Genomic DNA, 56772 nt, shown 5'->3' with positions numbered 1-56772 from the left:
TGATGCAACAGGAAACCCTGGACAGCCTGCCGCAGGACATGGAACCGGTGTTCTACAACGCCGCGCAAACCTACCTGATTCCGAAACTGCGCACCCTCGGTGGCTATGGCAAATACGCCCTGACCCTGCCCAAAGGCAGCGAGCCCGACGGCCACTGGCAATGGCTGCCGCTGGAATGGAAAGCCCTGTGACCGCACTCATCCGAGGCCTTGGCTTGCTGGCGTTGCTGCTGGGGACTCGCACATTCGCCAGCGAAACCGCCGCGCTCGATCCGCAGCAATCCCAGGTATTCCGCGCCTGGTTCGTGCGCATCGCCCAGGAACAATTGACCCAAGGCCCGAGTCCGCGCTGGTATCAGCAGGACTGCGCCGGGTTGGTGCGGTTTGCCGCCAATGAAGCGCTGAAAGTCCACGACGACAAATGGCTGCGCAGCAATGGCCTGTCCAACCGCTACCTGCCGCCGGAGCTGCAACTGAGTGAAGCCCAACGCGGCCTCGCCCAGCAATGGCAGCAGGGCGGCGGCAAGGTCGGGCCTTACGTCAACGCGATCAAATTGATTCAGTTCAACAGTCATCTGGTCGGCCGCGATCTGGCCCAGGCCCGGCCCGGCGATTTGATGTTTTTCGATCAGGGCGACGACCAGCACCTGATGATCTGGATGGGCCGCTTCATTGCCTATCACACCGGCACCACTACCCCCACCGACAACGGCATGCGCTCCGCAAGCCTGCAGCAACTCATGACATGGAAGGACACCCGATGGATACCCGACGCAGCCAACCCCAACTTCATCGGCGTCTATCGACTGAACTTTCTCTCCCAATGATCGGTGCCCGCATGCTGCGCATTTGCTCAAAACTGCCTCTTTTGCTTGCGTTGGTTCTGCCTCTGTCGGCAGTCAACGCCGAAGACACCGTCGAGCCGAGCGGCTATACGCCGGTGGCCGGTGAAAGCTTTTTCCTGTTGGCCGACAGCAGTTTCGCCAGCGACGAACAGGCGGTGGTACGCCTCGAAGCGCCGGGTCGTGACTATCGCCGGTTCCGCATGGAGCCTTACGGCGGTGCGGACATTCGGGTGTATCGCATCGACAAGCCGCTGGATTTCCTCAAGCGCCAGAAGAACCTGCACCGTGTGGTCAGCGACGGCCAGTTCAAGGGCGAAGGCCTGTCGAACACCCTCGCGTATCTGTGGGACAACTGGTACCGCAAATCCCGTCGGGTGATGCAGCGGGCGTTTTCCTACGAGTCGCGTAAACAAGTCACCGAGGAAGTGCCGGAACTGAAGATGGGCACCGCCATCGCCGCGCCAACGCCCTACGACGCACAGCCACAATTCGCGTTGATTCCGGGTCTGCCGGTGGTCAGCCAATTCCGTTATCCGCTGTGGCAAGCCAAACCGATCCAGCCGCCTGAAGGCGTGAAACTGGTTGGTTCTTCCAGTGAGTTCGTCAGCGTCTCGCCGGGCAACGTTTATATCCCGCTGGGCAACCTGAAACCGGGCCTGTATCTGGTGGAAGCGCTGATCGGCAAGTACCGCGCAACCACTATGGTGTTCGTCTCCAACACCGTGGCCGTGAGCAAGATTGCCGGTGATGAATTGCTGGTGTGGGCTGCGCGCAAACACGAAGGCAGTTCGGTGCCAAAAGTGAATGTGCTATGGACCGACGGCCTGGGCGTGATGAGCAGTGGCGCGACCGATGCCGATGGTTTGCTGCGCCTGAAACACGTCAGCCCGGAGCGTTCGTTCGTGATCGGCGAGGACGAAGAGGGCGGGGTGTTCGTCTCCGAGAACTTCTACTACGACAGCGAAATCTACGACACCAAACTCTATGCGTTTACCGATCGGCCGCTGTACCGGCCGGGTGATTGGGTGTCGTTGAAAATCGTCGGTCGCGAGTTCAAGAATGCCCGGGATTCCGTGGCACCGACCGCTGCCGACGTCAACGTCACCGTACTCGATGCCACCGGCACAGCGCTGCAATCGTTGGCGCTGAAGCTCGATTCCAAGGCCGGCACCCAGGGCCGTTTCCAGTTGCCGGACAATGCGGTGGCAGGTGGTTATGAGCTGCGTTTCAGCTACAAGGATCAGGCCTACAGCAGTGCCTTCCGCGTGGCTGAGTACATCAAGCCGCACTTCGAGATTTCCCTGAACCTGGCCAAGCAGGATTACCGCACCGGCGAACCGGTCAAGGGCAGTCTGGTGTTGTTGTACCCGGACGGTAAACCAGTGGCCGACGCCAAGGTGAGCCTGAGCCTGCGCGCCCAACAACTGTCGATGGTCGATAACGAACTGCAATACCTGGGGCAATTCCCGGTGGAGCTGACCAGCGCCGAACTGACCACCGACGCCAAGGGCAACGCGACGCTTGACCTGCCCGCCGCCGAGAAACCGAGCCGCTACATGCTCACCGTATTCGCCAGTGATGGCGCGGCGTACCGGGTCAAGACCACCAAGGAAATCCTCATCGACCGTGGTGCCGCCAGTTTCCGCCTGAGCGCGCCGCAACGGTTCAGCGCGGCGGGCGACAAGGTTGCCTTCAGCTATGCCAACGAAGGTGGCAGCGAGCAGAGCAAAGCGGTTAACCCGAGCAGCTACAGCTGGGTGCGACTCGAAGATCAGACCACTGGCGAAGGAAAACTCGCCGCCAAGGACAAAGGCTTCAGCCTGGCCTTCGACCGTCCGGGTACTTACAACCTGACGTTGAAAGATGATCATGGCCGCGTGCTTGGCGCGACCGGTCATTCGGTCACGGGTGATGGCGTCAAAGCCGTGCCCGGCACCGTGGAAATCGTCCTCGACAAACCCGAGTACAAGGCCGGTGACGAAGCCCTCGCGTTGATCACTTTCCCCGAGCCGGTCAGCGATGCGTTGTTGTCGCTCGAGCGCGACAAGGTCGAGGCCACGGCGTTGCTGTCCAAGGGCGCCGACTGGCTGAAGATGGAAAAACTCAGCGACACCCAATACCGCGCGCGCATCGCAGTGAAGGATAACTTCGCGCCGAACCTGACGTTCTCCGTGCTCTATACCAAGGGCGGTCAGTACAGCTTCCAGAACGCCGGTATCAAGGTGGTCGCGCCACAGATCGATGTGGCGATCACTACCGACAAAGAGGCGTATCAGCCCGGCGATACCGTGTCCGTGGACCTCACCACCCAGTTCGCCGGCAAGCCGATTCCGGCTCACCTGACGGTCAGCGTGGTCGACGAAATGATCTACGCGCTGCAGCCGGAAGTGGCGCCGACCATCGACCAGTTCTTCTACCACCCGCGCCGCAACAACGTGCGCACCAGCGCCAGTTTGTCGTTCATCAGCTACGACGTGGCACTGCCGGGCAGCCCGGGCGCGCCGGGTAAAGCCAACCGCAGCGAGCGTGGGGTGAAAGTGTTGGAGCGGCCGCGTCGTGAAGACGTCGACACCGCCGCGTGGCAGCCGGAATTGATCACCGACGCCAACGGCAAGACCCGCTTCACCTTCAAGATGCCGGACTCCTTGACCCGCTGGCGCATCACCGCCCGCGCCATCGCCGATGACGGTCAGGTCGGGCAGAAGAAGCAATTCGTGCGCTCGGAAAAACCGCTGTACCTGAAGTGGAGCGGCCCGACCAAATTCCGTAACGGCGACAAACCGGATCTTGGCGTATTCGCTTTCAGTCAGGCCGAGAAACCGGTCAAGGCTGAGCTGGTGATTCATTACGCGGGTGCCGAGCAACGTGTGCCGGTCACACTGAACAACGGCGTCAACTACGTCCCATTGCCGGCATTCACATTGGCCAATGGCGATTGGACCGCCGAGCTGGTGCAGGATGGCAAAACCGCTGACGCCTTGGCCGTACGCCTGACCGCGACTGGCGAAGGCTGGCAGGTGACCCAGAGCCAAAGCCTGGACGCGCTCAGCGGCGACACGCCGTTGACCTTGCCGACGGACGCCACGGATATTCGCCTGCGTCTGGATGACAGCCCGCAAGCAGTGTTCCGCTCGGCCCTCGATGATCTGCTGAGCTATCCGTATGGCGGCGTCGAACAAACCGCCAGCCGTCTGCTGCCGCTGAGCATCGCCTATCCAACGCTGTCGTCGAACCCGCAGATCCGTGATCGCTTGCGTTTGATCATGCAGAACAGCCGCCTGCGTCTGGTGCAAATGGCCGGGCCGTCGGCGTGCTTCACTTGGTGGGGCTTTGACGGCGAGCCGGATGCATTCCTCACCGCTTACGCCTATTACGCCGACTGGCACGCCAGCAAAGTGCTGGAACTGAGCCTGCCGCCGGAGCACTGGCAGCGGGTGTTGGAGGTCTACGCGAAACAGGCGCAGAACACGCCGCTGTTGCAGCGGGCGTTGATTCTGTCGTTTGCCAAACAGATGCAATTGCCTGTGAACACGCTGCTCAGCGGTTTGATCGACGACCTGGTGAAAGCCGGCGAAGGCAATGCCGCGAGCGTGATGGACGATGGCGCAGAGAGCCTGATCATGAACGATCCGGATTCGGCCTTGGGGCTGGCCAGTGCTCGGGTGTTGACCGCGTCTTTGGCGCGTCAGGCCAAGGTCAATCTGCCGCCGGCGTTCAGTCGTCAAGTGGATGCTGCGCAACAGCAAGTGGCCGCCAGCGCTCAACCGTTTGTCGAAGCCCTGAACCTGTCACTGCAAGCTTTCGATCAGGCTCATGCGCAAGCGTTGTTGCAACGCCTGTTGCCACAGCAATCGACCCTGGAACGCGCGTTGGCGCTGACCTGGTTGCAACGCAGCATCGAGCAGGCCTCTCCGACCATCGCATTGGCACCGGGTGAGGGCTGGAAGAAACGCTACAGTGATACCGGTGAGATGTATTGGACGTGGCAGGGCTCTTCGCCAGTGCCGGCGGCATTGTCGCTGAGCGGAACGCAAGAGCGCCCGCTACGCGCCATGTTGAGCTTCCAGACCAAACAACCGGCAATCGATCCGATGGCGGTGACCATCACCCGTCGCCTGTCGCGTCTGGTGCCGGGTGATGAAGCGTTCGAATTCAAACTCGAAGCGGTCGGCACCAAGCCGTTATCCAGCGACAGCCTGTACCTGGACGAAGTGATCATCACCAGCAAAGCCGCGAAACCGCTGCGCTACGGCATGCTCGAAGTGCCGCTGCCACCGGGTGCGGACGTCGAGCGCACCACGTGGGGCATCAAGCTGATGGGCAAGGCCGGCACCGAGCCGACCGCGCTGGAGAAAGCCCGTTTCGAGCCGGGGCAAATGGCCTATGCGGTGCCAGTGGATGCGCTGAGCGGTGAGTTGCGCCTGCGTCATCTGGTGCGCTTCTCGCAAAAAGGCCAGTTCAACCTGCCGCCGGTGCGCTTCACGCAGGTCTACGCGCCACAGCATCAGGCTCAGGAACAGAAAACGGCGCTCGGTCAGGTCACGGTCAACTGACATGACCCGGCGTCTGGTCTGGTGGTTGCTGTGTTTGATCCCTGCGCTGGCGACAGCGCAGGACGAGCCGCTGCGCCTGGGTTTCAAGGGTGAGCTGCTTGCGTTGAGCCAGACTCAGGTGATCTCGCGTGAGCCATTGCCTGATGATTTGCAGACGCCGTTGGGCAGCTTGTGGAAGCTGTTTGTCTACGGTTGGCTGGTGGACACCGGCGCGCGCGAGCCCGCTTATGAATGTCGCGGGCAATCGAAGGAAGAAGTTTATTGCTGCACGGCGGGCGGCACGATCGGGCGTGATCAGGCGTTGGTGAAGTCTTGCGGCTTGTACTTTGAGCCTGCGCGCCTGGGCATTGCCGGCGCACAGTGGCGCGAGTATTGGCAGGCCAGACAAGCGCCGAAATGGTTGCTGGATTTGCCGTCGTTGCAACCGCAGACCCGGGTTCCGGTGGCGGAGTTGTTGAAGGTGTTGGCCGTGCTGCCGGCGCAGGATCAGGCGCGAAGGGTGTTGCTCGATGTGGTGCTCAATGCCGCGGATGGCAATGTCGTGGGTGAACTCGGTGGTCGGTTGCGGGTGAAAACCTGGAGCTGGCTGGGGGATCAGGATCCTTCGTCGCGCCAAGGCGGATTCGCGGGCTGGACGGTAGACGGCACGCCGATCTGGGCCGGTGGGCGCGGCACCAGCCAAATGGTGTTGCGCCATTATGGTCAGTCGCTGGCGACGGTGCTGCCCTCGTCATGGCCAGCCGAGGCAGGGAAGTGCGTTGAGGTCGGCCTGTTCGCGCGTTATCCACTGAAACGCGTGCTGTCGGGGGATCGCGTTGTAGCGCCCGGCCCTTTGCAAGGCGACTACCGCGTCGAGTTCGCCAACGGCAATCAACTCGATATCCACAGCGACGGCGAGTTGTTCTTGCTCAAAGACAAACTCATCGCCCGCCTCGATCGTGAAGAATACGTCGCCCGGGTCCTGCAGCGCGAAGCCAGGCCTGAACCCGTCGAAGCGGCCAAAGCCTTGGCCGTCGCGATCCGCACCTACCTGCTGCAAAACGCTACTCGCAACGGCGACTGCTTGAGCATCGATGACAGCAGCAGTCGACAGCGCGTCGCGCCACGTCCGGCCGCCACTGAGTCGCGCAATATCGCCGCGTGGACCAGCGATCTGGTTCTCGCAGGCAGCAACGTCACCTATCACTCCGACCAACCGGGGCCGGACAAACTCTCCTGGCAGCAAGCCGTCGAACAAGCCAATGCCGGCCAACGCTACGACGCCATCCTGCTGCATGCCTACCCGCGCGCCAGCCTCAGTCGCTGGGACAACCCGGTCGCCTCCTGCGAAGCGCTGCCCGCCGCGCAAGACTGGCTGCAAAACCAGCGCCGCGGCTGGCGCCAACGACTCGAAAGCGAAGTCGGCTACAACGAAGTCAGCACCTTTGCGGTCTGCCGCCTGGCCTTTGGTCGTCCGTTTGTCGACCGCGAACGCCAGCGCATCTACGTACGCGGCGTGCTGTCGTTGCAAGACCGCCTCGACCTGACCCACGAATACCTGCACCTGGCCTTCGAAGCACACCCTAACGGCCAGGATGAAACCTACATCGAAGGGCTCGCCCGTCACCTCTTGCTGGAATAGGCCATGAAACTCCGTTATCCACAGGTCTTGCTGTTGCTTTGCGCTTTTTGCGTACTGCCAGCGACATTTGCCGCCGTCAAACTTGATACGCCCATTGGCGGCTGGCGTACCGGCGCCCCTGAAGGCGAAGGCGAAAGCTTTCGTCAGACGGTCAATTACCCGGCCTCGTCGGTCAACACCCCGGTGGGCCAGGCCAACACGGCGCGCATTACCGGCCAGATCCAATCCACCCCCAAGAGCAATGAGCCCGGCAAGCTGATCGTCAACGGCGTCAGCATGCCGTTGAAAATTGACCCCGCCGGTCGCTTCGACCGCCCGTTCTCATTCCCCAAAGGCAGCAACAGCGTTGAAGTCCGCAGCCCCGATGGCCAACAACGCCACCGCACGCAGTTCCTCAACGCCAACGGCGGCGCCACCCCAGCCAAATTGCGCGTGCTGCTGGCCTGGGACAGCGACGGCACGGACCTGGACTTGCACCTCATAACCCCCGATGGCGCACACATCTGGTACGGCGACCGTGTCGCGCCCAATGGTGCGGCGCTGGATGTGGACGTGACCACCGGCTACGGCCCGGAAATCTTCGCCATGCCGGCGCCAATCAAGGGGCAATACCTGGTGTACGTGAACTACTACGGCGGCGGGTATCGCAGTGATGACGAAGGGCAGGAGGATGCGGTCCAGCCGCTGACCACCGCGCAAGTGACGGTGATTACGGAGGAGGGGACGCCTGATGAAAAAATGGAAACGTTCCTGGTGCCGATGCGGGCGGTGGGGGAGTTGACGTTGGTTAAGGGGTTTAGTTATCCGTGAGGGGAAATCGTCTCGGCACTGCTGAGACGATTTCAATTGGGCAGCAGTTTGCTGCCCAATTGCCTGGGTGAGGCGAGCAGAGTTAGTCAGCAGGCTGCTGACTCAGTATCAGCAGATGGTTCGAGCCTCCATGAAAGAGCTGGAAGCCTCTTTTTGTGACAGCACTGCTGACACAATTTCCGGTTCCGATAGGTTAACGCTCGACCTGTTGCCAGGAGCAGACAAAAGTCGCAGCACTGCTGCGACAAATAGGTACGTGTGCAGGATCGCTGGAGAAGTTAACAGACCGCCATTTCAGGCCTGAAACTACTGGAGGTAAGACGTTTCAGTGCGATATCAAGCGCCTGATCATCGAACAGTTTGCTTTTGCGAGCTGCTGCACCGGCTCCGCCATCCCAACGACTCAGCGCTTCACGTACAGCAGGCACAGTTGGGGAAACTCCTTCCTGACTCAGCAACCAATCGACCGTAGCCAGCAATTCCATACCGAAGGGCGATTCAAATCCGTCGATTAGCTCGGCAGTCCGCTCCAAGGCTGGCAAGAAGTGCTTGGCCTCAGTCTTGAGGTAGGTTTGCAAAAAGGCTTTGCGTTCTTCATCGAACCAAATCACATCACTGATACCCGCATCACTAATTCGTTTGTCGCAATGCAGATAGCTGCCATCAAGATTATTGAGCAGATGCTCCAACCGATTGGCATACGGCCCGTACTTATGAGCAACAAACTGGAGATTCAGCGGGTTTTCGGTGTCTGGTAACTTTTCTATGGCGCGCTCAAGGAACCAGGCCAGCTTCTGAATCTCAAGCAGACTGCATTCCATGCCCAGAACCCAGTAGCGTCGAACCAATTCTGCAATGAGTGCGCGAGCAGGCGTGAGCTTCTCCACTCCGCTACGTTTGGCGACATTCAGATATTGATTGGAAGGTTCGAACACCAGCACATCTACATCCAGATCACTCAAGACTGCAACAATCTGTTCGCGGACCTCAGGCCATTTCAAACCACCGTTACCGGCACCCAGTGGTGGAACCGCCACCGACTTCACTTGGTTTTCAATTAAAAAGCGGCGTAGATCCTGTAAGCCTTCCGTTATCCATGGCATCTGCGACGGCGATCGCCAGTGACGTTTGGTAGGAAAGTTTACGATCCAGCGTGGACCTTCCAGTTCGTTGACCGCAGTCACATGAACTTTACCTGTCTCCAATTCGCCAGCCTTGCAGGCAGCCGAGTACAGACGGTAGTTCTCTGTGAAGCGCTCTTTGAACATCAGCGCGATGCCTTTGCCCATCACACCCACGGTATTCACCGTGTTGACGAGGGCTTCGGTTTTGGCTTCCAGAAGGTTGCCTTGGGTAAATCTGATCATTGGAAATACCATCCCGGACGTGCATGAACAGGCAAGGCCAAGCCTCTAGCGGCCACGTCTTGTTCTATGCGTTTTTTCATTGCATCGGTGTAGCACATGATGCCCAGGAGTCCTGTAATCGGTAGGTGATGGTGAATCAGCGCTTCGGCCTGATAACGCTCCATTTTTCGAGGGTCATCAGGATCACGTTTGAAGTCGCGTCGTTGAAGGATAGACCAATCAATCTCGCCGAGATTCGCCAGGTCGCTGTAATAGTCTGTCCAATCCGGGTAGGCATGTGCGTTTGTGAAGACAAACGGTAGGCCAAGCTGTTCGACGCGGTACAGGCTGGAGACGAGAATCACGATTTCATCGTTGTTACGCTGCTGAACGCTCCACCCGGAGTGAATGTTTTTCATCATTACAGAGAAGGGTGTGAAATAGAAGGGTACGTAGTCGGCCAGCACCCCTCCCGGAGCAATGAGCACAGGGCGAGATCGGCGCTTGTCGATCAACTCGGTATTGCCAATATTCACGTACTGCGGTGCCTGCACGTCCGAGTTTGCGCAATGCAGACCGTTGTCCAGAATCCAGGGTAGGTTATCGCGGTGGACGATACGCCAGATCAGAGCCTTCTCTGGATTCAGTCTGCTGTAATTCATTGATAAAACATTCTCTGATTCACGCCGGTGAGTACAGTAACACCGGCCTCGCGCATTTTAGCCGCGCAGAGTGCTTCAACCTCCTCGTTAGGAGTGAAAACTTTGAAGAAGACGTTGGGTTTAACAACGCCAGGCGCTAGGCATTCGGCCATGCAGATACTCTTGCAATGAGCGTCCTGATATTCGCGGGTATTCATGACCTCCCACTCGATGGCTTCGAAACCCTCGTCGTAATCGAGTAACTGGATTGAATCACTAGCCAGTGGATGGCGCGGAATGACTTTCCAGCCATTTTGTTTCGCAATTGATCTGTAAACCGAGATCAGGACAAATTTGGCATCGGGTCTATGGCGCTGCACGCTTCCATCAAATGGATTTGCAGCAAACCAATGAAAGGGTACGTAGCGGTCAAGTTTTAGGGCTTGACGCTTTTTCAGGATTTCACTGTCTGCTACGTCTTTAAAATCAGTGATATCGGCGCGAGGTTTCAGGCCTTCCTGAAAAATGCCATCCAGATTTTCAACCGAAGTGAGGTGGTAGAGAAGCTTTTGTTCCTTGATATTTCTGGCGTCCGGCATGGTGGTCTCCTTGACCTGCACATCTGTCTACGCTGGCTTCAGTCCTAGTCCGTGTAAGCAGCGACCTTGAGAGTAGGACGTACGTCATGATTCTAGTGTGCTATCACATAAAGCCACAAAAATGGAGCGCGCTGACGGAGAGTGAACAGAGAATTCCGTAGTACCCAGATCGGTTGCACTGCGGGATTTTCCAGAGGACCACTAAAGGCGACTTTCTTTCAGGCATTAAAAAGCCGGCTTGTGGCCGGCTTCTCGGGGACTGGCTTGGTTTATTTTTGGTAAACCGCGCCAGCCTTCAAAACGTACACCCGGATCTTGCGTCCGGCTGTGGGACTTGGCGAGAAAGTGATCTGCCTTGTCGGTGCGATCTGAGCCTTGGAAAGGGTCGATGCGCAAATGTGGGGCGCAGCATACTGATTTTTTTGAGGAATTCCCAGCTTGGTGTGCGGGATAGAGCGATTGCGCTGAGGCGTAGCAGCTGCCGAAGGCTGCTACAGGGCTTCGTATTTACAGGAACGGTATGGACGGTCTGCGTTTGTTGAGTGTCGACCACCAGAACACCCACCCCAATACCCTGATGTTCTGCTTGTCGATCTGCTCGGCACTGAAGATTTCATCCGGATACTCAGCACGGTTGTGGCTGCGCAGCCGCAATGCATTCCCCGGCATCCGGTGCAGGTATTTGATCCGCAACATGCCGTCATGCTCGATTGCATAGATCTCGCCGTCGATAATCTGCGTAAGCCCGCGATCAATGGCGAGGGTAGAACCGTCTTCAATCTTTTCGGCCATGCTGTTACCGATCATGTGGGTGCAGATGGCATTGGCATGTTTGATTTCCAGGGAGTCGAGGTGGCTGTGGGGCAGGCGGATCGATTGGCCTGGGTCTTCGACAACGTGGGTTCTGTTGGAGCCTGGGGCGACGGTAGTTTCTTTGAAGAAGGGCAGTTCGACGTCGATGGGCTCGATCACCGTGTAGATGCCACGGATGGCCTGGGCGTCGAAGGTGTTGCCGGACTCGTCGAGCACACGCAGGCGCGAGGACTCTTTCGGGCCTTCGCCGGTTTTCAGCCAGTCGCTGTTGACGGACAGTAACCGGGAGACCTCTTCCATGCGATAGGCGGGCACACCACGGGTGTACCAGTTATGGATATTTTGCGCTTCCGTGTCGAAGAAAGCGGCGAATCCTGTCGTTGTGATGTTCGCCGCTTCGAGGAGCGCTCTAAACCGTGGGCCGCTAGTGTTCTTTTTCATAAACACGAGTCTACTGGCGCAGGATGGGGCTTTGAATAAACGACCCGTTCAAATTTCGAGGGAAATTTAAGACCGGATGTAAGACGTATTTTGTAAGATTTAAACAGGTAAAAACCCAGGCCAGGAAGCCGCAAAACGCGTTGTTAAGGGCGTATTTCCAGCGCCCACAAAAAACCCCGGATCAACCGGGGTTTTTCTTGAAGCGTGAGGCTAGAAGCTAGCTGCTGATTCTCAGCCTTTGTAGGCGGCAACCGACTTGGTGATCGCGGCGCGGGCAGCGTCTGCGCCGTCCCAGCCTTCGATTTTCACCCATTTGCCTTTTTCGAGGTCTTTGTAGTTCGCGAAGAAGTGCTCGATCTGCTGGATCAGCAGGGCTGGCAGGTCGGTGTATTCCTTCACGTCCACGTACAGCTGGGACAGCTTGTCGTGTGGGACTGCGATGACTTTGGCATCGCCGCCGCCGTCGTCGGTCATGTTCAGGATGCCGACTGGACGCGCGCGGATCACCGAGCCTGGAGCAACCGGGTAAGGGGTCACAACCAGCACGTCGAGGGGATCGCCGTCGTCAGCCAGGGTGTTCGGGATGTAACCGTAGTTGGCCGGGTAGAACATTGGGGTGGCCATGAAACGGTCAACGAACAGGCAATCGCTGTCTTTGTCGATTTCGTATTTGATCGGCGCGTGGTTGGCCGGGATCTCGATCGCGACGTAGATGTCGTTCGGCAGGTCTTTGCCAGCCGGAATCTTGCTGTAGCTCATTGGGCGGTGCCCCCGTTAGTTGACCAAAAACACTTGGCCGGATTGACCAAAAAGTGGCGGCGATTATAGGCATATTCCGCCACCGTTGCTATGTGCCAGAGGTCGTGTAGACCTTAGTCGTGAGCCTGATAGACCGGATCATTGGCCTGAAGTTGCCTAAGCCTTGCCAAGGGATCCTGCCGGTAAAACAGCCTCAACTGCTCGTAGACCTGTGGATAAGCCTCGTGCAGCAAATCCGGGGCGCTGAAGAAGTATTCGCTGGTGACCGCGAAGAACTCGGCGGGGTTTTCCGCGGCGTACGGGTCGATGGCGGTTTCAGCGTCCGGGTTGCGCTCCAGTTGCCGGTCGAGGTCGTCATAGGCTTCCTGCATGACCTTGGCCCAGTCGCTGACGCGCATGTCGGCGTGCAGCGGTGGCAGGCCATTGGCGTTGCCGTTGAGCATGTCGAGCTTGTGCGCGAGTTCGTGGATCACCAGGTTGTAGCCTTCCCAGCCACCGCTGGCCATCACGCCGGGCCAGGCGAGGATGATCGGGCCTTGCTGCCAGGCTTCGCCGCTGTGTTCACCATCCCATTCGTGTTCGACGCCGCTGGCATCGCGATGGCGCTGGGGGCTGAGGAAGTCGTCGGGGTAGAGGATGACTTCGTGAAAGCCCTGATACCAGTTCAGATCATCCAAATGCATGAGCGGTAATTGGGCCTGGGCGGCGAGCAGCAGGCGCTGCTCCTGGTGGAGTTCGACGCCGGGCAGGGCGGTCAGGTGTTTGTCTTGCAGGAACAGCACGCAGGCTTCGCGCAACCACTGGTCTTCGGCTGCGCTGATGCCATCAAGGAAGCTCAGGTGATGGCGCACCCGTTGCCACATGTCGTCGGCAATCGGATGCCTGGCCAGGGTGCGCCGGCGTCGCCAGGCGCTAAGGGACCACATCGTCAGTCAGCGGGGTTCAGCTTTGGACGCGGCATTGGCGAGGCGGCTGCGGATCACGCCGATGATCATCGGTAGCAGCGACACCAGGATGATACCCACCACCAGCAACGACAGGTTTTTCTTGATGAACGGTACGTTGCCGAAGAAGTAGCCGAGGGTAACCAGGCCACCCACCCAGAGGATGGTGCCAAAAACGCTGAAGGCAAAGAAACGCGGGTAAGGCATTTTGCCAACGCCGGCGACGAACGGGGCAAAGGTACGGATGATTGGCATGAAACGCGCCAGGGTCACGGTTTTGCCGCCATGTTTGTCGTAGAAATCGTGGGTTTGTTGCAGGTAGTCGCGGCGGAAGATTTTCGAGTTCGGGTTACTGAACAGCCGTTCGCCGACGGTGCGGCCGATCACGTAGTTGGTGCTGTCGCCGAGGATCGCCGCCAGCATCAGCAGGCCGCCCAGCAGTACCGGATCCATGCCGCCACCGGCCGCCACGGCGCCTGCGATGAACAGCAGGGAATCGCCCGGCAGGAACGGCATCACCACCAGTCCGGTTTCGCAGAAGATCACCATAAACAGGATGGCGTAGATCCATGCTCCGTAGTTGTTCACCAGCATCTCAAGGTAAACATCGAGATGCAGAATAACGTCGATCGGGTTGAAATCCATGGAAAGCACCTGTGGTGATGGCCCGACTCAGCAGGCCTGTGCGGATAGCTTCGCGTAAGACTACAGCGGGGTGTGATTTTTCTTACGAGTCGTGAGGTGTGGGCATTATACGGGGTGAAAAGTGAAAAACGCGTCGAGTTTGTAGCGAGGAATGTCGATGTGTTACGAGGTTTGTCGGAAAAGATCGCAGCCTTCGGTAGCGCCTACAGAAGGCTGCGATCTTTTTGGGGGCCTTAAAGTTCGTCACTGATCGGCAACACGTAGTTCTTGAACTCGGTGTCTTCCCTGAACCCGATGGATTCGTAGGTTTTCTGCGCGACTTCGTTGTTGCTGCTGGTGGAAACGCGCATGCGCACGGCATTGGTTTCCTTGGCCATTTTCTTCGCGGTGCGGATGAGGTTGTCGGCCACCAACTGGCGTCGGGCGTCTTCGGCGACGTAGATGTCGTTGAGGATCCATACGCGTTTGAGCGAAAGAGACGAGAAGCTCGGGTACAACTGACAGAAACCCAGCAGTTTGTTGTTGTCGTCATCGGCCAGGGCCAGGTAGATCACCGACTCTTTGCGCCGCAGGCGCTTTTCGAGGAACGCTCGGGACGAGTCCGGATACGGCAGGGAACCGTAAAACTCGCGATATTTGACGAACAACGGGGTCAGCAGGTCCAGGTGTTCGAGGGTCGCTTGAATAATCCGCATGGTAGGTCTCGTCTTCAAGTGGCTGTCTTACATGGTGACGGCGATAGGAAACCCTTGGCGGCCGTGCATCGATCCTGCCTTAAACCGGAATAGAAACGCAATGCGGAAACGGTTCAGGCATCCGACGGGCTGAGTAGGAAATTACCTTTCAAACCTGCTCCTGTGTCCGACTCCAGCGTCTGAACCTGGGCTTCGTCCTTCAGACTGACCCCTGATAACTGCCGCCGACAGGCTTCGCGCATCAAATACAGCAAACGGTGTGCCGCCATGCCATAACTCAAGCCTTCGAGCCGGACATTCGAGATGCAGTTTCGATAGGCATCCGTCAGTCCGACCTTGGGATTATAGGTGAAATACAGCCCCAGGCTGTCTGGCGAGCTCAAGCCAGGGCGTTCGCCGATCAGAATGACCACCATTTTCGCGCCCAGCAGCTCGCCGATCTCGTCGGCCACCGCCACCCGGCCTTGCTCCACCAGAATCACCGGCGACAGGGACCAGTCTTCAATGGCGGTCTGTTCTTCCATGCGTGCCAGAAACGGCAAGGTGTGGCGATGCACGGCCAGTGCCGAGAGACCATCGGCCACCACAACAGCCAGATCCACCCCGCCTGGATGGGCTTGCGCGTAATCACGCAGAGTCTGCGCTGACTCATCACTCAACTTGCGCCCCAAATCGGGGCGCTGCAAATAGCTGTTCCGATCCGTGGCGGCACTGTGCAGCAGCAAACTCTCACGCCCACGCTCGGTCAGTTGCGAACTGAGCGCCGAGTGATCGAAAGGCAGGTGCACCGCATCCCGGGCCTGGGCATGGGCGTACTGGAAGTCCAGTTGCGCGCTGGTCGGCATACTGGTGCCGGTGCGACCCAGTGCAATGCGGGCCGGGGTCAGGCGACGCAGTTCCAGCAACGGATTTTGCGGATCGACGGGGGGCTTATCCATATAAACACTCATCCCAGTTGCGCCAATGCCTGGCGGAACGCCGGTGGCAGGCTGTTGCCGAAGTGAATTTTGCCGTCCGCCTGGGTGAAGATGCCCATGTTCGCCAGCCACTGTTCAAACTCCGGCGCCGGTTTCAGGCCCAGGGTTTGCCGGGCGTAGAGGGCATCGTGGAACGAGGTGGTCTGGTAATTGAGCATGATGTCGTCGGAGCCGGGGATGCCCATGATGAAGTTGATCCCGGCCACGCCCAGCAGGGTCAGCAGGGTGTCCATGTCGTCCTGGTCGGCTTCGGCATGGTTGGTGTAACAGATATCGCAACCCATGGGCACGCCCAGCAGCTTGCCGCAGAAGTGGTCTTCGAGGCCGGCGCGGATGATCTGTTTACCGTTATAGAGGTATTCCGGGCCGATGAAGCCTACGACGGTGTTCACCAGAAACGGTTTGAAATGCCGCGCCACGGCGTAGGCGCGGGTTTCACAGGTCTGTTGATCGATGCCGTGGTGGGCGTTGGCCGACAAGGCACTGCCTTGGCCTGTCTCGAAATACATCAGGTTTTGGCCCAGTGTGCCGCGATTCAGACTCAAACCCGCGTCATAGCCTTCCTGCAGGACGTTGAGGTTGATACCGAAACTGGCATTGGCGGCTTCGGTGCCGGCAATCGACTGGAACACCAGGTCCAGCGGAACGCCGCGATTGACGGCCTCGATGGAGGTGGTGACGTGGGTCAGCACGCAGGCCTGTGTCGGAATGTCGTAGCGCTGGATGATCGCGTCGAGCATTTCCAGAATGGCGCAGATCGAAGCGATGCTGTCGGTAGCCGGGTTGATGCCGATCATCGCGTCACCATTGCCGTACAGCAGGCCGTCGAGAATGCTGGCGGCGATGCCGGCCGGTTCGTCGGTGGGGTGATTGGGTTGCAGGCGCGTCGAAAGCCGACCGCGCAGGCCCAGGGTGCCGCGGAACTTGGTGACCACGCGGATTTTCTGCGCCACCAGCACCAGATCCTGCACACGCATGATCTTCGATACGGCGGCGACCATTTCCGGGGTCAGGCCGGGGGCGAGGGTGCGCAGGCTCTGTTCATCGGCGGCCTCGCTGAGCAGCCAGTCGCGGAAACCGCCGACGGTGAGGTGGCTGACCGCTTTAAAAGCCTGTTTGTCGTGAGTATCGATGATCAGTCGGGTGACTTCATCGGCCTCGTAGGGAATCAGCACTTCCTCCAGGAAGTGGGGCAGCGGAATGTCGGCCAAGGCCATCTGGGCGGCCACCCGCTCGCCATCGTTAAGGGCGGCAACGCCGGCCAGAAAGTCCCCGGAGCGCGCGGGGCTGGCTTTGGCCATGACGTCCTTGAGGCTGCTGAAGCGATAGGTCTGGGCGCCGACGGTATGGGCAAATACGGCCATGGGACGGTGTCCTCCTGATTCAATAAATATCTCAAATGCACCGCCAGACCTCTGTGGGGCGGGCTTGCTCGCGAAGGCATACTGTCAGTCGACATCAATGTTGAATGACACCCCGCTTTCGCGAGCAAGCCCGCTCCCACATTGGGTTTGGTGCACTTCAATATGGCAGGCGCCGGGAATCAGCCCGGCGCCGGTGCAATTCAGACACCTTCGAGCATCGCATCCGCCGGTGCATCGGCGCGTTGCTTGGCGGTCAGTTGGAAATACAGATAACCGGCCACCATGAAACCAAGGAACACACAGCCAATCAGCGCGTTGAACCAGGCCATCGCCACCAGGCACACCACCGCCAGGAACAGCGCAATCCCCGGTACGATCGGGTAGCCAGGCGCGCGGAAGGTGCGTTCCAGGTTCGGCTCGGTTTTACGCAATTTGAACAGGCTTAGCATACTGATGATGTACATCACAATCGCGCCGAATACCGACATGGTGATCATTGCAGCCGTCAGCGTCATGCCTTGCAGGTTGACCAGGCCGTCGCTGTAGATCGCCGCGATGCCGATCACGCCGCCCGCCAGAATCGCCCGGTGCGGGGTCTGGAAGCGTGACAATTTAGCGAGGGAAGCAGGCAGGTAACCGGCGCGAGCCAGGGCGAAGAACTGTCGCGAATAGCCCAGAATGATCCCGTGGAAGCTCGCCACCAGGCCGAACAGGCCGATCCATACCAGCATGTGCATCCAGCTCGAGTTATTACCGACCACGGCTTTCATCGCCTGAGGCAGCGGATCGTTGATGTTCGACAGTTGGCGCCAATCCCCGACACCGCCGGCCATGACCATCACGCCGATGGCGAGGAACACCAGGGTCAGAATGCCACTGACGTAAGCCTTGGGAATCGTGCGTTTCGGGTCTTTGGCTTCTTCAGCGGCCATGGCCGCGCCTTCAATGGCGAGGAAAAACCAGATCGCGAAAGGGATGGCCGCAAAGATACCGGGAATCGAGGCCATGCTGAATTCATTGGCGCCCGACCAGCCGTTGAGCACGAAGTTACTGAAGCTGAAGCCTGGCGCGACCACGCCCATGAACACCAGCAATTCGGCGACCGCGAGTACGGTGACCACCAATTCGAAGGTGGCCGCAATGCTGACGCCGAGGATATTCAAGGTCATGAACACGAAATAGGCGCCAACGGCGGCGATCTTCGGGTCCAGCTCCGGGTATTGCACGTTGAGGTAGGCACCGATGGCCATGGCAATCGCCGGTGGTGCAAAGACGAACTCAATCAGGGTGGCAATGCCGGCGATCAATCCGCCTCGTTCGCCGAAGGCCCGGCGGCTGTAGGCAAACGGCCCGCCCGCGTGGGGAATGGCGGTGGTCAATTCGGTGAAACTGAAGATGAAGCAGGTGTACATCGTCGCCACCATCAATGCGGTGACGAGAAAACCCAGAGTGCCTGCGGTGCCCCAGCCGTAACTCCAGCCGAAATACTCGCCGGAAATCACCAGGCCGACGGCAATGCCCCATAGATGCAGGGTGCCGAGTGTGGGTTTGAGCTGTGTAGTAGAAGTCATAAGTCCTCTCTGTCTTTTTATTGTTTGATCTGTTGGACTTTCGGGTATGGCGTTCAGGTGTAGAGCGGGCACGCAAAGCCCATGCCAGGCCGGCAGGGCGATGAAGGGTGCGTTTAGGGGCGCCATCGCGGGCAAGCCCGCGATGGCTCATCTGAAGGGCGACACAGAAATACCTATATCGCCCCCGGTTTTTAGAAGAAGCCCAACGGGTTGATGTCGTAGCTCACCAGCAGGTTTTTGGTCTGCTGATAGTGATCGAGCATCATTTTGTGGGTTTCACGGCCGACGCCGGACTTTTTGTAACCACCGAACGCGGCGTGTGCCGGGTACAGGTGGTAGCAGTTGGTCCACACGCGACCGGCCTTGATGGCGCGGCCCACGCGGTAGGCGCGGTTGATGTCGCGGGTCCAGAGGCCGGCACCCAGGCCGAACTCGGTGTCATTGGCGATGGCCAGGGCCTCGGCTTCGTCCTTGAAGGTGGTGATGCTCACCACCGGGCCGAAGATTTCTTCCTGGAACACGCGCATTTTGTTGGTGCCCTTGAGCAGGGTCGGCTGGATGTAATACCCGGTCGCCAGGCTGCCCTCGAGTTTTTCCACCTTGCCACCGGTCAGCAACTCGGCGCCTTCGCCCTTGGCGATGTCCAGGTACGAAAGGATTTTGTCGAATTGCTGCTCGGACGCCTGGGCGCCGACCATGGTGTCGGTGTCCAGCGGGTCGCCACGCTTGATCTGCAGGACTTTTTTCATGACAACTTCCATGAACTCGTCGTAGATCGACTCCTGTACCAGAGCGCGGGACGGGCAGGTGCAGACTTCGCCCTGGTTGAAGAACGCCAGCACCAGGCCTTCGGCGGCTTTCTCGATGAAGGACGGTTCGGCTTGCATGATGTCGGCGAAGAAGATGTTCGGCGACTTGCCACCCAGCTCCACGGTGGACGGAATGATGTTCTCGGCTGCGCATTTCATGATGTGCGAGCCGACCGGGGTTGAGCCGGTGAAGGCGATTTTGGCGATACGCTTGCTGGTAGCCAGTGCTTCCCCGGCTTCTTTGCCGAAGCCTTGCACCACGTTGAGCACGCCCGGTGGCAACAGGTCGCCGATCAGCTCCATCAGCACGGTGATGCCCAGCGGGGTTTGCTCGGCAGGTTTGAGGACAATGCAGTTACCGGCGGCCAGGGCCGGAGCGAGTTTCCAGGCGGCCATCAGGATCGGGAAGTTCCACGGGATGATCTGCCCGACCACGCCCAGCGGTTCATGGATGTGATAGGCCACGGTATTGCCGTCGATCTCGGCGGCGCTGCCTTCCTGGGCGCGGATGCAGCCGGCGAAGTAGCGGAAGTGGTCGGCGGCCAGCGGGATGTCGGCGTTGAGGGTTTCACGCACGGCCTTGCCGTTGTCCCAGGACTCGGTGATCGCCAGCAGTTCCAGGTTCTGTTCGATGCGATCGGCGATTTTCAGCAGGACCAGCGAGCGAGCCTGGGCGGACGTGGCGCCCCAGGCATCGGCGGCGGCATGGGCGGCGTCCAGGGCTTTTTCGATGTCTTCGGCAGTGGAGCGCGGGAATTCGGCAATCGGTTGGCCGTTGACCGGCGAAGTATTGGTGAAGTACTGACCTTTGACAGGCGCGACGAACTCGCCGCCGATGTAGTTACCGTATTTGCTCTTGAACGAAACGATAGCGCCTTCAGTACCGGGGTGAGCGTAACGCATGATGGGTTTCTCCTTGGCTTTTGTGCTTATAAGGGAGGACGCGCCAGAGCGCGGTAACAAGCGTAGAGCAAAGGTTGGGCCAGTGCCTTGCAGGGCAGTTAAATCAAGGGCTTGTGTGTTTTTTGTCGGACGGCTGGGCGGGGCTTGTGACGCTTGCGGTACAACCCGTGTGACACTTTGTACCGCTTGTGGCACAACCTGTGACCGATGGGTCTTGCCAGCATTGCAATGCGTCGATGGCTGGAGGATGCTGGGCCTCAAATTGACACACAGGTAATCCTCTGTGGCGAGGGAGCTTGCTCCCGCTGGGCTGCGTAGCGGCCCCAAAATGTTTGCCCGGTCATGGTTTTGGCGAGCGCTGCGCACTCGAGCGGGAGCAAGCTCCCTCGCCACAAAGTGTGTGCCGGCCCCTTAGTGGGGTTCAGCACGGGGAGAATAATAAGAAATGCACGACAACCATTTGAGTCGCCATGCCCAGCAAGTGTTGACCGTAACCCAGGGTAAGTCCCACCTGCACGGTCCCGGCAGCGATCCGTCCATCGCCCGCTCCTGGCTGCGTTGCCTTAAGGACTATCACCTCGACCCGGCCCTGACCATGGCGCCGACGGTGCTGGAGCATGCCCGCATCCTGGAAAGCCGCGAACGCTTGCAGCAAGTGTTGCAGATCGCCGGCAACGAAATGACCAGCCTCCACCAGCAACTCTCCGGCGCCGGCCATGCAGTGCTGCTGACCGACGCTCGCGGGGTGATCCTCAACTGCGTCACCGCGCCCGCCGAACGGAAGATTTTCGAACGCGCCGGCCTTTGGCTTGGCGCCGACTGGAGCGAAGCCTGTGAAGGTACCAACGGCATCGGCACCTGCCTGGTGGAGCGTCAGTCCCTGACCATTCACCAGGACGAACATTTTCGTGGCCGACATACCGGCCTGACTTGCTCGGCAAGCCCGGTGTTCGACCCTCACGGTGAACTGTTGGCGGTGCTCGACGTATCTTCGGCGCGTCACGAGGTTTCGCGTCAGAGCCAGTTCCATACCATGGCTCTGGTCAATCTGTCGGCGAAGATGATCGAGAGCTGCTATTTCCTGCGTTACTTCGACAATCAATGGTTGCTGCGTTTTCACTTGCAGGCCGAATCCGTCGGGCTGTTCAGCGAAGGGCTGCTGGCGTTTGATGGGGAAGGGCGGATCTGCGCGGTCAACCAGAGCGCGCTGAATTTGCTGGGGCATATTCGCGGCGGGCTGTTGGGCCAGCCGGTGGAAGCGTTTTTCGATTGCTCGCTGGATGAGTTGCTCGGCCGCGCGAGCGTCAATGCCAGCGCCAGTTGGCCGTTGCGCACCCGCGACGGGCGCCGTCTGTTTGCCGTGTTGCGCGGGCAGCCGCGCAGCATTCCTGCACCGGTGGTGCAACGCCCGGCAGTGGCCGAGCGTCCACGGCTGTCGGGTATTTGCCTGGGCGATGCCGCGTTGCAGGAAGACTTCCGTAAAGCCTTGCGGGTGTTCGAGCGGGACGTGCCGTTGCTGATCAACGGCGAAACCGGCTCAGGCAAGGAGGCTTTCGCCAAGGCCGTGCATCAGGCCAGTCAACGGGCGGAAAAATCGTTTGTTGCCCTCAATTGTGCGGCGATCCCCGAAAGCCTGATCGAAAGCGAGCTGTTCGGCTATCGCGGCGGCAGCTTCACTGGTGCCCGCAAGGAAGGCATGCGCGGCAAGTTGCAGCAGGCCGATGGCGGGACTTTATTCCTGGATGAAATCGGCGACATGCCGCTGAGCATGCAAACCCGGCTATTAAGGGTGCTGGAAGACCGTCAGGTGGTGCCAATTGGCGGTGAGCCGGAATCGGTCAATGTGCGGATCATCAGCGCCACTCACCGCAACCTGCTCGATAGGGTGCAGGACGGCAGTTTTCGCGAGGATTTGTATTACCGGCTCAATGGACTGGAAGTCGCATTGCCGGCCTTGCGCGAGCGCACGGATAAATCACAGTTGCTTGACTTTCTGCTGGCCGAAGAGGCGGGCGGGGAGACGGTGCTGATCGATGCTGCGGCGCGGCAAGCCTTGCTCGATTTCGCCTGGCCGGGGAACGTGCGGCAGTTGCGCAATGTGCTGCGGACCCTGGCGGCGTTGTGTGACGGCGGTCGGATCGGGCTGGAAGATTTGCCGGCGATGATTCGTCAGGTCCGGCCGGTGACGGTGGCGACGATTGAAGCGCCGTCCGAGTATCCGCTGGACGATGCCGAGCGGTTGGCGTTGCTCAACGCACTGGAACAGCAGCGCTGGCACATGACCCACACCGCCGAACAGCTGGGCGTGAGCCGCAATACCCTCTACCGGAAGCTGCGCAAACACGGCATCGCCCGATAGCCGTTTTTGTGGCGAGGGAGCTTGCTCCCGCTGGGTTGCGAAGCAGCCCCAAAACCAGCCAACGTGGTGTATTAGCCGGATCACGGCTGCCAACGTTACAACTGCTGTGCAGCCGAGCGGGAGCAAGCTCCCTCGCCACAAAAAAACGCGCTCGATCAGCCAAGCGGTTGTGTCACGTTCAGCTAAAGAGTGCGATTTTCCCCTCCCTACGCTAACCTGCGGCCATGTTTTACGAGGTCGACTATGCACATTCATATTCTTGGTATTTGCGGCACTTTCATGGGTTCGATGGCGGTTCTGGCCAAAGAGCTGGGCCATCGCGTGACCGGCTCCGATGCCAACGTCTACCCGCCGATGAGCACTCAGCTGCAAGCCCAGGGCATTGAGTTGACCCAAGGTTACGACCCGGCGCAGCTCGATCCGGCCCCGGACCTGGTGGTGATCGGCAATGCCATGTCCCGCGGCAACCCGGCGGTCGAGTACGTGCTGAACAAAGGCCTGCCGTACGTCTCCGGCCCGCAATGGCTGGCGGATCACGTATTGCAAGGCCGCTGGGTGCTGGCGGTTGCCGGCACGCATGGCAAAACCACTACCAGCAGCATGCTCGCCTGGGTCCTGGAACACGCCGGCATGAGCCCGGGTTTCCTGATCGGCGGAGTGCCGCAGAATTTCTCGGTGTCGGCGCGTCTGGGCGATACGCCATTCTTCGTGATTGAAGCCGACGAATACGACAGCGCATTCTTCGACAAGCGCTCCAAGTTCGTTCACTACCGCCCGCGCACGGCGATCCTGAACAATCTGGAGTTCGATCATGCGGACATCTTCCCTGATCTGGCGGCCATCGAGCGACAGTTCCACCATTTGGTGCGGACCATTCCGAGCGAAGGCCTGGTGATCCATCCGACCACAGAGCCGGCCTTGCAGCGCGTGATCGAGATGGGCTGCTGGACCCCGGTGCAAACCACCGGCGCTGGCGGTCAATGGCAGGTCAAACTGCTCAGTGAAGACGGCTCGAAGTTCGAAGTGATGTTCGAAGGCGTCGCTCAAGGCGTGGTCGAGTGGGACATGACCGGTCAGCACAACGTCGCCAACGCCTTGGCCACCCTGGCCGCCGCGCGTCACGTCGGCGTCGTGCCGTCGATGGGCATCGCGGCGCTGAGCGCGTTCAAGAGCGTGAAGCGGCGGATGGAGAAAGTCGCGGAAGTCCGCGGCATTACCATTTACGACGACTTCGCCCACCACCCGACCGCCATCGCCACCACCCTCGACGGTTTGCGCAAGCGCATTGGCGACGCACCGTTGATTGCGATCATCGAGCCGCGTTCCAACTCCATGAAGCTCGGCGCTCACCGCGATGGCTTGCCGGAAAGTGTGGTCGATGCCGATCAGGTGATCTGGTATGCGCCGGCCAACCTCGGTTGGGATTTGGGCGCCACGGCAGCATTGTGTACCGTGCCGTCGATCGTCAGCGATTCGCTGGAAGGCATCATCGAGCGCGTGAAGAGCCAGGCCCAGTCCGGCACTCACGTGGTGATCATGAGCAACGGCGGCTTCGGCGGCCTGCACGGCAAACTGGCCGAGGCGCTGCAATGAACAATGGTCCGGAACGCATCACGCTGGCGATGACCGGCGCTTCGGGCGCCCAGTACGGCTTGCGCCTGCTCGACTGCCTGGTGCGTGAAGACCGCGAGGTGCACTTCCTGATTTCCAAGGCCGCGCAACTGGTGATGGCCACCGAGACCGATGTCTCGCTGCCGTCCAAGCCGCAGATGATGCAGGCCTTCCTTACTGAATACACCGGCGCTGCCGCCGGGCAGATTCGGGTGTACGGCAAGGAAGACTGGATGTCGCCGGTGGCATCGGGCTCCGGCTCGCCAGCGGCGATGGTGGTGGTGCCGTGTTCCACCGGAACCTTGTCGGCGATCGCGACCGGGGCCTGCAACAACTTGATCGAGCGGGCGGCCGACGTGACGTTGAAAGAGCGTCGCCAGCTGATTCTGGTACCGCGCGAGGCGCCGTATTCGAGCATTCATCTGGAGCACATGCTCAAGCTGTCGAACATGGGTGTGACGATTCTGCCGGCATCGCCAGGCTTCTATCATCAGCCGCAAACCATTGATGACTTGATCGACTTCGTCGTGGCGCGAATTCTCAATCTGCTGAACATTCCGCAAGACATGCTGCCGCGCTGGGGTGAACACCATTTGAGCAGTGATGAATAAGCTGCTGATCATTCTGCTGGCGGTGCAACTGGCGGGCTGCGCCACGGCGCGCACCCTCGATGCCGCCAAGCCCGGGGCGCCGGTGGTGTATTCGGGGACGCGTCTGGACTTGTATGCAATGAACGGTGGGTGCTGCGCCATGGACAGATTTGGCGCAGAGGCGCCGAGTTATCCCGGTGTTGATCTGCCGGCCAGTGCTTTGCTCGACACACTGCTGTTGCCGTTGTCGTTGTTGACGGTTTTAGGTGTTGGGTTTCAGGCAACTGGCGGATTGTAGGGGAGCGCTTCGCGCTTTATTCGCGGGCAAGCCTCGCTCCTACAGGGCGTGCGTCGTTTTCACGGCATACCTCTAACCTGGAGCGAGGCTTGCCCGCGAAGACGTCCTCTTGGGCGCCGCTGGATTACTTGCCTAACTTGCGCAATTCATCCGACTCGACAATCCGCACGCCGTCCTGCTCTTCCAGCGCCAGGCGCCACATGGCGCGGGCCAGTTGGCAGGCTTCGATGCCGTGGTATTTGCCCGGAATCAATTTCGACAACGGACCGGCAACCCGCTCGGCCAGTCGCGGCTCGGCGCGATCACCCAGCAACAGCGAAGGCCGGCAAATGGTCAGCTGTGGCCAGTTCTGCGCGCGCAATGCGTGTTCCATCTCGCCTTTAACACGGTTATAGAAAATCGGGGATCTGCGGTCGGCCCCCAAGGCACTGATCACGATCAGATGCCGTGCGCCCATTTCCCGGGCACGTTTGGCGAAGGCCACGACCATGTCCAGGTCCACCGCGCGAAACGCTTCCTCGGAGCCGGCTTGCTTGATCGTGGTGCCGAGGCAGCAGTAGGCGACGTCGACGCGACCGTTCAATTGCGGCAGAAACTCCGTCGGGTCACCAACCGGGTTTTCCAGGTGAGGGTGTTCGGCCAGTGGCCGGCGTGAGGGGGCTAATACGCGTGCAATCGTTGGCTCGTTGAGCAGACGGTCAAGCAAATGTTCACCGGTTAACCCGGTAGCTCCGGCAAGCAATACATGCTGAGGCGTCAAGTACATAAAAATTCCCCCTTGATACTGTTCAGCTTAGTTGCTCTTTTCATCCTTGCTGATAGAGACACTTTGCAGTGCCTTTCGTGCCTGTTGCTTGCGTAACAATTGCCAGTGGGCGAGCACGGCTTTCGGTGCCCAGATCTGTGGTTCGGAGGCTTCGAAGCTGTCGGCCAACTCACGCTCGGCCACGGTGGCGCTGGCCCGTTTGAAGGCTTGCTCCAGATCGTCGGTCTGGTTCAGCGCCTGTGCGAACAGTGCGTCGCCGAAATAGGTGAAGTTGGCTTCTTCCGAACACCCGAAGGACACCCGGTCGGCGCGCGAGGCGGTCATGATCAGGGTGTGTTCATCCTTGAGGGCAGGGATGAAGCCGCCGGAATAACAGGACGAAATCACGATAATCTTGTCGCGCTTCTTCAGGGGCGCGAGGACGGCGGCGAGTTCGTCGGCCGGCAGGTCGGCCAGTTCCATGCGTGGCTGGTCGAGTACCAGCTCGTGTTCACTGGAGCCATGGCTGGTCAGGTAAATGAACAGCAAGTCCTCCGGGCCGCTGCGTTCGGCCAGGGTCTGGGCGGCGCGGCGCAGGTTTTCCCGGGTAGCCATCGGCCGGTCGCCGAGGTGGTCGCGATGGTTGACCAGGCGAATCTGGCCGAAAGCGCCGAAACGGCTGGCGAGCATATTGGCGACGTAGTCGGATTCGCGCAGGAACACGCTCTGCTTGCCGTCACCGCCCAGGGTCAAGGTGTACAGTTCAACCGCCGGAGTTGAGGCCGGTACGTTGGCCAGTGCTTCGTCGAGCAAGCGGCCCTGGGCCAGCAAGCCGAGTTCCAGGGTGTCGGGCAGCAGCTTGCCGTCGGCGTCGCGCACGCGCTGGCTGTTGATCCAGGTGCCGCTCAGCACTGTGCCATCGGTCAGCACCAACGTGCCTTTGCCCTGATAGTTGTCGCCGTCGAACTGGCCGATATAGAAACTGCCATCGGCCAGGTTCAAGCGGCCCTGGCCGGTGAAGCGCCAGTCGCTGAACTGACCGATGTAGTGACTGCCATCGGCGCCGATCAACTCGCCCTTGCCGTTCAGCACGCCTTCCTTGAACTGACCGATCCAGACATCGCCATCGGCGTTTTCGTAGCGGCCTTTGCCATGCAGTTGATTATTCTTGAACCCACCGACGTAGATATCGCCATCGGCGCTGTTGAAAGTACCGTTGCCTTCCAGTTGGCCATCGACGAAATGCCCGGTGAACTGATTGCCGCTGGCATCGCTGCGCTGGCCTTCGCCGTTGGGTTTGCCGTGGGCGAACTGACCCTGGTACTGGCTGCCGTCTTCGAGTTCCAGACGACCGAGCCCTGAATATTGGTCGGCCTTGAATTCGCCACGATAGGTCATGGCGTTTTCTTTGAGGGTGCCTTCACCGTCCCGTCGACCGGCCTTGAAACCGCCGGTGTAGCTGCTGCCGGTGGTGGTCAGCGTGCCCTGGCCGTCGAACAGCCCCTGCTGGAACTGACCGCGATAGACCTCGCCGTTGCTGCCGTGCCATTCGCCCTGGCCATGCCATTGGCCTTTGTCGAAGTGACCGGCGTACCAGCTGCCGTTCGGGTAATCGATGCGACCCTCGCCTTGCAGCAAGCCGTTGACCAGATCACCACGATAGCGTCCGCCGTCCGGCAGGCGGGCGTCGGGGGGCAGCAGCGATTCGCCATCGCCGCAAGCGGTGAGCATCAGGGTCAGGGCAAGGAGTGCAAGTGGGCGCATAGCGGGATCCGGGCAATTAGGCGACCGAGTATGCCGCAGCTATGTGTCGCATTTATAGAGACACGGCACAGACACAGCGCGAAACAGCATGAGCTGTTTCGCAATCAGGCATGTGTCAGACGAAGCAGAGGGACAGTGGCTCGGCGATATACGCCGGTTTGTCTGATCCTTCGATTTCCAGCGTGGCGGTGGCCTTGAGCAGCCATTGGCCGGGTTTCTTCTCGGTGACGTCGTTCATGTCGACCTTGAGTCGAACCCTGGAATTAACCTTCACAGGCTGGATGAAACGCACACTGTCCAGGCCATAATTGACCACCATCTTCGCGCCTTCGGGCAGGATGAGGATGTCTTCCATCAGTTTGGGGATCAGCGACAACGACAGGAAACCATGGGCGATGGTGCTGCCAAAAGGCGTTTGCGCGGCTTTGACCGGGTCGACATGGATGAACTGATAATCGCCTGTGGCTTCTGCGAACAGGTTGATGCGTTCCTGGTCGATGGTGAGCCATTGGGAACATCCGAGTTCCTTGCCGACATAATCTTTGAGCTCTGCAACTGGAACATAGGGCATTGAGACTCTCCTTGGGTTCATCGGATTTATAGTTTTTCGAGTGGGGGGGCTTGACCTCCCTGCGAACCACTTTAGATCAACATGACAAATTGCTCCGGTCAACTGACCATGCTTTTGGCGAATGCCGACTCATAGCGTGCTTATAATGTCGGGCCCCTTCTTGGTGGGGGAGAGCGCGGGAGAGGATGGATGTTGTTACGTGGCCTGACCTGGCTGGTGCTGTTTCAATTGCTCGGCACAGCCCTCAATCATCTGTTTTTGCCGGTGCTGCCGGGGCCGATCATTGGCCTGCTGTTGCTGCTGGTGTATCTGATCAGCCGCGGTCAAGTCGGCGAACCGCTGAACCTTGCGGCCAGCAGCCTGCTGCGTTATTTGCCGTTGCTGCTGGTGCCGCCGGCCGTGGGCGTGATGGTCTACGCCGCCGACATTGCCGCGGATTTCTGGGCGATCACCGGTGCGTTGGTGCTGTCGCTGGTGTTGTCGATGGCCTTCGCCGGCGTGTTGATGCAGCGCATGATCAAGCCGCATGCCCATCCCGAGGACAGCCAATGATGTTCGATTGGCATGGCGCCTGGGCGTCGGTGATTCATCATCCACTGTTCGGTATCGGCATTACGCTGGGCGCGTATCAGTTGGTGCTGGCGGCGTTCGAGAAAACCCGCTGGATTTTCCTGCAGCCGGTGCTGGTCTCCATGTTGCTGGTCATCGGTGTGCTGGTCAGTTGTGGCCTGAGCTATGTCGAGTACCGTAAAAGCACCGAGATCCTCAGCATCTTGCTCGGGCCGGCCACCGTTGCGCTGGCGGTGCCGCTGTACCTCAACCTGCGACGGATCCGGCAGTTGTTCTGGCCGATATTTACTACGCTGGTGATAGGTGGTGTGGTCGCCACGGGCATGGGTGTGTTGCTGGGTTGGTGGTTCGGTGCCGAACACATGATCCTGATGACCATGGCTCCCAAGTCGGTGACCTCGCCGATTGCCATGCTGGTGGCGGAACAGATCGGTGGTGTCGCGGCGCTGGCGGCAGTATTCGTACTGATTACCGGAGTGATCGGGGCAATCTTCGGGCCGAGTCTTTTGACCCGTCTCGGTGTCCACAGCCCTGAAGCCCGCGGTATGGCTCTGGGCATGACTGCCCATGCGGTCGGCACCTCGGTGGCCTTGCAGGAAAGTGAAGAATGCGGCGCCTTCGCGGCGCTGGCGATGAGTCTGATGGGGGTGGCCACGGAGGTGTTCCTGCCGTTGGCGGTGTCGATGGTGGTGTAAGGAAATGTCTATGAGTCTGCCGCTTTTTCCGCTGAACACGGTGCTGTTTCCCGGCTGCAACCTCGACTTGCAGATATTCGAGGCGCGCTACCTGGACATGATCGGCCGTTGCATGAAACAGGGCGGCGGTTTCGGTGTGGTGTGCATCCTCGAAGGCAGCGAAGTCGGCATCGCACCCGAAGGCTTTGCCTTGGTTGGTTGCGAAGCGCGGATCACCGATTTCCAGCAGCAAGACAACGGCTTGCTGGGCATCCGGGTGCAGGGCGGGCGGCGTTTCAATGTGCTGAGCACCGATGTGCAGCGCGATCAACTCATCGTCGCCGAAGTCGAGTGGCTGGACGAAGAGCCTGAGCAACCGCTACAGGATGAAGACGCCGACCTGGTCGCACTGCTCAAGGCCTTGGCGGAACACCCGATGGTCGAAGCGCTGAGTATGGGCACCGAAGCGACAGGGCAACAGTCGCTGGCCAATCAGTTGGCGTACCTGTTGCCGTTTTCCGAGTTGGACAAGATCAACCTGCTGCAACTCGATGATCCGCAGCAGCGGCTGGATGCGATTCAGGCGCTGCTGGATGAGTTGCAGGGTGAGTTGTTTGCCTGACGTAGATCGCAGTTGCTGCAGGGCGATTTTTTGATCTTCTAATACGCATACCGCAATAGCGCATGCGGCAGATGCCTCAATACAAAGAATCCGAACAACGCCACCAACGACGGCAACACCAGCCACCAGACCCTGGGCGGCATGGCGTTGAGCGGCGCCTGACGTTGCGTCAGCCAAAGGCTCGCCGCACACACGCATGCCGCCAGCATCGCGCCGGCCAGCACATCGGTCGGCCAATGCGCCCCCAGGTAGACCCGCGACAAGGCAATTGTCAGCGCCGGCAAGCAGCCGACCAATAACCAGGTCAGGCGCATACGTGGCGGTTGTCCACGGCCAGCCAGCACCGCGAGCGTCAGAAACAGCGCGAACGAACCCGAGGCGTGGCCGCTGGGCATGCTGTAGCTGGTCAGTGGATCACTCAGCACTTCCGGGCGAATGCGGGCGAAAAAGTGCTTGGTGGCAGTGTTGCCCAACGCGGTGAAAAGCAAAGTGCCGCCGGCGAAGATCGCGTGCCGCCATTGTCGCGTCAGCAACAGCAAGGCGATCAGCAGGGCACTGATCATAAACATGTTGCGGAATTCGCCGATCAGCGTGAACACCACCGCCGCTTCATCGAGCGTCGGGCTGCGGTGTTCCTGAATCAGGGTCATCAATCCCTGGTCGAGGGCGGTCAGGTGTGGATAGCCGATGAACAGCCCGGCCAGCATCAGCAGGCTCAAGCTGGCAATCAGCACCGTGGCCTTGCGATGGCGGCGCAGGCTACTGTTGATGCTCAGCCCCACCATCACCGCAATACCGCCCACGACAATCCCGGCCTCCGGCCAGAAACCTTCCGGCAATGGCAGGCGAATCGCTGCGCCCGTGGCCCAACCGGGTAGCAGATAAGCAACGCTCCAGCCCGCGGCGGCCAACAAGCTGACGGCGGCGAAGCGCGGGAAGGGCATGTCGAACATTCCGGCGACCATCGGCAACATTGGTCGCAACGGGCCGATAAAGCGTCCGACTAACAGGCTGGCAATGCCATAACGCTGAAAATACGCTTCGGCCCCGGCGATCCATTCCGGATGATGGCGCAACCCCGGCAGGCGCCGGATGTTCTGGTGGAAATGTCGCCCCAGAAAATACGAAACGATGTCGCCCAGCACGCCGCCGAGGAAACCCAGCAGCAATGTTTCACCCAGCGACAGTGCGCCACTGCCGGCCAGTACTGCCACGGCAAACAACAACACCGTACCGGGTACGATCAGCCCGGCAATCGCCAGGCATTCCACACACGCCACTACGAACACTGCCATGGCCAGCCACTGCGGATTGACCGTCAGCCAACCGGTCACGCTATCGAGCCATGGGCCCATAAAAACAACTCCATCGAATGTTCACTTGGCCCCAAAGGGACGAATCTCCCAAATACTGAAAGACCGCTTTCACTGGGATTCCCGTTTGCCCGGGCATGTTTCAAGTCAGCAAAAAATAATCGCGTCCTTCGACCTGACCCCGACGCAACGGGTTGCGTGTGCAGTACGGCGCGTAAGCCGCATCGACGAAGCGGTACATTAAATGTCCGTCGCGCCCCTGGGGGATGCCCAGACGTGTGGTCTGGATGATGTGGCCGGGCGCAGGCCCGATGTCTTCCACCAGCAGCACTTCATGGTCAAAGCGCTTGGCGTCCCAGACCGGCACCTTCAGCCCCAGCGCCTTGCACAGCAACGTCTGCCCGGCGCACAGCTTTTGTGAGGGGCGAGGGCGGCCCTGGGCGTCGGGATTGTTCAGCAGCATCTGCGCCAGGCTGGCTGGCCCGCTCAGTTCATCGACCCATGGATAGGCGGATTTGATCAGCACCGCATTGCCCGGACCTTGGGCACTGAAGTTCAGGGAATCGCCGCCGCGGGCGTAATACATATAGATGTGGCCACCATCCAGAAACAAAGCCTTACGCTTTTCTGTGTAGCCCAGGGAGGCGTGGCTACCCTTTTCTTCGCAGTAATAGGCTTCGGTCTCGATAATCCGGGCGCTGAGCCACAGGTCGTCGACCCGGTGACGGATAATTTTCCCCAGTAAATCCCGGGCCAGCGTTTGGGCATCGCGGTCGAAAAATGCATCCGGCAGCGCCTTGGGCATGCGTGTGTCGGCGGTGCGAACGGTCAGATTAGTCATGATGAACAGCGTTTATCAGGGCTGATTGAGTCGTGATGATAACAATATGCGGCTTAATCACGGCTGAACGTCGGCAAATTGCTCTCCATTTCGACCATCCGCCCGTCACCGCTGTTAGTCGGGGGGCGCGACAGCTATAATCTGCCGCTTTATTCTTTACCAAGCCTAGCAAAGACCATTACAGACCATGACTGAGTCCGTTCTTGACTACATGACCCGTTTGGGTCGCGCCGCCCGCGAAGCTTCCCGCGTGATCGGCCGTGCCAGCACCGCGCAGAAAAACCGCGCCTTGCAGGCGGCCGCCAATGCGCTGGATGCTGCGCGCGCCGAGCTGTCCGCAGCCAATGAACTGGATTTGGCCGCCGGCCGTGCCAATGGTCTTGAGCCGGCCCTGCTGGAGCGCCTGGCGCTGACTCCGGCGCGCATCGACGGCATGATCGTCGGTTTGCGTCAGGTCGCGGCCTTGCCGGACCCGGTCGGCGCGATCCGCGACATGAGTTACCGGCCGTCGGGCATTCAGGTCGGCAAGATGCGCGTGCCGTTGGGCGTGATCGGGATCATCTACGAGTCCCGGCCTAACGTGACCATCGATGCTGCCAGCCTGTGCCTGAAGTCCGGCAACGCGACCATCCTGCGTGGCGGCTCCGAAGCGATTCACTCCAACCGCGCCATTGCCGCCTGCATCCAGCGCGGCCTGGCCGAGGCCGATCTGCCGGCCGCGGTGGTGCAAGTGGTCGAAACCACCGACCGTGCCGCCGTCGGCGCGCTGATCACCATGCCCGAATACGTCGACGTCATCGTGCCCCGTGGCGGCCGTGGCCTGATCGAACGGGTCAGCCGCGATGCCCGCGTGCCCGTCATCAAGCACCTGGACGGCATCTGTCACGTCTACGTCAGTGCCCACGCCGATCTGCCGAAAGCCCAGCGCATCGCATTCAACGCCAAGACTTACCGTTACGGCATCTGCGGCGCGATGGAAACCCTGTTGGTCGATCAAGCCGTCGCCAAAGAGTTTCTGCCGGCGATGGCTGCCCAGTTCCGCGAAAAAGGCGTCGAACTGCGCGGTTGTGAGCGCACCCGGGCGATCATCGAGGCCGTCGCGGCCACCGAAGAAGACTGGACCACCGAATACCTGGCGCCGATCCTCTCGATTCGCGTGGTCGACGGGCTGGATCAGGCCATCGAGCACATCAACCAGTACGGCTCCCATCACACCGACTCGATCGTCAGCGAAAACCTGGCCGATACCCGGCGTTTCGTGGCTGAAGTCGATTCGTCCTCGGTGATGGTCAACACCCCGACCTGCTTCGCCGATGGCTTCGAATACGGATTGGGTGCCGAGATTGGCATTTCTACTGATAAGCTGCACGCCCGCGGCCCGGTGGGCCTCGAAGGTCTGACCTGCGAGAAGTACATCGTGGTCGGTGACGGTCAGCTGCGCGGTCAGGAGTCGCTCTGACTTGGGCGACCTCGACCCGTCAGCCCCGGTGACCGCCAGCGAGCCCCGACCTCGACGCATTGGCGTACTGGGCGGGACCTTCGACCCGGTGCACATCGGCCATTTGCGCGGTGCGCTGGAAGTCGCCGAATCGCTGGCGCTCGATGAGTTGCGTCTGACACCCAGTGCCAGGCCGCCCCATCGGGACAAGCCGCAAGTATCGGCGAAGGACCGTCTGGCGATGGTCAAGTGCGCGGTGGCCGGTGTGGCGCCGTTGGTGGTGGATGCCCGCGAATTGCAGCGGGACAAACCGTCCTACACCATCGACACCCTGGAACTGATGCGCGCCGAACTTGCCGCTTCAGACCAGGTTTTTCTGCTTTTGGGCTGGGACGCATTTTGCGGCCTGCCCACTTGGCATCGCTGGGAAGAGTTACTCCAGCATTGCCACATCCTGGTGCTGCAACGCCCGGATGCCGACAGCGAACCGCCGGATGCCTTGCGCAACCTGCTGGCAGCGCGCTCGGTGAGCGACCCGCTGGCCCTCAAAGGGCCGAGCGGACAGATTGCATTCGTCTGGCAGACACCGCTCGCGGTATCCGCCACCCAGATCCGTCAACTGCTGGCCAGCGGTAAGTCGGTACGTTTCCTGGTGCCCGACGCGGTCCTGGCCTACATCGATGCGCACGGACTTTACCGTGCGTCGAACTGAAAAAGGGCGCGCTTCAAGGCACGTGAATGCGTGTATCGAAGCGCCCGAACATACGAGCAAAACGAGTTTTATATGACTGACAAAGACGTAAGCAAAGTAAAGCGCAAAGGCACATTCAAGAGCGCTCCGCTGCCTGTAGAAGCGCCAACTGGCGCGCCACTGGCCGGCGAAGAGCTGGTCAAGGTTGCCGTAGCGGCCCTGGAAGACGTGAAGGCCCAGGACATCCAGGTGATCGACGTTCGTGCAAAGCAGAGCATCACTGACTACATGATCATCGCCACCGGTACGTCCAACCGCCAGATCGGCGCGATGCTGGACAAGGTCCGCGAAGCGGTCAAGGCCCAAGGCGTCAAGCCGCTGGGTGAAGAAGGCAAGGGCGACAGCGACTGGGTCCTGCTGGACATGGACGACGTCATCGTGCACATGATGACCGCCTCGGCTCGCCAGTTCTATGACCTGGAACGCCTGTGGCTCGGTGCCGAGCAAAGCCGTTCTGCCAGTGCTGCACACCACAGCCCTGAGAACACTCATGAGCATTTCACCAAGCTCAACAAAGACCAGCAATAAGGGAACGCTGTGCGACTGCGACTGATCGCCGTCGGTTCACGCATGCCCAAGTGGGTGGAAGAAGGCTGGCATGAATATGCCAAGCGTCTTCCGTCCGAGCTGGCGCTGGAACTGGTGGAAATTCCGCTCAACACCCGCGGCAAGAACGCCGACGTGGCGCGCTTTATCCGTCAGGAAGGCGAAGCCATGCTGGCCAAGGTCGGGCCGAACGAGCGCGTTGTCACCCTCGAAGTCCACGGCAAGCCCTGGAGCACCGAGCAACTGGCGGTTGAACTCGATCGCTGGCGGCTGGACTCGCGCACGGTGAATTTCATGGTCGGCGGCCCCGAGGGGCTGGCGCCGGAAGTCTGTGCCCGGGCGGATCAACGCTGGTCGTTGTCGCCGTTGACGTTGCCGCACCCGTTGGTGCGGATTCTGATCGGCGAACAGCTGTATCGTGCCTGGACAGTGCTGTCCGGCCACCCTTATCACAAGTAGTTCTGCCCTCATGTCCCAGCCGATCCGCATCAAGGACCACGAAAAAGACGCCCGTCTGGTGCGTAGTCGCGTCGTGTTCGGGGCTATTGCGGTGGTGACGCTGATCGGCGTGCTGATCGCGCGGCTGTATTTCCTTCAGGTGATCCAGTACGAGTACCACTCGACCCTGTCGGAAAACAACCGCGTCCATGTGCAGCCGATTCCGCCCACTCGCGGGCTGATCTTCGACCGTAATGGCGTGGTGGTGGCCGACAACCGGCCCAGCTTCAGCCTGAGCATGACCCGCGAACGCTCCGGTGACTGGCAGCAAGTGCTCGACGTGATCGTCGAAGTGCTTGAGCTGACGCCCGAGGACCGGGTGATCTTCGAGAAGCGCATGCGTCAGGGGCGTCGGCCGTTCGAGCCGGTGCCGATCCTGTTCGAGCTGACCGAAGAGCAGATCGCCCGCATCGCGGTGAACCAGTTCCGTCTGCCGGGTGTGGAGGTGGTGGCACAGCTGGTTCGTCACTATCCGCAGGGCGCGCACTTTGCGCACTCGGTGGGATATATGGGGCGGATCAACGAGAAAGAGCTCAAGTCTCTGGACCCGGTGAGTTACAGCGGCACCCATCAAATTGGCAAAACCGGCATCGAGCGCTTCTACGAGCCCGAATTGCACGGTCAGGTTGGTTACGAAGAAGTCGAGACTAACGCCCGTGGCCGCGTGCTGCGGGTACTCAAGCGTACCGAACCGATTTCCGGCAAGGACATCGTCCTGAGCCTGGACATCAAATTGCAGGAAGCCGCCGAAGCCGCACTCGGCGGTCGCCGTGGCGCGGTCGTGGCGCTGGATCCGGCGACCGGCGAAGTGCTGGCGATGGTCAGCCAGCCGAGTTTCGATCCGAACCTGTTCGTCACCGGCATCAGTTTCAAGGCCTACTCCGAACTGCGCGACTCCATCGACCGGCCACTGTTCAACCGCGTGCTGCGCGGTCTGTACCCGCCGGGCTCGACCATCAAGCCGGCGGTGGCGATTGCCGGCCTGGATGCGGGCGTGGTCACGGCGTCGACCCGGGTGTTCGACCCCGGCTACTACATGCTGCCCAATTACGATCACAAGTACCGCAACTGGAACCGTACCGGTGACGGCTTCGTCGATCTCGATACGGCGATCATGCGTTCCAACGACACCTACTTCTATGATCTGGCGCACAAGCTGGGGATCGATCGATTGTCGTCCTACCTGAGCAAATTCGGCATTGGCCAGAAGGTCTCCCTGGACATGTTTGAAGAGTCGCCGGGGCTGATGCCGACACGGGAATGGAAGCGCGTGACCCGTCGTCAGGCCTGGTTCCCGGGTGAGACGCTGATTCTGGGGATCGGTCAGGGCTACATGCAGTCCACCCCGTTGCAACTGGCGCAGGCCACGGCACTGGTGGCCAACAAGGGTGTCTGGAATCGTCCGCACTTGGCCAAGACTATCGAGGGCGAGAAGCCGAAGGATGAGAATCCGATGCCGGACATTATCCTGCGCGACCCGTCGGACTGGACCAAGGTCAATCACGGCATGCAGCAGGTGATGCACGGTGCCCGGGGCACGGCGCGCAAGGCATCGATCGGCGCGCAATACCGGATCGCCGGCAAAAGTGGTACGGCCCAGGTGGTCGCGATCAAGCAGGGCGAGAAGTACGACCGCTCCAAGGTGCAGGAGCGCCACCGCGACCACGCCTTGTTCGTCGGCTTCGCGCCGGCCGACAACCCGAAAATCGTGGTCTCGGTGATGGTCGAGAACGGCGAGTCCGGCTCCGGCGTCGCCGCGCCGGTGGTGCGTCAAGTGATGGACGCCTGGCTCCTCGATCAGGACGGCCGACTGAAAGCCGAATACGCCAGCCCTATCAGTGCGGAGGCTACGGCCCGTGAAGAATAATTTCGATCGCATGCTCTCAAGCGAGGATGTGATGCGTCGCCGTGCGACGCTGTTGCAACGCCTGCACATCGACGGCCCGTTGCTGATCCTGCTGTTGACCCTCGCCGCCGGCAGCCTGTTCGTGCTGTATTCGGCCAGCGGCAAGAGCTGGGATCTGTTGGCCAAGCAAGCCACTTCCTTCGGCATCGGCCTGGTATCGATGATCGTCATCGCCCAGTTCGAACCGCGCTTCATGGCCCGCTGGGTGCCGCTCGGCTATGTGGTCGGCGTGATCTTGCTGGTGGTGGTGGACGTCATGGGCCATAACGCCATGGGGGCCACCCGCTGGATCAATATCCCTGGGGTGATCCGCTTCCAGCCCTCGGAATTCATGAAGATCCTGATGCCGGCGACCATCGCCTGGTACCTGGCCAAGCGTTCGTTGCCACCCCAGCTCAAGCACGTGGGGATCAGTCTGGTGCTGATCGGTGTCCCGTTCATTCTGATCGTGCGTCAGCCCGACCTTGGCACTTCGTTGCTGATTCTCGCCGGGGGCGCATTCGTGCTGTTCATGGGCGGCCTGCGCTGGCGCTGGATCCTCAGCGTGATCGCCGCCGCCGTGCCGGTGGCCGTGGCGATGTGGTTCTTCATCATGCACGACTATCAAAAGCAGCGAATCCTGACCTTCCTCGACCCCGAGAGTGATCCGCTGGGCACGGGCTGGAACATCATTCAGTCGAAAGCGGCCATCGGTTCCGGTGGCGTGTTCGGCAAGGGCTGGTTGCTCGGTACCCAGTCGCACCTGGACTTCCTGCCAGAAAGCCACACCGACTTCATTATTGCGGTGCTGGGTGAAGAGTTCGGTCTTGTCGGTATCTGCGCGCTGTTGCTGATTTACCTGCTGTTGATCGGTCGCGGGCTGGTGATTACCGCCCAGGCCCAGACGTTGTTCGGCAAATTGCTTGCGGGCAGCCTGACCATGACGTTTTTTGTTTACGTTTTCGTCAACATCGGTATGGTCAGTGGCCTGTTGCCGGTGGTGGGGGTGCCGTTGCCGTTCATTAGCTACGGAGGAACTTCGCTGGTGACGCTACTGTCAGCGTTTGGGGTTTTGATGTCGATCCATACCCATCGTAAGTGGATCGCACAGGTTTGAATAAGGTGAAGATTTCAATGCAAGTAATGCGTGGCTGGGCGACTCGATACGCACCGTGGGTCGGCCTGGTGAGCATCCTTGGTTCCGTGCAGGAAGCATTGGCTGGCGATTACGAAGGCTCACCGCAGGTAGCCGAGTTCGTTGGTGAAATGACCCGTGACTACGGCTTTGCCGGTGAACAGCTGATGGGCGTGTTCCGCGAAGCCGAGCGCAAACAGTCGATTCTGGACGCGATCTCCAAACCCGCCGAACGCGTCAAGCAGTGGAAAGAATATCGCCCGATGTTCATCACCGACGCGCGCATCGCCCGTGGCGTGGACTTCTGGCGTCAGCACGAAGCGGTACTGGCCCGCGCCGAGCAGGAATATGGTGTGCCGGCGCAGGTGATCGTCTCGATTATCGGCGTCGAGACCTTTTTTGGCCGCAATACCGGTAATTATCGGGTGATCGACGCCTTGTCGACCCTGGGTTTCGACTATCCTCCCCGTGCCGATTTCTTCCGCAAGGAATTGCGTGAATTCCTGCTGCTGGCCCGTGAAGAGCAAGTCGACCCGTTGACCCTCAAAGGTTCCTACGCCGGAGCCATGGGCTTGCCGCAATTCATGCCGAGCAGTTTTCGCGCCTACGCGGTGGATTTCGACGGGGACGGCCACATTAATATCTGGACCAACCCCGATGATGCCATTGGCAGCGTCGCCAGTTATTTCAAGCAACACGGCTGGGTTGCCGGCGAACCTGTGGTCAGCCGTGCCGATGCGCGTGGCGATCAGGTGGACGACGGGTTGACGGCAGGCATCGAACCGACGAAAACCGTCGGGGAGTTGCGGGCGCTGGGCTGGTCGAGTCATGATGCGCTGCGCGATGATATGCCGGTCACGGCTTTCCGCCTGGAAGGTGATAATGGCCCTGAATACTGGATGGGCCTGACGAATTTTTACGCGATCACGCGTTATAACCGCAGCGTGATGTACGCCATGGCCGTACATCAACTGTCTGAACAGCTGGTCCAAGCACGGGGCGTCAAGTAATGCGGGCATTGCCTATGAATAAACCCCTGAAGCTCATGGCATTCGCCGCGTTGGCGGTGCTGGTCGCCAGTTGTTCGACCAGCCGCTCACCGACTCAGAAGTCTTCCACCGCCGTTCGTTCGGCCCCCGGCCTGGACATCAACCGGGCGCACAAGGATGGCGCACCCTGGTGGGACGTCGACGTATCGCGCATCCCGGATGCCACGCCGACCCTGCACAGCGGTCCTTATAAAGCCAACCCGTACACCGTGCTGGGCAAGACCTACTTCCCGCTGCAGGAATCCAAGACCTACGTCGCGTCGGGCACGGCGTCCTGGTACGGCACCAAGTTCCACGGCCAGAACACTGCCAACGGTGAGGTGTATGACCTGTACGGCATGAGCGCCGCCCACAAGACCTTGCCACTGCCGAGTTACGTTCGGGTGACCAACCTGGACAACAACAAGACGGTGATACTGCGGGTCAATGACCGTGGGCCGTTCTATTCGGACCGGATCATCGACTTGTCCTACGCTGCCGCCAAGAAGCTTGGCTACGCTGAAATCGGCACGGCGCGGGTCAAGGTCGAAGGCATCGACCCGCAAGAATGGTGGGCGCAGAAAGGTCGTCCGGCACCTTTGATGCTCAACGAGCCACAAGTGGCGCAAAATGCCGCGCCGACCGTGACCGCTTCCACCGGCACCGTCGAGCAATGGACACCGCCGCCGCAGCAACACGCCGCGGCCGTTGTGCCCGTGCAGATCGATGCAAAAAAAAACGCTTCTGTACCAGCCTCTGGCCAGTATCTGCAGGTGGGCGCGTTCGCCAACCCGGACGCTGCAGAGCTCCTGAGATCGAAGCTCAGCGGGATGGTGAGCGCTCCGGTGTTCATCAGCTCGATCGTGCGTAACCAGCAGACACTGCATCGGGTGCGCATGGGGCCGATCGGCTCTGCGGGTGAAATCCAGCAGGTGCAGAACAGCGTGCGGCTGGCCAATCTCGGCTCGCCGAGCCTGGTCAGCGCCGAGTAACACGTAGTACTTGATTGACGGTTCGCTTGCAGTTTGGGGGGCGAACCGGGTTGTTGGCTCGTTGAAGAACAAAAGCCCGGCAAGGGTTACAGAGTGAGCAACTGAACACGTGACAGCTTTTTCAAAAGTTGTCTGATTAGTTTTGCCCTAGGGCAGTTTCCATTAGCGATTTCGAGAGACGGATGAACATCACCACCTTTGCCAAACGCCTGTGCCTGCTAGTCCCGCTGCTTCTCTCACCCGCGGCTTTCGCGGTCGAGATGATGCCGTCGCCACCGCAATTGGCCGCCAAGGCCTACGTACTCATGGACGCCAGCAGCGGCAACGTGCTGGTAGAGAACAACGGTGACCAGCGTCTGCCGCCGGCCAGCCTGACCAAGCTGATGACCGCGTACATCGCGACCCTGGAAATCCGTCGTGGCCAGATCGGCGAAAACGATCCGGTGACCGTCAGCGAGAACGCCTGGCGTACCGGCGGTTCGCGGATGTTCATCAAGGTCGGCTCGCAAGTTACCGTCAGCGACCTGCTGCACGGCATCATCATTCAGTCGGGCAACGACGCCAGTGTTGCGCTCTCCGAGCACATCGCCGGCAGCGAAGACGCATTCGCCGACCTGATGAACAAAACCGTTGCTGATCTGGGCATGACCAACACCCACTTCATGAACCCGACCGGTCTGCCGAACCCTGAGCACTACTCGTCGGCTCACGACATGGCCGTGCTGGCTCGCGCAATCATCCACGAAGACCCGGCTCACTACGCGATCTACTCGCAGAAAGAGTTCTTCTGGAACGGCATCAAGCAGCCTAACCGCAACCTGCTGCTGTGGCGCGACAAGACAGTCGACGGTCTGAAAACCGGTCACACCGACGAAGCCGGCTACTGCATGGTGTCTTCGGCCGTACGTGATGGCATGCGCCTGATCGCCGTGGTGTTCGGCACCAACAGCGAAGTGGCTCGTGCTGCCGAAACCCAGAAGTTGCTGACTTACGGTTTCCGCTTCTTCGAAACCCAGACCTTCTATCAGAAAGGCGCCGAGCTGGCTCAGGCACCTGTCTGGAAAGGCACCACCAATCAAGTCAAGGCCGGCCTGGCTGAAGACCTGACCATGACCTTGCCAAAAGGCCAGCTGAAGAAGCTTGCTGCCAGCATGACCATGAACCCGCAACTGGTTGCACCCATCGCCAAGGGCGACGTGATCGGTAAAGTCGAAGTGAAACTGGACGACAAAGTGGTGCACAGCGCCGATCTGATCGCTCTGGACGCAGTCGACGAGGGTGGTATCTTCCGCCGCATGTGGGATAGCATCCGTCTATTCTTCTACGGCTTGTTCAACTGATAGTGTGCACCTGCATGGCCCCACGCTGATCCGGCGTGGGGCCTTGCTGTCGCCACGGCTTACGCTTACGAGGCCGTTACGCCATGACCGATACCGAAGTAAAGGCGCCTAAGATCGAATTCCCCAACGTTGATTACCCGGTTAAGGTGATCAGCGATACGGGTGTGGGCAACAAAGACAAGATCATCGAGATCGTCAAGAAACACGCGACGATCAACCATGACCGCGTTGATGAGCGCCAAAGCACCAACGGCAAGTACACCACGATTCAGTTGCACATCGTCGCCACCGACCAGGACCAGCTGTACAACATCAACAGCGAACTGCGGGCTACCGGCTTCGTGCACATGGTGCTGTGATGCCTGGCACGCTGGGCTTTCGCGAACTTGGCCAGATGGCTTACGAGCCGGTCTGGCATGCCATGCAACGCTTCACCAACGAACGCGGCAGCGATGCCGCCGACGAGATCTGGCTGGTCGAGCACCCCCCGGTGTTCACTCAGGGCCAGGCCGGCAAGGCTGAGCACCTGTTGCTGCCAGGCGATATTCCGGTGGTGCAGGTCGACCGCGGTGGGCAGGTGACCTACCACGGTCCGGGCCAGTTGGTGGCCTACCTGTTGCTGGATGTGCGCAAGCTGGGGTTCGGCGTGCGTGACCTGGTCAGCCGCATGGAGCAGTGCCTGATCGAGTTGCTGGCCAGTTACGGCGTGACCGCATCCGCCAAGCCGGATGCACCGGGTGTGTATGTCGATGGCGCGAAAATCGCGTCCTTGGGTCTGCGGATCCGCCACGGTTGTTCCTTTCATGGCCTGGCCCTGAACGTGGATATGAACCTGGAACCGTTTCGACGGATTAATCCCTGCGGCTATGCCGGGCTGGCGATGACCCAGCTGCGCGATCACGCAGGACCGATTGAATTTGCCGAGGTAAGTGCCCGGCTGCGCGCGCAGCTCGTCAAACACCTCGACTATGCTGAGCAGACGACCCTAACGGGCGGAATCGATTGATATGACTACTGATGCAGTGCAAACCATGATCCCGACGCTCGATGTCACCGAACGTCCGGCCCCGCGTGCCAAGGTTGAAGCCGGCGTCAAGCTGCGCGGCGCCGAGAAGGTTGCACGCATCCCGGTGAAGATCATCCCGACCACCGAACTGCCGAAGAAACCTGACTGGATTCGCGTGCGCATCCCGGTTTCCCCGGAAGTCGACCGCATCAAGGCCCTGCTGCGCAAACACAAGCTGCACAGCGTTTGCGAAGAAGCATCCTGCCCGAACCTGGGCGAGTGCTTCTCCGGCGGCACCGCGACCTTTATGATCATGGGCGACATCTGCACCCGTCGCTGCCCGTTCTGCGACGTTGGCCACGGTCGTCCGAAGCCTCTGGACGTGAACGAGCCGGAAAGCCTGGCTATCGCCATCGCCGACCTGAAACTGAAATACGTGGTTATCACCTCGGTAGACCGCGACGACCTGCGTGACGGCGGTGCTCAGCATTTTGCCGACTGCATCCGCGAAATCCGCAAGCTGTCGCCGAACGTGCAGCTTGAAACCCTGGTCCCGGACTACCGTGGCCGCATGGATGTCGCGCTGGAAATCACTGCCGCCGAGCCGCCGGATGTGTTCAACCACAACCTGGAAACCGTGCCGCGCCTGTACAAGGCTGCGCGTCCGGGGTCGGATTACCAGTGGTCGCTGACCCTGCTGCAGCGCTTCAAGCAAATGATGCCGCACATTCCGACCAAGTCTGGCTTGATGCTGGGTCTGGGCGAAACCGACGAAGAAGTCATCGAAGTCATGAAGCGCATGCGCGAACACGACATCGATATGCTAACCCTGGGCCAGTACCTGCAACCGTCCCGCAGCCACCTGCCGGTCCAGCGCTTCGTGCACCCGGACACCTTTGCCTGGTTTGCCGAGGAAGGTTACAAGATGGGCTTCAAGAACGTCGCTTCCGGCCCGCTGGTACGCTCCTCGTACCACGCCGACGAGCAGGCGAAGCTGGTCAAGGCCGAGTTGATGTCGTCCTGATACCGCGCTGAGAAAAGAACACGCCCGCAAGGTTAAGCCTTGCGGGCGTTTTCATTGGCGGTGTCCACATCCGCTTCAGTCTTTTCCTGCAAGCCGTGGTACGACTGCACACCTCTTTTGTTTATTCCTGTTCCTGACTACTGTGTGCTGAAGCGATCACACAGGGAGAATCATGGATGACTGCTCGACCGACCCACACCCTTTGTCCTCACGCTCCTGTTCCGGCCTTGCCGGCGGAAGGGGTGATCGGCGTTATTGCGCCTGCCGGCCCCGCAGCACTGGACACCGATAAAGCCATTGCCTGGATGCGCGCTCGCGGCTATTCGCTGCGAGTGTTCCCCGGCGTTTACGAGAAAGACGGCTATCTGGCCGGTAGCGACGATGTGCGGCTCAATGACTTGCACGCAGCATTTGCCGACAGCGAGGTCAACGCCATCATCTGTTTGCGTGGTGGTTACGGTACGCCGCGTTTGCTCGATCGTATCGATTTCGAATTACTGCGTAACAACGCCAAACCGTTCATCGGCTACAGCGACGTCACCGCACTGCATCTGGCTATCAGCCGTTATGCAGGCTTCGTGACGTTTCACGGTCCGATGCTCAATGCCGACCTGCTGGGCGACAAGCGGAAGCCCACCGAGTCTTCGTTTTTCAACATGTTGCGCGGGCAGGTGGCGACGGACAGCGTACTGGCGCACCCGGAGGCTTATCCGTTGACGACCGTCGAGCCAGGTGTCGCACACGGGCGCTTGCTGGGGGGCAATCTGTCGATGATCGCCGCGACCATGGGCACGCCTTACGAGATCGATGCCGAGGGCGCCATCCTGTTCATCGAAGACATCAACGAGCCGCTTTATCGCATTGATCGGCTGCTGACCCACTTGCGTCTGGCCGGCACGCTGCACAAGTTGCGTGGGGTTCTGGTGGGGGATGTGGCGGGCGTGGACACAATCGCGTTGGAGGGCTTGCTCAGGCAGACCTTCGCGCCGTTGCGCATACCTGTGCTGGCCGGATGGCGCAGTGGGCATTGCGACCCGAACTTGACGTTGCCGATGGGGGCACTGGTCAGGCTGGATGCGGGGAGCAAGACGTTGGTGTTGGAGCAGGATGTGGTGATCAAGTAACAACACATCGCAAAAAAAGATCGCAGCCTTCGGCAGTTCCTGCAGGTGTATACAAAACCCTGTAGGAGCTGTCGAAGGCTGCGATCTTTTGCTTTTAGCGGTTACGCAAACCTTCCAGCAACTTGTGCGTTGGATACCCATCCGCCGGCCAGCCAAACGACTGCTGCGCGCTGCGGATTGCTTTGCGGGTATTGGCGCCGATAATTCCGTCGGGGGTGCCGGCGTCGTAGTTCCGGGCGCTCAGCAGGGTTTGCAGTTCGATTCGCTCGGTACGGCTCAGCGGCAAGTCATCCTTTGGCCATAGACCGTTGATCAGTCCACCGCCATTGAAACGCTCGGACAACAGGCTCACGCCCAGGGCATAGGACGAAGAGTTGTTGTACTTGAGGATTGCGCGGAAGTTATCGAAGATCAGGAATGCCGGGCCGCGATAACCAGCCGGCAACAGCAGGGCGGCCGACAGGTGTTCGGCCCCGGCTGGAACCTGGCCACCATTGGGCAGGGTGACCCCCAGTTGCTGCCACTCGGCGACGCTCTTGCGGATCGTGCCATCGGCCAGGACGTAATTGAAACCACTCGGCAGTTGTACTTCGAAGCCCCAGGGCTGGCCTTTCTGCCAGCCAGAGCTTTGCAGGTAGTGCGCGGTCGAAGCCAGTGCATCGGCGGCGCTGTTCCAGATGTCACGGCGGCCATCGCCGTCGAAGTCCACGGCGTGGGTGTTGTAGGTGGTCGGGATGAACTGGGTCTGGCCCATGGCGCCGGCCCAGGAACCGAGCATTTTCTCGGGTTCAATATCGCCCTGTTGCAGGATTTGCAGGGCAGCGATCAGCTGCGCATGAGCAAAGCCTGGGCGTCGACCTTCGTAGGCCAGGGTTGCCAGGGAGTTGATCACTGACTTGTTGCCCTGGAACTGACCGAAGTTACTCTCCATACCCCACACCGCGACCAATGCCTGGCGATCGACGCCATAGCGCTGTTCAATGCTTTGCAGGATATCGGCGTACTGGCTGACCAGCCCCTGACCTTTGCGCACCCGCAACGGCGACAACGCGCCATCGAGGTATTCCCACACCGGCCGAGTAAATTCCGGCTGGCTGCGGTCGGCACGGATCACGCTGGGGTCCACGCTGACATTGGCAAAGGCGCGGTCGAACAGGTCGGCGCGAATGCCGGCGGCGAGGGCGTCTTTGCGAAAACCCGCCTGCCATTCGGCAAAGGTCTGGGTGGGCTGGATGTCGAGATCCTCACCGGTTGGAACCACCGGCGGAATGACCGCGGGAGCCGTGGCAACGGTGCGGGTCTGAAGTGGCTGGGCGTCGGCGGCGGTGGGTTTTTCCGCGCAGGCGACAAGCAGAACGAGGCTGGAGGCAGCTATCAATTGGCGAAGGTGCCAACGACGGGAAAGACAAAGGGGCATGCACGGGTCCAGAGGATACGAATCAGGTGCAGACCTTAACATGTTGAGCGATGGCTTGCCTTTCAGGCCGCCAGAAAGTAAGAAGCCTCCCAGTTATTAGACTGGAAGGCTTCGCGGCGGTAGCTGCCTTTGCCCTTGCCGGCTCGTTCCTGACGGCTGCGGAACAGTGGCTGGGCGATGATGGATTTGGCTTTGTTGGGGCCATGTTTGGATGGCTTTTTGCTCATGATGATCTCTCGCAAGTGAGTGGATTTTGCGGGACAAATCATCGGCCGAAGTTGGGGTTCTGTCTAGTCCCTACGATATGTAGGAGGTTTCGGGCGCATTTGCGGGAAAACCGTAGAAAGCCTTACTCTGCAGGCAACGACAATCTCTGCCCAGCCATCAACAACGTCAACCGGCTCAAACTCATCCAGGGTGAACCCGCCGCCTGGCCTTTGATTTGCGCGTCGATGCGCTGTGCTTCAAGCAGCAATTGCGCCCAGCGTTGCGCCGAGTAGCGTTGTAGTGCCTTGCTCATCAGCGGTTTGCGCTTGTCCCAGATCGGCGGTCGAGCCTGACTGAAGGCTTTGTCCAGCGGCACGCCCTGGCTGTATTGCAGCGACAGGTTGGCCAGCAGGCGCAGTTCACGGGCCAGTGCCCAAAGAATCACCGGCGGTTCGACGCCTTCGCCGCGCAACCCTTCGAGCATGCGCAGGGCATGAGCGGCTTCGCCGTTGAGGATTGCGTCGGTCAGGCCGAAGACGTCGAAGCGCGCGCTGTCGGCCACTGCCGCTTGCACGGTTTCGACGGTGATCTGGCCGCCTTCGGCCATCAACTTGAGCTTTTCGATTTCCTGGGCAGCAGCCAGCAAATTGCCTTCGACTCGGGCTGCGATCAGTTCGACGGCGTCCTGGCTGGCGGAAAGCCCGGCCTGGGACAGTCGTTGACGAATCCAGCTCGGCAACTGATTGGTGTCCACGGGCCAGATTTGAACGAACTGGGTCTGCGGGCCTTCGACCAGCGCCTTGCCCCACTTGGTTTTCTGCGCACTGCCATCAAGCTTGGGCAGGCTGATCAGCAGCACCGTGTCTTCTGCCGGGCGCGAGCAATACTCGATGAGCGCGGCGGCGCCTTTGTCACCGGGTTTGCCGGAGGGCAGGCGCAGTTCCAGAAGACGTTTTTCGGCGAACAGCGACATGCTTGCGCCAGCCTGCAGCAGCGTACCCCAGTCGAAACTGGCGTCAGCGGCGAAGACCTGGCGTTCATCGAAACCTTGTTGACGAGCAGCGGCGCGAATCGCGTCGGCGGCTTCCTGGCACAGCAGTGGGTCATCGCCACTGATGATGTAGACCGGCGCAAGAGCGCCTTGCAGGTGTTTGCCGAGTTGGGCGGGGGCGAGTTTCATAAGAAGAGGCGAACGGGGCGCCTGAGCGCCCCGTAAGTCTTACTGCTTCGGCAGTTCGACAGGCGACTGACGCGGAGTCTCCGCTTCAGCCTTCTGCGCCGCTTCCAGCGCGGCGGCTTCAGCCTTGGCCCGGGCGTCGGCAGTCTGTTGCAGCTGTTCCAACTGGGTCGGGGTCAGCTGTTGCAGGCGCAGCATCATGCGTTGAACCAGCTCACGACGAGTCTCGCGGCGGGCATCGTTGGCTTCCTGGTCGGAACCTACCAGGTTGTTGCCGTCGTGGATGAATACCTTCTGCACTTCAAGCTTGTCGCTCAGCAGTGGCAGGTCACCCCGACCACGAATGTCGTAATTGAGCACGGTGTTCACCTGATACTCGCCAGTACGGCCAGCACCGGCATAGCTGAGGATGCGCTGGTTTTCCTGCTCATCGGTCAGCACCAGCTTGTAAGGTGCGCCGCTGTAGACCCTGACACCGCTGCTTTCCAGTACCTGACGCAATTGCGTCACGGTTTCGCCGTAGGCGTTACGCGCGCTCAGGTCGAGTTCCTTGAACGCCAGTTCGGTGGTGCCGGTGCCACGCAGCTGGAAACCGCAGGCGCTCAGCAGGACTGCAAGGCCCATCACCAGCAAATTGCGTTTGATCATCTTGTTGCTCCCCTTGAAACCATGTGGGCCGGTCAACCGGCCCGAAAGGTTTTACTCGGCGCCAGGCTCGCCCGGCGCCCGATCCAATTTTTAGCTGGCGACAATATTGACCAGTTTCCCGGGCACTACGATCACTTTGCGGATAGTCAGGCCATCGACGAAGCGCAGGACGTTTTCGTTGGCCCGTGCGGCAGCTTCGACCTCTTCGCGGCTGGCGCTGGCCGGCATTTCGATGTGGCCGCGCAGCTTGCCATTCACTTGAATGACCAGTTGCAGGCTGTCCTGTACCAGGGCGCTTTCGTCCAGCACCGGCCAACCGGCGTCGATCACCGGATCGGCGTGACCCAGGCGATGCCACAGCTCATGGCTGATGTGCGGGGTGATCGGGGCCAGCAGCAGAGTCACGGTCTCCAGACCTTCGTGAATCAGCGCGCGATCCTGCTCGGTGCCTTGCGGGGCTTTTTCCAGCACGTTCATCAGCGTCATCACCTGGGCGATGGCGGTGTTGAATTTGTGGTTCTGGCCGACGTCGTGGCTGGCCTGCTTGATGGCCTGGTGGATCGAACGGCGAATGGCTTTCTGTTCATCGTTCAGGCTGGCGACGTCCAGTTTGCCCGGCAGGCCCTGAGTAACGTGCGCTTGAGCCAGGCGCCAGACACGCTTGAGGAAACGGTGCGAACCTTCTACTCCGGAGTCAGACCACTCCGCGCTCATGTCAGGTGGCGAGGCGAACATCATGAACAGGCGGCAGGTGTCTGCGCCGAACTGGTCAATCATCGACTGTGGGTCAACGCCGTTGTTCTTTGACTTGGCCATCTTCTCGGTGCCACCGATTTCCACCGGCAGGCCGTCAGCGATCAGCTTGGCGCTGATGACCTTGGCCTTGCTGTCGCGTTCGAGTTCGACGTCCGCCGGGTTGAACCAGGTGTAGGCACCGTTGGCTTCGCGACGATAGTAAGTCTCGGCGATCACCATGCCTTGGGTCAGCAGGTTCTTGAACGGCTCGTTGGAGCTTACCAGGCCTTCATCGCGCATCAGCTTGTGGAAGAAGCGCGCGTAGAGCAGGTGAAGAATCGCGTGTTCGATGCCGCCGATGTACTGATCCACTGGCAACCAGTGGTCGGCCGCCGATTTTTCTACCAGGCCACCTTCAAAGTGCGGCGAGGCGTAACGGGCGTAGTACCACGACGACTCGACGAAGGTGTCCATGGTGTCGGTTTCACGCTTGGCCGGTGCGCCGCATTTCGGGCAAGCGCACTCGTAGAACTCGGGCATGCGCGCCAGCGGCGAACCGGCGCCATCCGGAACGACGTCTTCCGGCAGCACCACGGGCAGTTGATCTTCCGGGACCGGCACATCACCGCAAGTATTGCAGTGGATGATCGGGATCGGGCAGCCCCAGTAGCGCTGACGGCTGATGCCCCAATCGCGCAGGCGGAACTGGGTGCGCGAGGCACCGAGGTTTTTCTTGATCAGTGCGACTTCCATGGCGTCGAAAGCGCCTGCGAAGTCCAGACCGTCGAACTCGCCGGAGTTGATCAGCGTGCCGTACTCGCCGTAAGCGTCCTGCCACGGGGCCGGGTTGGTATCGCCTGAACTGGTGCGCACCACCGACTTGATCGGCAGGTTGTACTTGTGGGCGAACTCGAAATCACGCTCGTCGTGCGCCGGAACCGCCATGACCGCGCCATCGCCGTAGTGCATCAGCACGTAGTTGGCGACCCATACCGGGAGTTTCTCACCGGTCAGCGGGTGCTCGACGAACAGCGAGGTCGGCAGGCCTTTTTTCTCTTGAGTGGCGACGTCGGCTTCAGCAACGCTGCCGCCCTTGCATTCAGCGATGAACGCTTGCAGTTCAGGGTTGTTCTGCGCCGCCAGGGCAGCCAGAGGGTGTTCGGCGGCCACGGCAACGTAGGTTGCGCCCATCAGGGTATCCGGACGGGTGGTGAAGACTTTCAACGCGCCGGCTTCACCGATGGAAGCGACGTCGTACGGGAACTGAACTTCCATGCCGCGGGATTTGCCGATCCAGTTGCGCTGCATGGTCTTGACCTGTTCAGGCCAGCCAGTCAGTTCGTCGAGGCTCTCCAGCAGCTCATCCGCGTAAGCGGTGATCTTGAAGTAGTACATCGGGATTTCGCGCTTTTCAATCAGCGCGCCGGAACGCCAGCCGCGACCGTCGATCACTTGCTCGTTGGCCAGAACGGTCTGGTCGACCGGGTCCCAGTTCACGGTGCCGCTTTTTTTGTAGATCACGCCTTTTTCGAACAGGCGAGTGAACAGCCATTGTTCCCAGCGGTAGTAATCGGGCTTGCAGGTGGTCACTTCGCGCGACCAGTCCACCGCCAAGCCCAGGCTACGCAGCTGGCTTTTCATGTAGGCGATGTTTTCGTAGGTCCACTTGGCGGGCGCTACGTTGTTCTTCATCGCGGCGTTTTCCGCCGGCATGCCGAAGGCGTCCCAACCCATGGGTTGCAGGACGTTCTTGCCTTGCATGCGCTGGTAGCGGGAGATCACGTCGCCGATGGTGTAGTTGCGCACGTGCCCCATGTGTAGCTTGCCGCTGGGGTAAGGGAACATCGACAGGCAGTAGAAAGTCTCCTTGCCTGGCTGTTCACTGACTTCAAAGGACTTTTGCTCGTCCCAGAACGACTGGGCGGCGGCTTCGATTTCACGGGGCTGATATTGTTCGTGCATGGCTACTTTTGAACTGAATAGGGGTGGCCTAATCCTCTTCAATGCAACGCTGGACGGTGTTGACGCCAAATCGGCGTTTCGCTGCCCAGCCGAGCTGGAAGTGGAGTTACAGGAAGCGCCGTAGCATACATGACGGCACTCTACCGAGGGAAACCCTGATTACACGCAAGGGCGCGACCCATTCCCGCCCCGAGGGCCGTTGGTCGCGGCGCTCAGCCGGTTTTTTCAGCGAAGCTAAGCTCTAAAAGGGGAGTGAGTCTTATCTTCAATGAGGTGATGGATGGTTGATTCACAGCAAAAAGCTACAAAGCCGGAGTTGTACGAAAGACTGATCGACCGTCTCGCAATGGCCCTGGACGCGGCCAAAACCGCTGGACGGCTTCGCGACGAGCGTCCCCTGGAGCTGGAACTGCGTGGGTTGACCCCCGCAGAGTTTGAACTGGTCAAGGCCTATCTGGACCGCAGTGAACGTGAAACGCACGGATGCTTGTCTGCAGCAATGAAGCAACTCGAGGCACCACGTACGGCCAAGATCCTCTGGCTCAAGGATAAGACACCCGGCGGAGGCGCGGTAAAGGTCCGGTCTCTGCAGTTCAAGTAAGGACACTTGAAACCATCGCATATGGTTTTTTGAAATAAAGTCCTTCCGCATTTGTTGTCGCATTGCGTTAACCCACTTAGGCTTCGGGCATCTTTGGAGATGCCCGATGCCTTTTCGTTATTTCATTAAACAACTTCTATTGCCGCCCGGCGTTCTTTTGCTGTTACTGGTGCTCGCCTGGTGGTGGCGCCGTTCAAGGCCGAGGCTGGCGGGAGTGTGCTTTGTCCTGGGCGTGGGCGGCTTCTGGTTGATGAGCCTGCCGGTGATGGTGGAGTGGAGTGCCCGGGCTCTGGAGCGTGAGCCGCCGCTCGTACGCGAGGAATGGGCCACCTTGGGCCAGCGCGCCGATGCGATCGTGGTGCTGGGTTCGGGACGCGAGCGTGGCGACCTTGCCTGGGGCGTTGACCAGCCCACCGGCGTAGGTCTTGGACGCGAGCGTTATGCTGCGCGTCTGGCCAAGGCATCTGGCTTGCCGATTCTGACCAGCGGCGGACTGCATTACGGAACACCGCCGACTGAAGCGCAGCTGATGGCAGATTCGTTGCTCGATGATTTTGGCGTGACCGTACGCTGGCAGGAAGGGCGCAGCCGCACAACCTGGGAAAACGCGCAGTTCAGCGCTCAGGTGTTGTTGCCGCAGGGGATCAAGCGGGTGGTAGTCGTGACTCAGGCGTGGCATATGCCGCGGGCGGTCTGGAGCTTTGAGCAGGCCGGATTTGAGGTGGTGCCGGCGCCGGTGGGGTTTTTAGGCGTGGACAATGCCCGGCCACTGGGCGGCTGGATGCCGGAATTCAAATCGATCTGGCAGTCGGGGCAGTTGATGAATGAGGCGGTGGGGCAGGTCGGGTATTGGCTGTTCTATCGAGGCGAGCCCGTTGAGGAGTGATCATTCCCACGCCAGTGCATGGGAATGATCCTGCCGGGTTAAACGGTCTTCGCCATCCGGTTGGCCATCAACGCCCAGCCAAACAACAGCACGCAAATGATGATCAGCGGCCACGAACGCCATTGCAGATACGGCGTCAGGTTATGCATCGGCACGACTTCGCCGTACAGAATGCCACGCTCGAACTGCGGGATCCGGGCGGTGATCTGGCCGAACGGATTGATCAGGCCGGTCACGCCGTTGTTGGTGGCGCGGATCATCCAGCGGCCGGCTTCCAGTGCGCGCATCTGCGCCATCTGCAAGTGTTGCAACGGGCCGATCGAGGTGCCGAACCAGGTGTCGTTGCTGATGGTCAGCAGCAAATCGCTGCGGGCGGCGAGGCCGGCGGCGAATTCCGGGTAGACCACTTCATAGCAGATGTATGGCGCAATCTGATAACCCTTGGCCTGCAACAGCGGTTGATCGGCAGGCCCGCGGGCAAAGTCGGACATTGGCAGGTCGAAGAACGCAATCAGGCCGCGCAAGACTTCCTGCAACGGAACGTATTCACCGAATGGCACCAGTTTCTGCTTCAGGTAAGTGCCATCACCTTCACCGACAACGGTGATGCCGTTGAAGTAGCGCTTCTCGTGATGGACTTCCTGGCGAATCGGCACGCCGGTAATCAGCGCGGATTTACGATCTGCAGCGAAGCTGCCCATCATGTCCAGATAGCCCTCGGCGGACTCCTTGAGCACCGGGACCGCTGTTTCCGGCCAGATCAGCAGGTCGACGGGTTTGGAGCTGAAACTCATGTCGCGGTACAGCGCCAGCTGCGCGTTGATCTGCGAGGGGTCCCATTTCATGCTTTGTTCGATGTTGCCCTGAATCGCCGCGACGCTCAGTGGCGCACCCGAAGGGCTGGTCCAGGCATGCTGTTTGAGCGCGATGCCGATCACCCACGGGCCGGCCAGCAGCAACACGCCAGCAGCAATGAAGCCCTTGCGAGCGGTGCGAATCAGGCGCGGTGTGTTGTAGATCAGTGCGGCGGTCAGGGCCAGCGCGAAGGAAATCAGCCACATTCCGCCGACCGGCGCGAGCCCGGCCAATGGGCCGTCGAGCTGGCTGTAACCGGAATACAGCCACGGGAAACCGGTGAGGAACCAGCCGCGAAAGGCTTCCTGACCCACCCACAACGCCGCAAACGCCAGGGCATCGGCCAGCGGCGCTTCGTTACGGCGCAGCCAGCGCGCCCAAATCCAGGCGGGCAGGGCGAAGAACCAGGCAATCGCTGCGGTGAAGAGCAGCATCAAGAACCCGGCCAGCAGTACAGATGCGCCGCCGAAGTTGTGAATGCTGTAGTAGATCCAGCTGGTTCCGCCGGCAAACAGGCCGAAACCGAAACACCAGCCACGGCCCAAGGCCTGACGGGGGCTCAGTTCGCGCAAACCGGCATAGAAGAATCCGACCGCCAGCAATGCCAGCGGCCAGATATCGAATGGCGCCAGGGCCAGGGTGGTGAGTGCACCGGCCACCACGGCCAGCAGGTTACCGGGCCAGCCGGGGCGGGTCATCCAGCGCATTTCTTTCCTTAATTTTTACCGGGCGATAGGTGTCAAACGCAGCAGATGAATCCGACGACTGTCAGCGTTCAGGATGCGGAAGCGATAGGAGCCGATTTCAGTGATTTCGTTGCGTTTTGGCAAGTGTCCGAACGCGCTCATCACCAGACCGCCGACAGTGTCGAACTCGTCGTCGGAGAATTCGCTGTCGAAGAACTCATTGAAGTTCTCGATCGGCGTCAGGGCTTTGATCAGGAAGTCACCGCTGGGCAGCGGCTTGATGTAGCTGTCTTCTTCGACGTCATGCTCGTCTTCGATGTCGCCGACGATCTGTTCGAGCACGTCTTCGATGGTCACCAGACCCGCCACGCCGCCGTATTCGTCAATGACGATGGCCATGTGGTTATGGTTGGCGCGGAACTCGCGCAGCAGCACATTCAGGCGCTTGGACTCGGGCACGAAGGTGGCCGGGCGCAGCAGGTCCTTGATATTGAAGCTGTCGCCGTTCTCCTTGAGGATCAACGGCAGCAAGTCCTTGGCCAGCAACACGCCCATCACGTCATCGTGGCTTTCGCCGATCACCGGGTAGCGGGAGTGGGCCGAGTCGACCACGGCGGGCAGGAACTCGCGAGGTGTCTGGGTCGCCTTGATGCTGATCATCTGCGAGCGCGGGACCATGATGTCCCGTACTTGCAGGTCTGCAACCTGGATGGCGCCTTCGACGATGGCCAGCGCTTCGCTGTCCAGCAACTTGTTTTGGTGTGCATCGCGCAGCAGCTCCAGCAGCTCCTGGCGGTTCTTCGGCTCGTGGGCAAAAGCCTGGGTGAGCTTACCCAGCCAAGACTTCTGCCCGTTGCTCGATCGATCTTCGCTCATAGCGATTACTCTGAATCCTTTGTTGTAACGATAGGGGATGTGTCTGTTTCGTCGTCCGCGTAAGGGTCTAGATGACCCAATTCTGCAAGCAACGTTCGTTCCAGTGCTTCCATTTCTTCGGCTTCATCGTCATCTATATGGTCGTAACCAAGCAGATGCAAGCAGCCGTGAATGACCAGATGCGCCCAATGGGCGTTGAGTGCCTTGCCTTGTTCGGCGGCTTCGCGCTCGACCACGGCCACGCAGATCACCAGATCGCCCAGTAACGGGATATCCAGCAACTCGTCCGGCACGTCGGCCGGGAATGACAGCACGTTGGTGGCGTAATCCTTCTGCCGCCAGGTGTGATTGAGTTCTCGGCCTTCTTCTTCATCGACCAGACGAATGGTCAGCTCGGAGTCGGCGGTGCGCTGGCGCAGGGCCAGTTCGCACCATTGACGGAACTCGGCTTCACTCGGGGCAGGTGCGTCGCTCGCCAGTTGCAGATCAAGCTCAAGCATCGCGTGGGGTGTCCTTTGGCGCGGCATCGGCAGCGCGATTTTCGAAGCGCTCGTACGCCTCGACAATGCGTTGCACCAGCGGATGGCGCACCACGTCCTTGGGCTGGAAGTGGGTGAAGCTGATGCCCGGAACGTCCTTGAGCACTTCGATCACATGATGCAACCCGGACTTGGTGCCGCGTGGCAGGTCGACCTGGGTGATGTCACCGGTGATGACCGCCGTGGAGCCAAAGCCGATCCGGGTCAGGAACATCTTCATCTGTTCGACGGTGGTGTTCTGGCTTTCGTCGAGGATGATGAAGCTATTGTTCAGCGTGCGGCCGCGCATGTAGGCCAGTGGCGCGACTTCAATGACCTGACGCTCGATCAGCTTGGCGACATATTCGAAGCCGAGCATTTCGTAGAGCGCGTCGTAGAGCGGGCGCAGGTACGGGTCGATTTTTTGCGACAGATCGCCGGGCAGGAAGCCGAGTTTTTCACCCGCTTCAACCGCCGGACGCACCAACAGAATGCGACGAATCTGCTCGCGTTCCAGTGCGTCTACCGCACAGGCAACAGCCAGATAGGTCTTGCCGGTACCGGCAGGGCCGATGCCGAAATTGATGTCGTTACCGAGGATTTCCTTCACGTAGCGCAGTTGATTCGAACCGCGAGGGCGAATCATGCCTTTTTTGGTGCGCAAGGCGACGGACGGTTCGGCGGGGGAGTGGTTGTCCAGCTCCTCGACGGCCGATTCCTGCAGGAACAGGTGAACCATGTCTGGCGACAGCTCGGTACCCTTGGTTTCCCGGTACAAGCGACGCAGGAGGTTTTCCGCGGAGGTGGTGTGCTTGGGCTCGCCGATCAGTTCGAACTGGTTTCCGCGGTTGCGGATCTCGATGGTCAGGCGCTGTTCGATCAAGCGCAGATGCTCGTCGAATTGCCCGCACAGATTGGCGAAGCGGCGAGCTTCGAAAGGCTCGAGGATGAAGCGATGTGGTTCTATGGGTGCGTTCAAGGTCGTATTTAGCCGCCCTGGGGCAATATTGATGAAATAAAGGATAACGCCAGTCGCCTGGGTGCGAAAGCTCTTAAATATCGCAATGCCGTACACGGTCCTGTAGGAGCGAAGCTTGCTCGCGAAGAACGATAACGCGGTCTATTAGGCAGACTGCGGTGGGGC

Annotated in this window: 53 protein-coding genes (1 of these 53 only partly in view); 27 read left to right on the top strand and 26 right to left on the bottom strand. The window is 60.1% G+C overall.

Translation table 11 applies throughout. The features are described 5' to 3' along the window. The 5 genes in view from AC30D7_RS24885 to AC30D7_RS24865 are tightly spaced (at most 11 nt apart) and all read left to right on the top strand, a layout consistent with a single transcriptional unit that may run on beyond the window. On the top strand, positions 1 to 191 hold the 3' portion of the coding sequence (locus AC30D7_RS24885) for a DUF2138 domain-containing protein (RefSeq protein ID WP_490135859.1). Its footprint begins 1522 nt before the window's first position; the window shows 191 of its 1713 coding nt (coding positions 1523-1713); its start codon lies off the left edge, out of view; its stop codon occupies positions 189 to 191. Continuing rightward, positions 176 to 826 carry a DUF1175 domain-containing protein gene (locus AC30D7_RS24880; RefSeq protein ID WP_490135858.1) on the top strand — a complete coding sequence of 217 codons (651 nt, stop codon included), beginning with the start codon at positions 176 to 178 and terminating at the stop codon, positions 824 to 826. The genes AC30D7_RS24885 and AC30D7_RS24880 overlap by 16 nt, the downstream gene beginning before the upstream one ends. Positions 827 to 837: 11 nt before the next feature. Beyond that, positions 838 to 5397, top strand: coding sequence for an alpha-2-macroglobulin family protein (locus AC30D7_RS24875; protein WP_490135857.1), 4560 nt, complete (start codon positions 838 to 840; stop codon positions 5395 to 5397). A gap of 1 nt (position 5398) precedes the next feature. Continuing rightward, on the top strand, positions 5399 to 7018 hold the full coding sequence (locus AC30D7_RS24870) for a DUF2300 domain-containing protein (RefSeq protein ID WP_490135856.1): 1620 nt from the start codon (positions 5399 to 5401) through the stop codon (positions 7016 to 7018). A gap of 3 nt (positions 7019 to 7021) precedes the next feature. Beyond that, positions 7022 to 7828, top strand: a complete 807-nt coding sequence (locus AC30D7_RS24865; RefSeq protein ID WP_230173066.1) for a YfaP family protein — start codon at positions 7022 to 7024, stop codon at positions 7826 to 7828. 278 nt (positions 7829 to 8106) lie between these two features. Here the strand turns inward: AC30D7_RS24865 and darG are convergent, their stop codons facing one another. The 12 genes from darG to exaC form a co-directional block, all read right to left on the bottom strand. After that, positions 8107 to 9195: a type II toxin-antitoxin system antitoxin DNA ADP-ribosyl glycohydrolase DarG gene (gene darG / locus AC30D7_RS24860; RefSeq protein WP_490135855.1), complete on the bottom strand. Its 1089-nt coding sequence runs from the start codon at positions 9193 to 9195 to the stop codon at positions 8107 to 8109. Further along, positions 9192 to 9836, bottom strand: a complete 645-nt coding sequence (gene darT, locus AC30D7_RS24855) for a type II toxin-antitoxin system toxin DNA ADP-ribosyl transferase DarT (protein ID WP_490135854.1) — start codon at positions 9834 to 9836, stop codon at positions 9192 to 9194. The genes darG and darT overlap by 4 nt, the downstream gene beginning before the upstream one ends. Beyond that, a complete protein-coding gene (locus AC30D7_RS24850; protein WP_018925709.1) occupies positions 9833 to 10414 on the bottom strand; it encodes a DarT ssDNA thymidine ADP-ribosyltransferase family protein in 582 nt (193 codons plus the stop codon). Before AC30D7_RS24850 ends, darT begins: the two co-directional genes overlap by 4 nt. A gap of 507 nt (positions 10415 to 10921) precedes the next feature. Continuing rightward, positions 10922 to 11668: a S24 family peptidase gene (locus AC30D7_RS24845; protein ID WP_490135853.1), complete on the bottom strand. Its 747-nt coding sequence runs from the start codon at positions 11666 to 11668 to the stop codon at positions 10922 to 10924. 231 nt (positions 11669 to 11899) lie between these two features. Continuing rightward, positions 11900 to 12427, bottom strand: a complete 528-nt coding sequence (gene ppa / locus AC30D7_RS24840) for an inorganic diphosphatase (protein WP_007933577.1) — start codon at positions 12425 to 12427, stop codon at positions 11900 to 11902. 113 nt (positions 12428 to 12540) lie between these two features. Then, positions 12541 to 13353 carry a M90 family metallopeptidase gene (locus tag AC30D7_RS24835; RefSeq protein WP_490135852.1) on the bottom strand — a complete coding sequence of 271 codons (813 nt, stop codon included), beginning with the start codon at positions 13351 to 13353 and terminating at the stop codon, positions 12541 to 12543. A gap of 6 nt (positions 13354 to 13359) precedes the next feature. Beyond that, positions 13360 to 14016, bottom strand: a complete 657-nt coding sequence (locus tag AC30D7_RS24830; RefSeq protein WP_019650877.1) for a DedA family protein — start codon at positions 14014 to 14016, stop codon at positions 13360 to 13362. A 233-nt stretch (positions 14017 to 14249) separates the two neighbouring features. Continuing rightward, positions 14250 to 14711 (bottom strand): GNAT family N-acetyltransferase, encoded by a 462-nt coding sequence (locus tag AC30D7_RS24825; protein WP_018925733.1) that lies wholly within the window; start codon positions 14709 to 14711, stop codon positions 14250 to 14252. A 113-nt stretch (positions 14712 to 14824) separates the two neighbouring features. Next, complete coding sequence (gene eutC, locus AC30D7_RS24820) at positions 14825 to 15649, bottom strand: ethanolamine ammonia-lyase subunit EutC (RefSeq protein ID WP_490135851.1); 825 nt, start codon at positions 15647 to 15649, stop codon at positions 14825 to 14827. 8 nt (positions 15650 to 15657) lie between these two features. Continuing rightward, a complete protein-coding gene (locus AC30D7_RS24815) occupies positions 15658 to 17052 on the bottom strand; it encodes an ethanolamine ammonia-lyase subunit EutB (protein ID WP_490135850.1) in 1395 nt (464 codons plus the stop codon). A gap of 200 nt (positions 17053 to 17252) precedes the next feature. Continuing rightward, entirely contained in the window at positions 17253 to 18623 is a 1371-nt protein-coding gene (gene eat / locus AC30D7_RS24810) for an ethanolamine permease (RefSeq protein WP_019581359.1), read from the bottom strand. A 191-nt stretch (positions 18624 to 18814) separates the two neighbouring features. After that, complete coding sequence (exaC, locus tag AC30D7_RS24805) at positions 18815 to 20335, bottom strand: acetaldehyde dehydrogenase ExaC (RefSeq protein WP_490135849.1); 1521 nt, start codon at positions 20333 to 20335, stop codon at positions 18815 to 18817. Between the two features lie 445 nt (positions 20336 to 20780). Between exaC and AC30D7_RS24800 the strand changes: the two genes are divergently transcribed. The 4 genes from AC30D7_RS24800 (at position 20781) to AC30D7_RS24785 (ending at position 25193) form a co-directional block, all read left to right on the top strand. Further along, a complete protein-coding gene (locus tag AC30D7_RS24800) occupies positions 20781 to 22694 on the top strand; it encodes a sigma-54-dependent Fis family transcriptional regulator (RefSeq protein ID WP_490135848.1) in 1914 nt (637 codons plus the stop codon). A 243-nt stretch (positions 22695 to 22937) separates the two neighbouring features. Beyond that, complete coding sequence (gene mpl / locus AC30D7_RS24795; protein ID WP_490135847.1) at positions 22938 to 24287, top strand: UDP-N-acetylmuramate:L-alanyl-gamma-D-glutamyl-meso-diaminopimelate ligase; 1350 nt, start codon at positions 22938 to 22940, stop codon at positions 24285 to 24287. After that, positions 24284 to 24916, top strand: a complete 633-nt coding sequence (gene ubiX, locus AC30D7_RS24790; RefSeq protein WP_007937469.1) for a flavin prenyltransferase UbiX — start codon at positions 24284 to 24286, stop codon at positions 24914 to 24916. Before mpl ends, ubiX begins: the two co-directional genes overlap by 4 nt. Next, positions 24909 to 25193 carry a YceK/YidQ family lipoprotein gene (locus tag AC30D7_RS24785; protein WP_007937468.1) on the top strand — a complete coding sequence of 95 codons (285 nt, stop codon included), beginning with the start codon at positions 24909 to 24911 and terminating at the stop codon, positions 25191 to 25193. The genes ubiX and AC30D7_RS24785 overlap by 8 nt, the downstream gene beginning before the upstream one ends. A gap of 124 nt (positions 25194 to 25317) precedes the next feature. Here AC30D7_RS24785 and AC30D7_RS24780 read toward each other — a convergent pair whose 3' ends face one another. From AC30D7_RS24780 to AC30D7_RS24770, 3 genes are all read right to left on the bottom strand, one after another. After that, positions 25318 to 25959 (bottom strand): oxidoreductase, encoded by a 642-nt coding sequence (locus AC30D7_RS24780; protein WP_018925742.1) that lies wholly within the window; start codon positions 25957 to 25959, stop codon positions 25318 to 25320. A gap of 27 nt (positions 25960 to 25986) precedes the next feature. Continuing rightward, complete coding sequence (locus AC30D7_RS24775; protein WP_490135846.1) at positions 25987 to 27702, bottom strand: C13 family peptidase; 1716 nt, start codon at positions 27700 to 27702, stop codon at positions 25987 to 25989. A gap of 115 nt (positions 27703 to 27817) precedes the next feature. Next, positions 27818 to 28273, bottom strand: coding sequence for a MaoC family dehydratase (locus tag AC30D7_RS24770; RefSeq protein ID WP_018925744.1), 456 nt, complete (start codon positions 28271 to 28273; stop codon positions 27818 to 27820). A 189-nt stretch (positions 28274 to 28462) separates the two neighbouring features. Between AC30D7_RS24770 and AC30D7_RS24765 the strand changes: the two genes are divergently transcribed. From AC30D7_RS24765 to AC30D7_RS24755, 3 genes are read left to right on the top strand one after another with little or no spacing between them, the layout of a single operon-like run. Then, the gene (locus AC30D7_RS24765) at positions 28463 to 28825 is read left to right on the top strand and encodes a CidA/LrgA family protein (protein ID WP_490135845.1); all 363 of its coding nucleotides are present in this window, start codon (positions 28463 to 28465) and stop codon (positions 28823 to 28825) included. Continuing rightward, a complete protein-coding gene (locus AC30D7_RS24760) occupies positions 28822 to 29538 on the top strand; it encodes an LrgB family protein (protein ID WP_490135844.1) in 717 nt (238 codons plus the stop codon). The genes AC30D7_RS24765 and AC30D7_RS24760 overlap by 4 nt, the downstream gene beginning before the upstream one ends. A 10-nt stretch (positions 29539 to 29548) precedes the next feature. After that, the gene (locus AC30D7_RS24755) at positions 29549 to 30139 is read left to right on the top strand and encodes an LON peptidase substrate-binding domain-containing protein (protein WP_490135843.1); all 591 of its coding nucleotides are present in this window, start codon (positions 29549 to 29551) and stop codon (positions 30137 to 30139) included. A 38-nt stretch (positions 30140 to 30177) separates the two neighbouring features. Here the strand turns inward: AC30D7_RS24755 and AC30D7_RS24750 are convergent, their stop codons facing one another. Beyond that, positions 30178 to 31494 (bottom strand): bifunctional DedA family/phosphatase PAP2 family protein, encoded by a 1317-nt coding sequence (locus AC30D7_RS24750; RefSeq protein ID WP_490135842.1) that lies wholly within the window; start codon positions 31492 to 31494, stop codon positions 30178 to 30180. Positions 31495 to 31594: 100 nt separating this feature from the next. Continuing rightward, positions 31595 to 32293, bottom strand: coding sequence for a DNA-3-methyladenine glycosylase (locus AC30D7_RS24745; protein ID WP_490135841.1), 699 nt, complete (start codon positions 32291 to 32293; stop codon positions 31595 to 31597). Between the two features lie 187 nt (positions 32294 to 32480). On the opposite strand from AC30D7_RS24745, the gene AC30D7_RS24740 reads away from it, so the two are divergent. The 13 genes from AC30D7_RS24740 (at position 32481) to AC30D7_RS24680 (ending at position 45060) form a co-directional block, all read left to right on the top strand. Further along, entirely contained in the window at positions 32481 to 33752 is a 1272-nt protein-coding gene (locus tag AC30D7_RS24740) for a glutamate-5-semialdehyde dehydrogenase (protein WP_490135840.1), read from the top strand. 1 nt (position 33753) lies between these two features. After that, complete coding sequence (nadD, locus tag AC30D7_RS24735; RefSeq protein WP_018925751.1) at positions 33754 to 34443, top strand: nicotinate-nucleotide adenylyltransferase; 690 nt, start codon at positions 33754 to 33756, stop codon at positions 34441 to 34443. Positions 34444 to 34515: 72 nt separating this feature from the next. Beyond that, the gene (gene rsfS, locus AC30D7_RS24730; RefSeq protein WP_490135839.1) at positions 34516 to 35010 is read left to right on the top strand and encodes a ribosome silencing factor; all 495 of its coding nucleotides are present in this window, start codon (positions 34516 to 34518) and stop codon (positions 35008 to 35010) included. 9 nt (positions 35011 to 35019) lie between these two features. Beyond that, entirely contained in the window at positions 35020 to 35487 is a 468-nt protein-coding gene (gene rlmH, locus AC30D7_RS24725; RefSeq protein ID WP_007937439.1) for a 23S rRNA (pseudouridine(1915)-N(3))-methyltransferase RlmH, read from the top strand. A 10-nt stretch (positions 35488 to 35497) separates the two neighbouring features. Next, positions 35498 to 37393: a penicillin-binding protein 2 gene (gene mrdA, locus AC30D7_RS24720; RefSeq protein WP_490135838.1), complete on the top strand. Its 1896-nt coding sequence runs from the start codon at positions 35498 to 35500 to the stop codon at positions 37391 to 37393. Positions 37394 to 37424: 31 nt separating this feature from the next. Continuing rightward, positions 37425 to 38528: a rod shape-determining protein RodA gene (gene rodA, locus AC30D7_RS24715; RefSeq protein ID WP_050438283.1), complete on the top strand. Its 1104-nt coding sequence runs from the start codon at positions 37425 to 37427 to the stop codon at positions 38526 to 38528. A gap of 17 nt (positions 38529 to 38545) precedes the next feature. Further along, on the top strand, positions 38546 to 39556 hold the full coding sequence (mltB, locus tag AC30D7_RS24710) for a lytic murein transglycosylase B (protein ID WP_490135837.1): 1011 nt from the start codon (positions 38546 to 38548) through the stop codon (positions 39554 to 39556). Next, a complete protein-coding gene (locus tag AC30D7_RS24705) occupies positions 39556 to 40566 on the top strand; it encodes a septal ring lytic transglycosylase RlpA family protein (RefSeq protein ID WP_026286382.1) in 1011 nt (336 codons plus the stop codon). Before mltB ends, AC30D7_RS24705 begins: the two co-directional genes overlap by 1 nt. 182 nt (positions 40567 to 40748) lie before the next feature. Then, the gene (locus tag AC30D7_RS24700; protein ID WP_018925757.1) at positions 40749 to 41906 is read left to right on the top strand and encodes a D-alanyl-D-alanine carboxypeptidase family protein; all 1158 of its coding nucleotides are present in this window, start codon (positions 40749 to 40751) and stop codon (positions 41904 to 41906) included. An 83-nt stretch (positions 41907 to 41989) separates the two neighbouring features. Then, positions 41990 to 42265, top strand: a complete 276-nt coding sequence (locus AC30D7_RS24695) for a DUF493 domain-containing protein (protein ID WP_003215438.1) — start codon at positions 41990 to 41992, stop codon at positions 42263 to 42265. After that, positions 42265 to 42912: a lipoyl(octanoyl) transferase LipB gene (lipB, locus tag AC30D7_RS24690; protein ID WP_007937425.1), complete on the top strand. Its 648-nt coding sequence runs from the start codon at positions 42265 to 42267 to the stop codon at positions 42910 to 42912. Before AC30D7_RS24695 ends, lipB begins: the two co-directional genes overlap by 1 nt. A gap of 1 nt (position 42913) precedes the next feature. After that, positions 42914 to 43936 carry a lipoyl synthase gene (gene lipA, locus AC30D7_RS24685; protein ID WP_007946663.1) on the top strand — a complete coding sequence of 341 codons (1023 nt, stop codon included), beginning with the start codon at positions 42914 to 42916 and terminating at the stop codon, positions 43934 to 43936. Positions 43937 to 44112: 176 nt separating this feature from the next. Beyond that, entirely contained in the window at positions 44113 to 45060 is a 948-nt protein-coding gene (locus AC30D7_RS24680) for a S66 peptidase family protein (protein ID WP_490135836.1), read from the top strand. Between the two features lie 94 nt (positions 45061 to 45154). Here the strand turns inward: AC30D7_RS24680 and AC30D7_RS24675 are convergent, their stop codons facing one another. The 5 genes from AC30D7_RS24675 to leuS all read right to left on the bottom strand — a co-directional run bounded on the left by AC30D7_RS24675 (position 45155) and on the right by leuS (position 51206). After that, positions 45155 to 46477 carry a lytic murein transglycosylase gene (locus tag AC30D7_RS24675; RefSeq protein WP_490135835.1) on the bottom strand — a complete coding sequence of 441 codons (1323 nt, stop codon included), beginning with the start codon at positions 46475 to 46477 and terminating at the stop codon, positions 45155 to 45157. A 62-nt stretch (positions 46478 to 46539) separates the two neighbouring features. Next, the gene (gene arfA / locus AC30D7_RS24670) at positions 46540 to 46704 is read right to left on the bottom strand and encodes an alternative ribosome rescue factor ArfA (RefSeq protein ID WP_477800438.1); all 165 of its coding nucleotides are present in this window, start codon (positions 46702 to 46704) and stop codon (positions 46540 to 46542) included. 122 nt (positions 46705 to 46826) lie between these two features. Beyond that, entirely contained in the window at positions 46827 to 47864 is a 1038-nt protein-coding gene (gene holA, locus AC30D7_RS24665; RefSeq protein ID WP_490135834.1) for a DNA polymerase III subunit delta, read from the bottom strand. Between the two features lie 39 nt (positions 47865 to 47903). Next, positions 47904 to 48509 carry an LPS-assembly lipoprotein LptE gene (locus AC30D7_RS24660; RefSeq protein ID WP_490135833.1) on the bottom strand — a complete coding sequence of 202 codons (606 nt, stop codon included), beginning with the start codon at positions 48507 to 48509 and terminating at the stop codon, positions 47904 to 47906. 90 nt (positions 48510 to 48599) lie between these two features. Next, positions 48600 to 51206 (bottom strand): leucine--tRNA ligase, encoded by a 2607-nt coding sequence (gene leuS, locus AC30D7_RS24655; protein WP_490135832.1) that lies wholly within the window; start codon positions 51204 to 51206, stop codon positions 48600 to 48602. Positions 51207 to 51486: 280 nt separating this feature from the next. Between leuS and AC30D7_RS24650 the strand changes: the two genes are divergently transcribed. After that, on the top strand, positions 51487 to 51807 hold the full coding sequence (locus AC30D7_RS24650; protein ID WP_019650894.1) for a hypothetical protein: 321 nt from the start codon (positions 51487 to 51489) through the stop codon (positions 51805 to 51807). Positions 51808 to 51913: 106 nt separating this feature from the next. Next, a complete protein-coding gene (locus tag AC30D7_RS24645) occupies positions 51914 to 52693 on the top strand; it encodes a YdcF family protein (protein WP_490135831.1) in 780 nt (259 codons plus the stop codon). A 38-nt stretch (positions 52694 to 52731) separates the two neighbouring features. Here AC30D7_RS24645 and lnt read toward each other — a convergent pair whose 3' ends face one another. Genes lnt through AC30D7_RS24625 form a run of 4 tightly spaced genes read right to left on the bottom strand, consistent with a single transcriptional unit; the run spans position 52732 to position 56607 of the window. Next, positions 52732 to 54255, bottom strand: a complete 1524-nt coding sequence (gene lnt / locus AC30D7_RS24640) for an apolipoprotein N-acyltransferase (protein WP_490135830.1) — start codon at positions 54253 to 54255, stop codon at positions 52732 to 52734. A gap of 15 nt (positions 54256 to 54270) precedes the next feature. Next, positions 54271 to 55110 (bottom strand): CorC family transporter, encoded by an 840-nt coding sequence (locus AC30D7_RS24635; protein WP_490135829.1) that lies wholly within the window; start codon positions 55108 to 55110, stop codon positions 54271 to 54273. 5 nt (positions 55111 to 55115) lie between these two features. Further along, positions 55116 to 55610, bottom strand: coding sequence for an rRNA maturation RNase YbeY (ybeY, locus tag AC30D7_RS24630; protein WP_490135828.1), 495 nt, complete (start codon positions 55608 to 55610; stop codon positions 55116 to 55118). Further along, positions 55603 to 56607, bottom strand: coding sequence for a PhoH family protein (locus tag AC30D7_RS24625; protein WP_490135827.1), 1005 nt, complete (start codon positions 56605 to 56607; stop codon positions 55603 to 55605). Before AC30D7_RS24625 ends, ybeY begins: the two co-directional genes overlap by 8 nt. Positions 56608 to 56772 lie beyond the last annotated feature (165 nt).

Source organism: Pseudomonas sp. DF5 (assembly GCF_058148225.1).
Note: the sequence above shows the minus strand (reverse complement) of the source record. Positions and strands in the feature narration are given on the sequence as shown.

Coding starts and splice junctions, on each gene's coding strand:
- AC30D7_RS24880 (WP_490135858.1), top strand. CDS start 176: ATGGAAAGCCCTGTGACCGCACTCATCCGAGGCCTTGGCTTGCTGGCG.
- AC30D7_RS24875 (WP_490135857.1), top strand. CDS start 838: ATGCTGCGCATTTGCTCAAAACTGCCTCTTTTGCTTGCGTTGGTTCTG.
- AC30D7_RS24870 (WP_490135856.1), top strand. CDS start 5,399: ATGACCCGGCGTCTGGTCTGGTGGTTGCTGTGTTTGATCCCTGCGCTG.
- AC30D7_RS24865 (WP_230173066.1), top strand. CDS start 7,022: ATGAAACTCCGTTATCCACAGGTCTTGCTGTTGCTTTGCGCTTTTTGC.
- darG (WP_490135855.1), bottom strand. CDS start 9,195: ATGATCAGATTTACCCAAGGCAACCTTCTGGAAGCCAAAACCGAAGCC.
- darT (WP_490135854.1), bottom strand. CDS start 9,836: ATGAATTACAGCAGACTGAATCCAGAGAAGGCTCTGATCTGGCGTATC.
- AC30D7_RS24850 (WP_018925709.1), bottom strand. CDS start 10,414: ATGCCGGACGCCAGAAATATCAAGGAACAAAAGCTTCTCTACCACCTC.
- AC30D7_RS24845 (WP_490135853.1), bottom strand. CDS start 11,668: ATGAAAAAGAACACTAGCGGCCCACGGTTTAGAGCGCTCCTCGAAGCG.
- ppa (WP_007933577.1), bottom strand. CDS start 12,427: ATGAGCTACAGCAAGATTCCGGCTGGCAAAGACCTGCCGAACGACATC.
- AC30D7_RS24835 (WP_490135852.1), bottom strand. CDS start 13,353: ATGTGGTCCCTTAGCGCCTGGCGACGCCGGCGCACCCTGGCCAGGCAT.
- AC30D7_RS24830 (WP_019650877.1), bottom strand. CDS start 14,016: ATGGATTTCAACCCGATCGACGTTATTCTGCATCTCGATGTTTACCTT.
- AC30D7_RS24825 (WP_018925733.1), bottom strand. CDS start 14,711: ATGCGGATTATTCAAGCGACCCTCGAACACCTGGACCTGCTGACCCCG.
- eutC (WP_490135851.1), bottom strand. CDS start 15,649: ATGGATAAGCCCCCCGTCGATCCGCAAAATCCGTTGCTGGAACTGCGT.
- AC30D7_RS24815 (WP_490135850.1), bottom strand. CDS start 17,052: ATGGCCGTATTTGCCCATACCGTCGGCGCCCAGACCTATCGCTTCAGC.
- eat (WP_019581359.1), bottom strand. CDS start 18,623: ATGACTTCTACTACACAGCTCAAACCCACACTCGGCACCCTGCATCTA.
- exaC (WP_490135849.1), bottom strand. CDS start 20,335: ATGCGTTACGCTCACCCCGGTACTGAAGGCGCTATCGTTTCGTTCAAG.
- AC30D7_RS24800 (WP_490135848.1), top strand. CDS start 20,781: ATGCACGACAACCATTTGAGTCGCCATGCCCAGCAAGTGTTGACCGTA.
- mpl (WP_490135847.1), top strand. CDS start 22,938: ATGCACATTCATATTCTTGGTATTTGCGGCACTTTCATGGGTTCGATG.
- ubiX (WP_007937469.1), top strand. CDS start 24,284: ATGAACAATGGTCCGGAACGCATCACGCTGGCGATGACCGGCGCTTCG.
- AC30D7_RS24785 (WP_007937468.1), top strand. CDS start 24,909: ATGAATAAGCTGCTGATCATTCTGCTGGCGGTGCAACTGGCGGGCTGC.
- AC30D7_RS24780 (WP_018925742.1), bottom strand. CDS start 25,959: ATGTACTTGACGCCTCAGCATGTATTGCTTGCCGGAGCTACCGGGTTA.
- AC30D7_RS24775 (WP_490135846.1), bottom strand. CDS start 27,702: ATGCGCCCACTTGCACTCCTTGCCCTGACCCTGATGCTCACCGCTTGC.
- AC30D7_RS24770 (WP_018925744.1), bottom strand. CDS start 28,273: ATGCCCTATGTTCCAGTTGCAGAGCTCAAAGATTATGTCGGCAAGGAA.
- AC30D7_RS24765 (WP_490135845.1), top strand. CDS start 28,463: ATGTTGTTACGTGGCCTGACCTGGCTGGTGCTGTTTCAATTGCTCGGC.
- AC30D7_RS24760 (WP_490135844.1), top strand. CDS start 28,822: ATGATGTTCGATTGGCATGGCGCCTGGGCGTCGGTGATTCATCATCCA.
- AC30D7_RS24755 (WP_490135843.1), top strand. CDS start 29,549: ATGAGTCTGCCGCTTTTTCCGCTGAACACGGTGCTGTTTCCCGGCTGC.
- AC30D7_RS24750 (WP_490135842.1), bottom strand. CDS start 31,494: ATGGGCCCATGGCTCGATAGCGTGACCGGTTGGCTGACGGTCAATCCG.
- AC30D7_RS24745 (WP_490135841.1), bottom strand. CDS start 32,293: ATGACTAATCTGACCGTTCGCACCGCCGACACACGCATGCCCAAGGCG.
- AC30D7_RS24740 (WP_490135840.1), top strand. CDS start 32,481: ATGACTGAGTCCGTTCTTGACTACATGACCCGTTTGGGTCGCGCCGCC.
- rsfS (WP_490135839.1), top strand. CDS start 34,516: ATGACTGACAAAGACGTAAGCAAAGTAAAGCGCAAAGGCACATTCAAG.
- mrdA (WP_490135838.1), top strand. CDS start 35,498: ATGTCCCAGCCGATCCGCATCAAGGACCACGAAAAAGACGCCCGTCTG.
- rodA (WP_050438283.1), top strand. CDS start 37,425: ATGCGTCGCCGTGCGACGCTGTTGCAACGCCTGCACATCGACGGCCCG.
- mltB (WP_490135837.1), top strand. CDS start 38,546: ATGCAAGTAATGCGTGGCTGGGCGACTCGATACGCACCGTGGGTCGGC.
- AC30D7_RS24705 (WP_026286382.1), top strand. CDS start 39,556: ATGCGGGCATTGCCTATGAATAAACCCCTGAAGCTCATGGCATTCGCC.
- AC30D7_RS24700 (WP_018925757.1), top strand. CDS start 40,749: ATGAACATCACCACCTTTGCCAAACGCCTGTGCCTGCTAGTCCCGCTG.
- AC30D7_RS24695 (WP_003215438.1), top strand. CDS start 41,990: ATGACCGATACCGAAGTAAAGGCGCCTAAGATCGAATTCCCCAACGTT.
- lipB (WP_007937425.1), top strand. CDS start 42,265: ATGCCTGGCACGCTGGGCTTTCGCGAACTTGGCCAGATGGCTTACGAG.
- lipA (WP_007946663.1), top strand. CDS start 42,914: ATGACTACTGATGCAGTGCAAACCATGATCCCGACGCTCGATGTCACC.
- AC30D7_RS24680 (WP_490135836.1), top strand. CDS start 44,113: ATGACTGCTCGACCGACCCACACCCTTTGTCCTCACGCTCCTGTTCCG.
- AC30D7_RS24675 (WP_490135835.1), bottom strand. CDS start 46,477: ATGCCCCTTTGTCTTTCCCGTCGTTGGCACCTTCGCCAATTGATAGCT.
- arfA (WP_477800438.1), bottom strand. CDS start 46,704: ATGAGCAAAAAGCCATCCAAACATGGCCCCAACAAAGCCAAATCCATC.
- holA (WP_490135834.1), bottom strand. CDS start 47,864: ATGAAACTCGCCCCCGCCCAACTCGGCAAACACCTGCAAGGCGCTCTT.
- AC30D7_RS24660 (WP_490135833.1), bottom strand. CDS start 48,509: ATGATCAAACGCAATTTGCTGGTGATGGGCCTTGCAGTCCTGCTGAGC.
- leuS (WP_490135832.1), bottom strand. CDS start 51,206: ATGCACGAACAATATCAGCCCCGTGAAATCGAAGCCGCCGCCCAGTCG.
- AC30D7_RS24650 (WP_019650894.1), top strand. CDS start 51,487: ATGGTTGATTCACAGCAAAAAGCTACAAAGCCGGAGTTGTACGAAAGA.
- AC30D7_RS24645 (WP_490135831.1), top strand. CDS start 51,914: ATGCCTTTTCGTTATTTCATTAAACAACTTCTATTGCCGCCCGGCGTT.
- lnt (WP_490135830.1), bottom strand. CDS start 54,255: ATGCGCTGGATGACCCGCCCCGGCTGGCCCGGTAACCTGCTGGCCGTG.
- AC30D7_RS24635 (WP_490135829.1), bottom strand. CDS start 55,110: ATGAGCGAAGATCGATCGAGCAACGGGCAGAAGTCTTGGCTGGGTAAG.
- ybeY (WP_490135828.1), bottom strand. CDS start 55,610: ATGCTTGAGCTTGATCTGCAACTGGCGAGCGACGCACCTGCCCCGAGT.